A 55,425-nucleotide genomic window follows, 5' to 3' on the forward strand; every position below is an offset into this window, starting at 1 on the left:
ATGAGTGAAAAGCAATACAACGTGCTGGTGCTGTGTACCGGCAATTCCGCACGGAGCATCCTGGGCGAAGTGCTGTTCAACAATCTGGACAAAGGCAGGTTCAAGGCATACAGCGCGGGCAGCAAGCCGGCTGGCCGCGTGAATCCGGGCGCACTGGAGTTGCTGCAACAACAAGGCTACAGCACCGAAGGACTGCGCAGCAAAAGCTGGGACGAGTTCGCTTTGCCCGGTGCTCCCGAGTTCGATTTCATCTTCACCGTGTGCGACAACGCTGCAGGAGAAGCCTGCCCGGTGTGGCTGGGGCATCCTGCCACGGCACACTGGGGTATTCCGGATCCGGCGCATATCGAAGGCGACGATGCGCGGCGCGCCGCTTTCAAAAGGGCATCCGAACAGTTGGCACGCCGCATCCAGCTGTTCATGAGCCTGCCGATCGAGAAACTTGACAAGCTCACCCTGAAAGAGAAGCTCGCCGAGATCGGGCGCATCAAGGACTGACAGCATGAGCATCTTCGAACGCTACCTCACCCTCTGGGTCTTCCTGTGCATCATCATTGGCGTGGTACTCGGACAAACCATCCCCGCGCCGTTCCACTGGCTGGGCGGGCTGGAGATCGCCAAGGTCAACCTTCCGGTCGGCCTGCTGATCTGGGTGATGATCATTCCCATGCTCTTGCGCATCGACTTCGGCGCACTGCATGAGGTGCGCAAGCACTGGCGCGGTATCGGCGTGACGCTGTTCATCAACTGGGCGGTCAAGCCGTTCTCGATGGCGTTGCTCGGCTGGCTGTTCATCCGCCATCTGTTTGCCGCATATCTGCCGGCAGAGCAGCTCGACAGCTACATCGCAGGTCTCGTGCTGCTCGCTGCCGCACCCTGCACCGCGATGGTGTTCGTGTGGAGCCGTCTGGTGAACGGCGAGCCACTGTTCACCTTGAGCCAGGTCGCGCTCAACGACACCATCATGGTGTTCGCCTTCGCGCCACTGGTGGCGCTGCTGCTCGGCATCTCCTCCATTGTCGTGCCGTGGAATACGCTGCTGGTGTCGGTGGTGCTGTATATCGTGCTGCCCGTATTGCTGTCGCAAGTGTGGCGCAGGCTGCTGCTGGCGCGCGGCGAAGACGCGTTGCAGCGCACACTACATGCACTCGGTCCCATCTCCATCGCAGCGCTGCTGCTCACGCTGGTGTTGCTGTTCGCGTTCCAGGGCAAGGCCATCGTCGAACAACCGTTGATCATCCTGATGCTCGCCGTGCCCATCACTATCCAGGTGTATTTCACCTCGGGCCTGGCGTACTGGTTGAACCGTAGATTCGGCGAAGCGCATTGCGTGGCCGGGCCGTCGGCATTGATCGGGGCATCCAACTTCTTCGAACTTGCCGTCGCTGCTGCCATCAGCCTGTTCGGCTTTGAATCCGGCGCTGCATTGGCCACCGTGGTGGGCGTGCTGATCGAAGTGCCGGTGATGTTGAGTGTGGTGCATATCGTGAAGCGCAGCCAGGGCTGGTATCAGACTGGCGGTGCTGCAAACTGAATATGAATAAGCCGTCAATGCTGTCGTTCCCTTGTATCCTGAATGCATGGAATGCGCATGAAGGCGAGTTGCGCAATTACATCCGGCATCGTGCCGGAGACGCGCACTTGGCCGACGATCTGCTGCAAGAGGTTTTCGTCAAGGCGATGCAACAGGGCAGGCAGTTCTGCACGCTGGACAATGAGCGGGCGTGGCTGTTCCAGGTGGCGCGCAATGCATTGATCGACCAGCATCGTCGCGGGCGCAATGTGATCGAGCTGGAAGACGACATTCCGAACCCGGAGCCTGCGCCTGAGCCGTTACGCGTGCTCAGCACCTGCGTCGCGCGCGTGCTGTCCGAGCTGTCGCCGGAAGACCGCGACATCATCGAGCAATGCGATCTGGAAGGCGTGAAGCAGAAAACTTATGCGACTGCCCAGGGTCTTTCCCTTGCTGCCGCCAAATCTCGGTTGTTGCGCGCACGGTCGCGCATGCGCGACCGCATGAGTACAGCCTGCCAGGTGCAATTCGACGAAAGCGGCCGGGTGGAAAGTCATATTCCACGCAATTAAGGAAGCGCTTATTTGATCCGCCGTTCGCGGCAATCCCTTCGACAGGCTCAGGGCCAACGGATAAATCAGTGTTTATTGGCTGCATCCTTTTACCGCTTCGTTCGTCTCCTCAGTACCACAGACCGTTTTGGAGTTTATCGAATGTTCGACTTTGCCCTGAAATTGCCGCGTCGCAGTCCCCGCGCCTTTTTATCGATCGCCGTCGTAGCGTGGTTCCTGCTATACAAAACGCTGGAGCCGTTATCGCATTGGCTGGTGGATGGTTTGCCCGTTGCGCGCGGCAGCCACCTGTACGACGCGCTGCAATTCTTCCTGTACGACACGCCCAAGGTGCTGCTGCTGCTGGCAGGGGTGGTGATGGTGATGGGCATGATCAATTCCTATTTCACGCCGGAGCGCACCCGTGCCCTGCTCTCGGAGCGGCATGAGGGGGGCGGCAATGTTCTGGCTGCCATGCTTGGCATCGTCACCCCGTTCTGTTCCTGTTCTGCCGTACCGCTGTTCATCGGCTTCGTGCAGGCTGGTGTGCCGCTGGGCGTGACCTTTTCCTTCCTGATTTCTGCGCCAATGGTCAACGAGATAGCGCTGGCGCTGCTGTTTGGACTGTTTGGCTGGAAGATTGCGGTCCTGTATATGGGGCTGGGTTTGTCGGTTGCCATCGTTGCCGGTTTCATCATCGGCAAATTGAAGCTGGAACACCATCTGGAGGACTGGGTGCGCAACATGGCACAAATACCGGCAACGGTCGGCGCCGATGAGCTGACCTTACCGGACCGGATCGAAGCCGGGTTCGCCAGCGTGCGCGAGATCGTCGGCAAGGTGTGGCTATATGTTCTGGCGGGAATCGCCATCGGTGCGGGCATTCACGGATACGTGCCGCAGGATTTCATGGCCAGTTTCATGGGCAAGGATGCCTGGTGGGCAGTTCCCGCCTCCGTGCTGATCGGTGTCCCGATGTACACCAATGCCGCAGGAATCATCCCCATTGTAGAGGCCTTGCTGGCCAAAGGCGCAGCACTCGGTACGGTACTCGCATTCATGATGAGTGTGATCGCACTGTCCCTGCCGGAGATGGTGATCCTGCGCAAGGTACTTAAACCGCGCCTGATTGCCACCTTCGTTGGCGTGGTGGCGACAGGCATCATGCTGGTCGGCTATGTGTTCAACGCGGTGGTTTGATGACCGGTTGCATGACACTGCCTCCCGCTGCGCCGATCATCTACCTCACGCTGGTGGGGACGGGGGAGCCGTTGCTGCGCATGGAGAAGCGTTTGTTCTGCGCGGCTGGTGGCCTGGGTATTCGGCTGGAGGTGGAAATTCGCAAAGATGTCGAGGCATTGGGCAATTCCTTGCAGCAATCGCTAGCTGTGCTGCATGACGGCAAGTTGATTTTTAACGGCCTGCATCGCATCGAGGAGGTCGAGAGCTGGCTGAAGAATTTAAAGTGAACATCCGTGTGCGCGGCCCGGAACCTGGCTGCGCGTGGCAAACAAGAGGAGTAGCGAAATGGAAGTGAATCGTATCGTCAGTATCTTTGCGGGTTTTATGATCATGTTGAGCCTGGGATTGGCGCACTGGATGGGGCAGGCTGATCTGTCGCATGTGAGCTGGTTGTGGCTGACGCTGTTCGTCGGGTTCAATCTGTTCCAGATGGGTTTCACCGGATTTTGTCCGCTGGTGAAGGTTCTCGGCGTATTCGGTTATGACAAGAGCAAATGCTGCACGCCGGCCAAAGATGGCAAATCCTGCTGCTGATAGTTAAGGAGAGATCATTGTGAAAAACATCAAAGTCCTCGGCACTGGCTGTGCCAACTGCAAAAACACGATGAAACTGATCGAGGAAGTCGCCAAAGCCAAGGGTGTGGAAATCCAGCTGGAGAAAGTCGAACAACTGCAAGACATCATGGCTTACGGCGTGATGTCCACGCCGGGTGTGGTGGTGGACGGCAAGGTTGTGCATGCCGGTGGTGTGCCGAGCCGCGACAAGATAACAGGCTGGCTCTGAATATCATGCATAGCGTCGATCCTGCGGTGTTCCATGAGCGGCTGAAGGGCACGTTCACGGGCATGCTGCAATGGCAACAACTCGATGCGTTGTGGGCGCGCGCCAAATCCGGCACCTGGTATTTCTATCAGCTCGGGGAAGAGTTGCCGGTCGAAGCGCTGAACGGCGATGAACTGGCTCGTCGCATCGATGCGCTGGATGCGTTGCTGCGCAGGGATCATGACTACAGCTATTGCGGGATCGTCTATGCCGACGATGCGGAGCATCCGACGCTGATCAAGGTCTATGATCCGAACAACATGGGATCGTCCTGCAGTGGCAAAGCGGCACCCTCGCCGCCGGGCTGGATACTCAGCACGATTCCGCCCGCCCTGATCGAGACCCATGCCTCAACGCCCAACAATCGCCGCCGCTGGTGGCAACTTTTTGCAAAGTGAATTGGTAATGAGCGAAGAGAATCGGAAAATGATCTTTCACGTCAGTACCTCGCGTATCGACGCACATGGCAGCCTTGCACGGTGCAAATCGGCGGAAGTCTTTCTGGACACAGACCTTGCGGGTCGCTCGGATGCATTTAATCCAGCCGAACTGCTGCTGGCAGCCTTGTCTGCCTGCATCATCAAGGGTGTCGAACGCGTCACGCCCATCCTGAAATTCGAATTGCGCGGCGTGGAAGTGCGGATAGAAGGCATACGGCAGGATGCGCCGCCGAAGATGGAATCCATCACCTACGAGATCATCGTGGATAGCGACGAGAGAGAACGGCGGCTGGAACTGTTGCACGATAACGTCAGGAAGTATGGAACCGTATTCAACACCATCGCGCCGGGTACGCAACTGAGCGGCACATTGCGCAGAAAAAATCTGGCATGACACCCGCACGAAATCCCTGTTGCCCCGCCCGTCGATTGTAGCTCTTCGTCAATGGCAACGCATAGTAAAGCGCTTTGATCGTTGCCGGGCTGGCAATCGAAGCCGACCTGACGCATTGGCAGAGCTGGTGTGCAAAATCTGCTGAAACGCCGCAATGTCATGGACAGGAAATGCGCGATTGGATTTAGAATCAGCCATGGACATCAGACTTTACGGAACCAGGTTTTGCCATCTGTGTGAGCAGGCGGAAGCCATACTTCAAGCGATGGGGCTTGCAGCCGACTACATCGATATCGCGGACGATGATGAGCTGGCGGAGAAGTACGGCGTGCGCATTCCGGTATTGCTGCGTATGGATACTGGGGGGGAACTGGGGTGGCCGTTCGATGCCGCGGCTGTTTCCCGATTTTTGGCGTTATAGCGAAACCAAGTTGTGGTTCCGACGTCACATTCGCTGCGCGAATATGAGTCTTCACCGCAACTTGGTTCAGTTGTTTTACAACAGAACCAAGTTGTGGCTTCGGCCGTCGCTACGCGACTTAACTTGCTGCGCAAGTTAGCCTTCGCCGCAATCTGGTTTTGCTGCTTTACAGCAAAACCAGATTGTCTCGGTGAATCAATTCGGGTTCGTCCACGTAACCGAGGGTGTTCTCGATCTCGCCGCTGGCCTTGCCCCTGATACGGCGCGCTTCGTCGGCGCTATAGTTGACGAGGCCGCGCGCGATGTCCTTGCCGGTTTCGTCCAGGATCGCGACCACGGCACCACGCTGGAATTCGCCGCTGACCTGAGTGACGCCGATGGGCAGCAAACTCTTGCCTTCGCTACGTAGAACACGCACGGCGCCAGCATCCAGCGTGACTTTGCCGCTGACTTGCAGATGGTCGGCCAGCCATTGCTTGCGCGCATCCAGCGACAACGAACTGGCAGTGAGCAACGTGCCTATCGATTCGCCTTGCAACAGGCGCGGCAACACGTCGCGTTCGTGGCCGGAGGCGATGACGGTATGTGCGCCACTGCGGGCCGCACGTTTGGCGGCGAGTATCTTGGTCAGCATGCCGCCGCGTCCGATGTGGCTGCCGGCTCCGCCTGCCATCTCTTCCAGTTTGGCGTCACCTGCCCGGGCTTCGCTGACGAGCGTGGCGCTGGCATCCTTGCGCGGGTCGGCGGTGAAGAGACCGGTCTGGTCGGTGAGGATGACGAGCGCATCGGCTTCGATCAGGTTGGCGACCAGCGCTCCCAATGTGTCGTTGTCGCCGAATTTGATCTCGTCGGTGACCACGGTGTCGTTCTCGTTGATGATGGGGATGACGCCCAGGATGAGCAGGGTGCGCAGGGTCGAGCGCGCATTGAGATAGCGCTCGCGGTCGGTGAGGTCGGCATGGGTCAGCAACACCTGGGCGGCATGCAATTTATGCTGGCGAAAACAGCTTTCGTAGGCCTGTACCAGTCCCATCTGTCCGACTGCCGCGGCTGCCTGCAGCTCATGCACGGCACTGGGACGTTTTTTCCAGCCCAGACGCTGCATACCCTCGGCGATGGCGCCGGAAGACACCAGTACCACTTCGCTGCCTTGAGCGCGCAATGTGGCGATCTGCCGAGCCCAATTGCCAAGGGCTTCCATGTCCAAACCCGATCCCTGATTGGTGACCAGGCTGCTGCCGACTTTGACGACGATGCGTCTGGAATGGGTCAGGACGTTGTTCATGCTAACGGGTCGTGAATATCGATCTCGGTCTCTTGCGCGCTTTCGGCGATGGCATCCTGTTCTTGCGCAGCTATCTGGTTGATGTGTTCCATGATAGCGTATGTCAGCTCCTTGCAGCCTTCGCCATTGATGGCGGAGATGGCGAAGTAGCGTGTGTTCTCCCCGAACGCCTTGAGGAATGCGGCGATTCTCTCGGCGCGATCTTCTTCCTGTAGCAGATCCAGCTTGTTCAGAACCAGCCAGCGCGGTTTGTTGTACAGATCCTCGTCGTACTTGCGCAGCTCGTTGAGGATGGCGTGCGCTTCCTGTACCGGATCGATGCCTTCATACAGCGGGGCAAGGTCGACCAGATGCAGCAGCAGGCGCGTGCGCGCCAGATGGCGCAGGAACTGGTGTCCAAGTCCGGCACCTTCCGCCGCGCCTTCGATCAGGCCGGGGATGTCGGCGATGACGAAACTCTTCTCATCCGAGACGCGCACCACCCCCAGATTGGGGTGCAGGGTGGTGAAAGGGTAATCCGCCACCTTGGGGCGCGCGGCAGACACAGCGCGGATGAAGGTGGACTTGCCAGCATTGGGCATGCCCAGCAGGCCGACATCGGCCAATACCTTCAATTCCAGTTGCAATTCGTGGCGTTCCCCTTCCTCGCCCGGCGTGCATTGGCGCGGAGTGCGGTTGGTGCTGGATTTGAAATGCAGGTTGCCCAGCCCGCCGGCGCCGCCCTTGGCAAGCAGGACCCTTTCGCCGTCGTGGGTGAGGTCGGCGATGACCTGGCCGCTGTTGATGTCGGTGATGACGGTGCCCACCGGCATGCGCAGGATGATATCGTCCGCGCCTTTGCCGTAACAGTCCGCACCACGTCCCGGCTCTCCGTTCCTGGCGCGATGCATGCGGGCGAAGCGGTAATCCACCAGTGTATTGATGTTGCGGTCGGCGACAGCGATCACACTGCCGCCGCGTCCCCCGTCGCCGCCGTCCGGTCCGCCCTTCTCGATGTATTTTTCGTGACGAAAGCTAGCCGCGCCGTTACCGCCGTTGCCTGCGATGACTTCTATTTTTGATTCGTCGATGAATTTCATGATGGTGGTGACCGGAAATAAAAAAGCCCTACCTTGCGATAGGGCTCATTTTAACTGCCTGAATGCTTAAGCAGCGACGATGCTGACTGTCTTACGCTTCATTGCGCCCTTGACCGCGAAGACCACCTTGCCGGTGATCTTGGCGAACAGGGTGTGGTCCTTGCCCATGCCGACGTTGTCGCCTGCGTGAACCTGCGTGCCGCGTTGACGCACGATGATGCTGCCCGCGCTGATGAGTTCGCCGCCGTAGCTCTTGACACCCAGTCGTTTCGAGTGTGAGTCGCGGCCGTTACTGGTACTGCCTCCGCCCTTTTTCGATGCCATGTTGCAGCTCCTTCAGAATTAAGCCGAAATTCCGTCGATGCGGATCTCGGTGTAGTTTTGACGATGACCTTGATGTTTCTGGTAGTGCTTGCGGCGACGCATCTTGAAGATGGTCACTTTGTCGTGGCGGCCGTTAGAGACGATGGTCGCCTTGACAGTAGCACCGCTCAGCAGAGGCTTGCCAACGGAGACCTTGTCGCCATTGCCAACCATCAGCACTTTGTCCAATACGATCGCGCCGCCGACGTCGCCGTCAATGGATTCGACCTTCAGGGTTTCACCTTCGACAACGCGATATTGCTTGCCACCGGTTTTGATTACTGCGTACATAACGACCTCGCTTGATGCGGTTTTTAGTTACGGCATAACCTAAAGGTTAGCCTCCACTGAAATTGTGGATTTTCAGAGCCGCGCATTATACATAAACATGACCAACCGTCAAAACCCTTTTTTCAGGGTTAACGTTTCATCGAATCAAAGAATTCGGCGTTGTTCTTGGTTGCCTTGACCTTGTCCAGAAGGAATTCCATCGCTTCCAGTTCGTCCATGGGGTAAAGCAGCTTGCGCAGTACCCAGATGCGCTGCAGCAGGTCCTGCTTGATGAGCAGTTCTTCCTTGCGGGTGCCGGAGCGGTTGACGTTGATGGCCGGATAGATGCGTTTTTCGGCCATGCGGCGATCCAGATGGATCTCCATGTTGCCGGTGCCCTTGAATTCTTCGTAGATCACGTCGTCCATGCGGCTGCCGGTATCAACCAGCGCGGTGGCGATGATGGTCAGCGAACCGCCTTCCTCGACATTGCGTGCCGCGCCGAAGAAGCGCTTGGGGCGCTGCAGGGCATTGGCATCCACACCGCCGGTCAGCACCTTGCCGGAAGAGGGAATGACGGTGTTGTAGGCGCGCGCCAGACGGGTGATGGAATCGAGCAGGATGACCACATCCTTTTTGTGCTCGACCAGGCGTTTGGCTTTTTCCAGCACCATCTCGGCGACTTGCACATGACGCGTGGCCGGTTCGTCGAAGGTGGAGGCGACCACTTCGCCGCGGACGGTGCGGCTCATCTCGGTCACCTCTTCGGGGCGCTCGTCGATCAGCAAAACGATCAGGATTGCGTCCGGGTTGTTCGACGCGATGGAGTGGGCGATATGCTGCAACATAACCGTTTTGCCGGACTTGGGCGAAGCGACCAGCAGGCCACGCTGGCCTTTGCCGATTGGAGCCACGATGTCGATGATGCGTCCGGTGATGTTCTCCTCGGCGCGAATGTCGCGCTCCAGCGTCATGTGCTGGGTCGGGAACAGCGGGGTCAGGTTCTCGAACAGGATCTTGTTCTTGGCGTTCTCGGGCGGCTCGCCGTTGACCTTGTCCACCTTGACCAGGGCCACATAGCGCTCACCTTCTTTCGGTGTCCGTATCTCGCCCTCGATCGAGTCGCCAGTATGCAGATTGAAGCGGCGTACCTGACTGGGGCTGACGTAGATGTCGTCCGGACCGGCCAAATAGGAAGTATCCGGTGATCGCAGGAAACCGAAACCATCCGGCAGCACTTCCAGAGTGCCTTCCCCGAAGATGCTTTCGCCTTTCTTCGCCTGGTTCTTCAACAGGGCGAAGATCAGGTCCTGCTTGCGCATGCGGTTGGCATTGTCTATTTGATTGGCAGTGGCCATTTCCACCAGTTCGGTGATGTGTTTGGTCTTGAGGTCTGATAAGTGCATAAGTAGATGGTGCGCAGCCGCGCTGGGTTGTGAAGAGTCGCTAGAGAAGTGGAGCAGTTTTCCTGGGGATTTGCGGGTTACCCCGCACCGAGCTGCCTTGTGTGTCTTTGTTTATTTTGTACGGCTGAGTTTCAGGACGAAACAGGGCAGGTGCGGGCAGGAGATTAAAGGGTTCAGATGTGACTGTCAATGAAAGCGGTAAGCTGGGATTTGGACAAGGCGCCGACTTTGGTAGCTTCGATGTTGCCGTTCTTGAACAGCATCAGGGTCGGAATGCCGCGCACACCGTATTTTTGCGGCGTTTGCTGGTTCTCGTCCACATTCAACTTGGCGACGTTCAGGCGTCCTGCATACTCCTTGGATACTTCATCCAGAATCGGGGCAATCATGCGGCAGGGGCCGCACCATTCCGCCCAGTAATCGACCAGCACGGGTAGCGGCGATTGCAGCACCTCGGCGGTGAAAGTGCCATCGGTGACATAACGGATATGTTCGCTCATGTTTGTTTCTCGCTTTGGGTTAAATTTTTATTGGGATGCAGTCTATGCCGCTTGGATGTGCAACTGGATTGGGGAGGCATCCTATCTAAAAAAATCCGGGTTGGGAAGAGTTTCGGATGGCGTTTTATAACTCATTGATGAAACTGGTTTTAGTTTTCTGAAATCGGCGTCATCACGAATGACAGCGCAATTCACGGGAAGCGGGCCGAACGAAATTGATCAATATTTAAAGCTCCTGCCTGTACCAGCCCACCACAAAATTGGCCGCCACGCGTACTTTCGGCAAGTCGTTGCATGCGTCATGGCTTGAAAACCACCATTGCGTTCAGCCCGTTCCCGTCGTGTTTGGGCGAGAGCTGCAATGTCGCAGAATGGATTTCGGCGATGCGTTTGACGATCGACAGTCCCAATCCGCTCCCGCTTGCACTTGTGCCCAACGGTCGATAAAACCTTTCCGCCACCTTGTCCAGTTCCGCTTCCGGTATGCCGGGGCCATTGTCGCTAACCGACAGGCTGACCCGCCCGTGTTCTTCTGCGATGCCGATTTCAACCGATGTCCCGGGCCGGGTATGGCGCACCGCGTTGTCTATCAGGTTGCGGAGCAATATTCGCAACAATACGGGATTGCCTCTCACCACCGTTTCTTCGCCGCCCATTGTCAGTTCGAGGCGGACGTTTTGGCTTAATGCCATGGGGGCGATGGAGGAAATCACCTCCGAGGCGATCTCCTTGAGCCGGCACGGCTCGGTCACTTCATCACCCAGTGTGTCGATGCGCGCGAGAGTCAGCAGCTGTTCGATCAGGTGTGCTGCGCGGTCGCAACCGAGTATCGCGTTATCCAGAGCATGGGCGCGTTCGGTTTCGGCAGAAGCGGTGCGGGCTACCTGAGCCTGGGCTTTGATGGCGGCGACCGGGGTGCGCAGTTCGTGTGCTGCATCAGCGGTGAAGCGGCGCTCCTTCTGCAGGGAGGTTTCGATGCGGGCAAACAATTTATTGAGACGTTCGATCAACGGGACAACCTCGCGCGGCGCCGTTCCCGCAGCAAACGCGGCCAGGTTGTCTGGCGCGCGTTGTACCAGCTCGTCGGTCAGCAGGACCAGCGGGCGCAAACCGCGCGCGACGGCGATCCAGAGCAGGAGAGCCAGGAAAGGGAGCGAGATCAACAGCGGTTTCAGCAGGTTTCCAGCAATTTCCCGCGCCAGTTCATCTCGATCCTGGGTGCTTTCGGCGACATGGATCAGATTCTTGCCGGACTCATCCCATGTGCTGAAGACGCGCCAGTGGCGCCCGTCAATGATCTTATCGCTGAAACCCTGGACCCGATCGGCCAACGGTTGTTCCGGGGCGTTGGCTGAGTGCAGGCGCAGCACGCGTCCTCTTTCCCATATCTGAAAGGCGACCCGGCGGGAATATTTGTGCGGGAAGGCGATGTGTTCGGTTTCGATCTCGCCAAGTTCATGTGAGGACTGGACGATCAGCAGCGAGGCCGATTGCGCCAGATGCTCATCGAACATCTCGTCAAATTCATCACGGGCGTCGTAATAGGTGAATGCCGCCGCCGCACACCAGACGATGACGACAGTTGTGATGGACAGGGCCAGTAGTCTGCGCTTTAACGAACCGTGGCCGCGGGTTTCAGACATTTTTGTCATTGGGTATCAGATAGCCTACGCCACGGATGGTCTCGATCAATTCAGGGAACAGTTTGCGGCGCAGATGGTGGATATACACTTCGACCGCGTTGCTTTCGACTTCTTCGCCCCAGGCATAGAGCTGCTCTTCGATCTGGGTGCGAGACAACACTCGCCCGGCGTTAAGCATCAGGGCATGCAGCACGGCGAATTCCTTGGCGGGAAGCTCGATCGCGCTGTTGCGGTACAGCACACGGTGCGCTGCCGGTTCCATCTCCACGCCGGCAACCTGCAATGCAGGCGCAGGCTTGCCGCTGGCGCGGCGGATCAGTGCGCGCAAGCGTGCTGCCAGTTCTCCCATGTCGAACGGTTTGACCAGATAGTCGTCTGCGCCGGCATCCAGCCCCTTGATGCGGTCCTCCACCGTATCCATCGCGGTCAGGATCAGTACCGGTATCGGCGTGTTGCGGCTGCGCAGACGCTGCAGCACTTCCAGGCCGGACATGCGGGGCAGCCCCAGGTCCAGGACTGCAGCGGCATATGCTTCGGTGCTGAGCGCTTGGTCGGCCGACACGCCATCCTTCATCCAGTCCACGGCATAGCCGGACTGTTTCAGTCCGGCCTGGATCGCATCGCCCAGCAGGGCATCGTCTTCTATCACCAATATACGCATTTGTCCGCTCGTTGATGGGCTGTCAATTGCCGGTTGGCCGGAACATGATGCCACGCATGGCGCTCCGGCGCACCTGTGCGCGACAGGTGGCTCAGCAAGTTTTCATCACTTCGGGATCCGGATATTGTGCTCGCTGTAGTTGCCGCTCTCCGCCTGAGTGTGGCAGGCCGAACAGTTGGCAGCACTTCTAACTTTCGGGTTCTTCCATACGCGTGCCGGTACCTCGTCATGCTCACGCACGAACCAGCGGGTCTCGGTGATGCGCAGGACGGGTTTACCGGTGGTCGCGTAGCGGCTGCTGCCCGCATTCCTTTCCAGGAATGCCCCGATTTCGCGGGCAGTTGCCGCATCCAGACTGGCATCGCTGCCGAAGTGCTTGTCCAGTCCCGTCATCACTGCCCGCCAGGATTCGGCCGGGAGCAATCGGGGCGGGTAGGCGACGTGACAGGCACCGCACTCGTTCTGCCACTGGACATTCCTGACGACGGGTGCCTGTTCATCGTCATCGTCGTCGTCATCTTCGGCATGGGCGACGGACATCATGATGCCCATCAGAAGTGTGGCTACGGCGAATATCCGGAACAGATTTCGATAATCAGATGACACGGCAATCTCCTTAAATTTTTACAGTGAGCAAATAAGCGAGTGCATCGCCTTTTTCCTGGGGCGTACAGGCGCGAACCAATACATCATGACAATTGCGCTTGAACCATTTTTCCACTTTTGCAGGATCGGTGAAACGTTCTGCATTTGCTGCTGGCGCCAGCGCCTGGATGATCTTGCCGGTCTTGGTATGCTTGCCGGAGGCGGCCGGGTTTTCAGTGTGACAGGAAGCGCAGCTCAATTCGTTGCCGTGAGTCTGCTTGAAGAATCGCTCGCCACGTTCTGCCGAGAATCCTCGAAACGAGGGGCTCGAAGTCTGCGCTTCGGCTTTGATGGTGGCGAGCACCTGGTCTGGCGTCTGCGCCGCAGCAGAGATCGACATCAATCCTGTGACGGCCACAAACACCATCAGGAATACATGAATTATGCGGATCATTCTTGATCTCCTTGGTTGCATTGCGATGGGCGCAGGATAAGGAGGCAAGCTTAAGAGTGGCTTAAACGGCGAATTCAGGGATGAGACCGAAATTCACATGCGCCACAGATACAGCGTCGAGTGATGCAGGTCATCAACGGTGAGGGTTTCCTGTGGCGGATGATCGGGTACGGCGAAGGTATTGCTGATGAACAGGCTTCCGGGACGCATCTCCAGTCTGGCTTTGTGCCACAGAGCCTCCATGGGAGCAGGAGAAAGATAAGCGAAGACAATGTCATATTGTCCCAGGTCGCTGTTCCATAAGCTGCCCCAATGCACGACGCAATTGCGCAAGCCGCTGGACTTGAGGCGCAACCAGCTCCACAGGAAGGGTAACGGTGCGGCTTCGATGCCAAGGTATCGGCCCTGCGGGTGAGTTTTGGCGAGATGAGTCAGCACACCGCCAATGCCGGAGCCGAGATCGATGAAGGTAAAAGGCTGTCCGGCAGGCAGCTTCGTTTCCAATGCCTGCCATACCTTGCCGCTGGACAGGTAGAGTGGCACTTGCGTCCGGAATGTACTCCAGTAGACCGCCAGCATGACGAGGAATGCGGCGAGAAAGAACCCGGACGGGATATCGAGAGACAGCATCAGGACCAGGGCAGGGGCGAAGACAAACTGGATGAACAGCCACCATGGCGCCATGCCTGCGATCCGGCTGAATATCGCAGCAAGCATGCCGCAGAGCAGTGCCGAAGCGAGCGGTGTCGGATGCAAACCGGACAAGGATATGGACAAGAAGACGAACAGAGTGGCCGTCAGTTGCAGCAGCAGTGCAACAATGGACGGGGGCAGCCTGACGAACCGCGAGTTCACACCCGCACCAGGCCGTACTCCACTTCATCCCGTTTGGCTTTGCCTGCCAGACGTTCGACCAGTGTCAGCGCAAAATCCATTGCCGTGCCGGGGCCGCGAGAGGTGATCGTTTTTCCGTCCTCGACCACGGCTTGCGGCTCGCGCAACACTTGCGGGAAGGCATCCAGCGCACCGGGGAAGCTGGTCGCACGCTTGCCGTCGAGCAAGCCTGCCGTGGCCAGCACGGATGGTGCAGCACAGATGGCGCAGACATAACGGTCTTCCGCAGCCATGCGCTGTATCAGCTTGATGATGCGGGCATCGGCTTTCAGGTTGTTGGTGCCGGGCTGTCCGCCGGGCAGCACCACCATGTCGAAGTCGCGCTTGAGCGCTTCTTCCAGGCCGGTGTCAGTGATGAGCATGGTGCCGCGGCTGCCGCGTATCGGATGGCCATCCAGACTGGCGCTCACGGCCTCGATGCCGGCACGGCGGAGTATATTGAGCACGGTCACGGCTTCCAGCTCTTCGCTGCCGTTAGCCAAAGGAACGAGTACGGATTTCATCTCAGAATCTCCCTGCTATACGTACACCGATTAGACCCCGGGAAAAGTCGGGAAGCAAGGCCAATTTGCCGTTGCGCAGGCTGGCGTTGTAGGAAACCACGCTTTTGCCGACCAGCGTGCCGATCATCGCGCCGGCGACAACGTCGGACGCAAAGTGCGCCTGGTGATAGGTGCGGGCGAGACCGACCAATCCGGCGATGCTGTACGAGGCGCAGGTGACCCAGGTCTCGTCGTAATGGTTGGCGATCACCGAGGCGAGCGCGAATGCTTCGGTCGTATGTCCGGAAGGAAACGATGAATTGGCGTCGCTGAACGGCTTGAAGTTATAGATGTCTTCGTCTGCACGCGGGCGGCTGCGCCCGGCGAGCAGCTTGATGGTCGGCGTGACGATGCCGCTGGCGATCAGGCTGGCGGCGATGCCGTCCTGGGCGACCTGCACGGCGGTATTGTTGCCGGTGAATGCGCCAACGACATAGAAGCCACCGACTACGCCGGCGGCATATTGCGAGCCGAAACGTTCCACCTGGGTGATGAAGCTGTTGTTGCCGCTATGGCGGCGCATCTCGTCGCGCAGGGGACGGTCAACGACCAGCGCAGTGCCGACTACCGCAAGTGAAGCCCAACCGGCTGTGTGCCATTCGGTTTCTTCCCAGCGTGCAGGAGAAGTGGCGACGTGTTTTACATCGTCGAGCAATATCTCAGGGTAGGAAAGTTCGGTCGCACCGGCCCTGTGCATCAAGCACAAGGCCAGCATTGCAACCGCAAGTGGCCGAGCGATATGCTTCAATCGCGGAAGTTCTGGTACTGCAGCGGAAAGTCGGTGATCGTCTTTTTTACGAAGGCGATGGCCGCCTGCAGGTCGTCGCGGCTCTTGCCGGTGACGCGTACGGTATCGCCCTGGATGCTGGCTTGCACCTTCATCTTGCTGTCCTTGAGGTGCTTCACGATCTTCTTTGCCAACTCGGTCTCTACGCCCACTTTGACAGTGCAGGAGCGCTTCACCTTGTTGCCGCTGACCTTCTCGATCTTGTCGCTGATCTCCAGGCATTTGATATCCACGCCGCGCTTGGTCAGCCTGCCATTGAGGATATCCTGCACCTGATTCATCTGGAACTCGTTGTCGGCATGAACGGTGAGCACCAACTCGGCCTGCTCGACGCGGGCATCCGATCCCTTGAAATCGAAACGCGTGCTGACTTCCTTGTTGGTCTGCTCGACCGCGTTCTTGACTTCGGTCTTGTCTACTTCTGAAACGATATCGAAAGATGGCATTGAGTATCTCCTCGAACTATTAACCACAACATACCGCAAGGCGGTGTGTTGCGGCGAAGACTTACCTTCAGGTTAGTCGGAGCCAAAGCTGCAGATGTAGTTCACTTCATCCTTGGCATGGATCTCGAAGCTGCCGTTCTCGGCCACTTTGAAGCTGCTGCCGGCAGCATAGGTTTTGAAATCGGGTTCTCCGGCGATCCTGACCTGGCATTCGCCAGCGGTGATCTCCATCAGCTCCGGTGCACCGACGTTGAAGGTGAGCGCGGCTCCCGGCATGATCACGCCAACTGTCTTGCGCGAACCATCGGGGAAGAATACCGAGTGGGACACACATTTTCCATCAAAGAACACATTGGCTTTCTTGCCGACGCTGATGTTGTCGATTTTGTCTGACATACTGTTATTTCCTTTGGGACGATTGGATTATTTTGCTGGTTCGCTGGCTTTTACGCCTTTTTGATAATTGGCATAAATATAGACAGGGATGTTCAGGTCGCCAAGATGTTTCTCGATCAGCGGTCTTACGTCATCCCAGTCCAGTCCTCCCACACCGCATGCCAGACGGGGCAGGGCAAGGCTGCCGACCTTCTCTTTCTGTACGAAGCTGCGCAGCGCATGCAGACTGTGGTTGATGTGTTGCAGTGTGGCATGGCCGGGCTTGCTGCCATGATCGTAAGCGCCGTCCTGCGTGAACAGGTTGACGAGATGGCGGCCGTCAGCGCTCATCCATGTCCACAACTCGCCGGACTTGGGATGCCGGGTCTGGCAATAATGGCGGAAGTCCTTGTACATGGCAGGCATGCGTTCGCGCAGTTGCAGTGCCAGACCCTGATGGAAGTCATCGTTCGGCGCGACACCTTGCACGATGGCCTTCGCGCCGCTTAACAGGATGTCACCGCTCAGGTCGTGCAGCATGATGTCTCCCGTAGCCTTTGCCTTATTTGCGATTCTTCAGGTTCGCCGCGATGCGCATGCGCAAGGCGTTCAGCTTGATGAAGCCGCCCGCATCCTTCTGGTCGTAGGCGCCCTTGTCGTCCTCGAAGGTGGCGATGGTCGGGTCGAACAGCGAATCGGTCTTGGAGTCGCGGCCGACGACGATGACGTTGCCCTTGTACAGCTTGACCCGTACCCAGCCGTTCACGCAGCTTTGCGTGTGGTCGATCAGCACCTGCAACGCCTTGCGCTCAGGACTCCACCAGTAGCCGTTGTAGATCATGCTGGCGTAACGCGGCATCAGGTCGTCCTTCAAATGCGCCACCTCGCGATCCAGCGTGATGGATTCGATGGCGCGGTGCGCCTTCAGCATGATGGTGCCACCGGGGGTCTCGTAGCAGCCGCGCGACTTCATGCCGACATAGCGGTTCTCCACCAGGTCGAGGCGACCGATGCCGTGCTTGCCGCCAAGCTCGTTCAGCTTGGTCAGCACCTGTGCCGGCGACATCTTGTTGCCGTTCAGCGACACGATGTCGCCGTTGACGAACTCGAGATCCAGATATTCTGCCTGGTCTGGAGCTTTCTCCGGAGAGACCGTCCAGCGCCACATGTTCTCTTCTGCTTCGGCAGCAGGGTCTTCCAGGTGGCGGCCTTCGTAGCTGATGTGCAGCAGGTTGGCATCCATGGAGTAGGGCGAGCCGCCTTGCTTGTGCTTCATCTCGATGGGGATGCCATGCTTCTCGGCGTAAGCCAGCAGTTTCTCGCGCGACAGCAGATCCCATTCGCGCCACGGCGCGATGATCTTGATGCCGGGCTTCAGCGCATAGGCGCCCAGCTCGAAACGCACCTGGTCGTTGCCCTTGCCGGTCGCACCGTGCGAGATGGCTTGCGCACCCGTCTTGTTGACGATGTCGATCAAACGCTTGGCGATCAGCGGGCGGGCGATGGAGGTGCCAAGCAGGTATTCGCCTTCGTAGATGGTGTTGGCACGGAACATCGGGAACACGAAATCGCGCACGAACTCCTCGCGCAGGTCGTCGATGAAGATGTTCTCCGGCTTGATGCCGAACTTCAGCGCCTTCTGGCGCGCTGGTTCGAGTTCTTCGCCTTGCCCCAGGTCGGCGGTGAAAGTCACCACTTCGCACTGGTAGGTGTCTTGCAGCCACTTCAGGATGACCGAAGTATCGAGTCCGCCGGAGTAGGCGAGGACGGCTTTTTTGATTTCGCTCATTGCTTTTTACTTCCGATTTAGTTGTTGATCTTGCCCGGCAGTAGATATTCCATCAGGGCTTTCTGTACGTGCAAACGATTTTGGCTTCGGCCACCGCTACGCGGTTTAACTTGCTACGCAAGTTAGCCTACGCCGAAACAGGCTGCACATTCTTTCCGCTTCGATTAGTTGCCCACTTTACCCAAGAGTAGATATTCCATGAGAGCTTTCTGCACATGCAGCCTGTTTTCAGCCTCGTCCCACACCACGGACTGGGAGCCGTCGATGACCTCCGCCGCGACCTCTTCGCCGCGATGGGCGGGCAGGCAGTGCATGAACAGTGCGTCCCTGGCGGCTACGCGCATCATGTCGCCATCCACCTGCCAGTCGGCGAAGTCCTTCATTCGTTCTTCGTTCTCCGCCTCGAAACCCATCGAGGTCCATACGTCGGTAGTCACCAGGTCCGCGTTCCGTGCCGCTTCCATCGGGTCGGTGAACTCCTCGTAATGATCTTCGCCGAACAATCCGGCGCGCTCCGGCTCTACCTCGTAGCCGGGCGGGGTGGAAACGTGGACGTTGAAGTCCAGGATCTCCGCTGCCTGCAGCCAGGTGTTGCACATGTTGTTGGAATCGCCGATCCAGGCCACGGTCTTGCCTTTGATCGAGCCTCGATGCTCGACATAAGTGTAGATATCTGCCAGCACCTGACAGGGATGATATTCGTTGGTGAGGCCGTTGATGACTGGGACGCGCGAGTTGCGCGCGAAGCGCTCGATGATGTCCTGTTCGAAAGTGCGGATCATCACGATGTCGCTCATGCGCGAAATGACCTGCCCGGCGTCTTCCACCGGCTCGCCGCGACCGAGCTGTGAATCGCGCGTGTTCAGGTAGATGGCCGAACCGCCGAGCTGGTGCATGCCGGCCTCGAACGACAGGCGAGTGCGTGTGCTGGCTTTTTCGAAGATCATTACCAGCGTGCGGTCTTCCAGCGGCCAGTATTTCTCATAGCGCTTGAAACGTTCCTTGATGATGCGGGTGCGCTCGAACAGGTATTCAAGCTCGTTGCGATCCAGATCCTTGAATTGCAGAAAATGCTTGATGGGTTTGCTGCTCATGTTCACTCCTGCGCCAGAAATTCCGTGATCAGCGGACACAGGATATCCAGCAACTGCAGCGCATCGCTTTCCGAAAAAACGAGCGACGGCAGCAAACGGACCACATTGTCAGCGGTGACATTGATGAGCAGGCCTTGTTCGCGTGCTTTGCCGACCAGGTCGCCGCACGGTTTATCGAGTTCGATGCCCAGCATCAAGCCTTGTCCGCGCACGGTCACGACGCCTTTCGTGCCGCCCAGTCTTGCCAGAAACTGCTGCTTGAGCCATGCGCCCAGTTTGGCGGCATGATCGAGCAACTTGTCCTGTTCCATGATGTTCAGCGTTGTCAGCGCGGCGGTCGAGGCCAGCGGGTTGCCGCCGAAAGTCGAGCCGTGGTTGCCCGGCTTGAACGTACCCGTCGCCTTGCCTGCAGCCAGGCAGGCGCCCACAGGCACGCCTGAGCCCAGCCCTTTGGCCAAGGTCATCACATCCGGCATGATGTCCGTATGCTGGAACGCGAACCATTTGCCGGTCCTGCCCAAGCCGCATTGCACCTCGTCCAGCATCAGCAGCCATTCCTGTTCGTCGCAGATATTGCGCAAGCCATGCAGATAGCTGATGTCTGGTGTGCGGATGCCGCCTTCGCCCTGGATAGGTTCGACCAGTACGGCGACGACATTCGGTGTGTGCCGGGCAACTTGGCGGATGGCCTCCAGATCGTCGTAAGGGACGCGCACGAAACCTTTGACCAGCGGTTCGAATCCGGCTTGTACCTTGCGGTTGCCTGTGGCGGAGAGGGTGGCCAGCGTGCGGCCATGGAAGGCTTTTTCCATGACGATGATCGAAGGATCGGCCACGCCCTTGTTATGTCCGTATAACCGTGCCAGCTTGATCGCTGCTTCGTTCGCTTCGCAGCCAGAGTTGCACAGGAACACCTCCTGCATGCCGGAAAGTTGGCACAGCTTGTCGGCGATCAGCTCCTGTTCCTGTACCTGGTAGAGATTGGAGGTGTGGATCAGCTTGCCGATCTGCTTGGTGAGCGCGGCGGTGAAGCGCGGATGCGCGTGCCCCAAGGTATTGACCGCGATGCCGGAAAGAGCGTCGAGATATCGTTTGCCGTTGATGTCCCATAGCCAGACACCTTCGCCGTGGGTAAAGGTGACATTCTGTCTTGCATAGGTATTCATCAAATGTGACATGGCAAGCTTCCCGGTCTTGTTGTTTCTCTGATGCTGGAACTATAAACAAAAAAGGCCGACAGTTCGTCGGCCTTTTGTCGCAGACTCATCGTCTGCAATAAATCAGGCCATCGCCTTGATCGCAGCGGACAATCGGCTCTTATGGCGAGCTGCCTTGTTCTTGTGCACGATCTTCTTGTCGGCGATGGAATCTACCACGCTGGTGGATTCCTGGAACACGGCCTGTGCGGCTGCCTTGTCGCCGGCTTCGATCGCCTTGGCGACCTTCTTGATCGCGGTACGCAGTTCGGAACGCAGGCTGGCGTTGTGCTGGCCTTGCTTGACTGCCTGTTTTGCACGTTTTCTAGCTTGTGCGCTATTTGCCATGAGTACTACTCCTTGAGAATTCGGCTTTTCAGAAAGGGGCGCATTCTAGAGGCTCATTCAAGGTTTGGCAAACTCTTTTTTCTGGGGAGGCCAGTGCCGTGTTCATATGATTTGAAAAGTGGCTTTGGATATCGATTCCATCCCCGCTTGATGATAAACGGTCTGGTTCCTGGCGCGGTGGGCATGGTTTCGCCGTTGGCGAAAGGGCGGTGGTATGATGGCTTCACAAGTTGCCATCAAGCATTTCCAATTAAGAACAGGGTGGAATGAGCAATGCTGCCAGGTGTCGCCGAATTCGTGGTTCAAGGGATCACCGTGGACGGTGAGGTGTTGCAACCGCCGGAATGGGCAGAGCAGTTGTGCAGTAGTCTGGGTAAGGCTGACCCTGATGGTCGGGTTTATGCCTCCCATGCGCGACCCATGGTGGTCAACGGCGTGCAGTCGGTTGTGGTGCGGCTATCCCTGAAACTGGTCGACGAGAATGCCTTCGAGACGATCAAGCAATTCGTCACCGAGCATCGCCTGCAAGTGCGCGCCGGTCGCGGCAGCCGCGATGCCGAGGGGGCGGAATCCCATCTGGTGGTGGAGCAGGAGCGGCGTTCGCCGAAGAACAACGACTGGTAGCCCGTTGATTGGGTTGTTATCTTGGGTGGCGGCTCGATGTTACAATGACTTCAATTCGATTTCCGGGAATCAAAATTGTTAGACAGAAAAGATCGTTCGCCTGACCTCGCCGAGTTTGTCATTCAGGGTATCAACAAAGACGGAACGCCGTTCCGCCCTTCCAACTGGGGAGAGCGGTTGAGCGACATGCTGTCCACGACGGGTCATGATGGCCGGATCGTTTATTCATCCTATCTGCGCCCGATGGTGATACAAGGCATACCTTCCGTTGTTGTGCGCTTCTCTCTGGAAACGGCCGATCCGCATGCCTTCGAACTGGTCAGGCAATTCGTGGCGAGCAATCACCTGACCGTCCGCGCAGGGCGCAGCCGGGTGGATGCCGGTGCGACGGGGCTGTTTCCGACGATCAGCATGGAGCGCCGTTCTCCCAAGAACAATGGCTGGTGATGTCGGCCTTGGTCGGGTTCATTAGATCGCCAAGACTCGATGAATCTGCTTAAAGCCCTAGCTGCCGTCAGCAGCCTGACCCTGGTATCCCGCATCCTGGCCTTCGTGCGCGATGTATTGATCGCCCGCATCTTCGGCGCAGGCATGGCGACCGATGCCTTCTTCGTTGCTTTCAAGCTGCCCAATCTGTTGCGCAGAATGTTCGCTGAAGGCGCGTTCTCGCAAGCCTTTGTGCCGATCTTCGGCGAATACAAGAATCGCAAGAGCCCGGAGGAGACCAAGCTGCTGGTGGATCATGTGGCCACCCTGCTGGCGATCATCCTGTTCATCGTCACTCTCGTCGGCATCGTCGCCGCGCCGATCCTGGTCTATATCAACGCTCCGGGTTTTGCCAAAGAGCCGGGCAAGTTCGAGCTTACCGTGCAGTTGCTGCGGATCACGTCGCCTTATATCTTCTTCATTTCGCTGGTCGCCGTAGCGGCCGCCATCCTCAATACCTACAACAAGTTCTGGGTGCCGGCGTTCGCGCCCATCCTGCTCAATTTGTGTTTCATCGGGGGGGCGTTGTGGCTGGCACCGTATTTCGACCCGCCCATCCTGGCGCTGGCGTGGGCGGTGTTCATCGCAGGATTTGTGCAACTTGCATTCCAGATACCGTTCCTGAAACAAATCGGCATGCTGCCGCGCATCCGCTTCAGCCTGAAGGATGCAGGCATGCGCCGCGTCATCCGGCAGATGGGGCCGGCCATGTTCGGCGTGTCCATCGCGCAGATCAGTCTCATCATCAACACCATCTTCGCCTCGTTCCTGGTGGCAGGCAGCGTGTCCTGGCTGTATTACGCCGACCGCCTGATGGAATTCCCGTCCGGCCTGCTGGGGGCGGCGCTCGGCACCATCCTGCTGCCTTCGCTTTCCAGGCATCATGCCGACAACAGCACAGCGGAATATTCCAGGTTGCTGGATTGGGGATTGCGCCTCGTCTTCATGCTCACGCTGCCGGCTGCGCTGGCGCTGGGCATGATCGCAGTGCCTTTGCTGGCGACGTTCTTCCAGCATGGCGCATTCGTCGCCAACGATGTGCTGATGACGCGCAACGCACTGGTCGGCTACAGCGTCGGGTTGATCGGTCTCATCGCTGTAAAAGTGCTTGCTCCAGGTTTCTATGCGCGGCAGGACATAAGAACCCCGGTCAAGATCGGTATCGCCACGCTGGTCGCCACGCAGTTGATGAATCTGCTGTTCGTGTTCGGCCTGCAATTGCACCACGCGGGGCTGGCACTAGCCATTGGTCTCGGTGCCTGTTTCAATTCTTCAGTGCTGTTCTATTTTCTGCGCAAACGCGGCATCTACCAGCCCGAGCCGGGATGGGGTGGATTCTTCCTCAAGCTTTGCGTCGCCCTGCTGGCGCTGGCCTTGACGCTCTGGCTCGGCATGGGGGGCGAACAGCACTGGCTGACCACGCATGGATGGACGCGTATCATCCACCTTTCCTGGCTGGTGCTGCTGGGCGTGGTGGTGTACTTTGCAGTGCTTTTCGCGCTGGGTTTCCGTCTCAGGGATTTCTCGAAGCGCGGGGCAAGCTGATCAGGTTTGCCTTTGATCCAGGGCGGATTACAGCGTGACCTGAACCGTTGTTGTCGCATACCGAATAAGAATAAGCACGCCAAACGTGCAAATGCTCTGCCAGTATCTGTTGCGTCAAGGCCATGGGGGAATGAGCGTGGTTACACAAAGAACCGAAGGGTATCCTGTCCTGATCATCGGAGCCGGGCGAGGTGGATCTGCACTGCTGGAGATGTTCCTGGAAGACAGTCTGGTGAGGGTCGTCGGTATTGCGGATTCGAATCCCGATGCGCACGGGATCCAGCTGGCAAAAGACCGCGGCATTCCCACCTATGGCGATGCAGTCAAGGCCCTGCAGGCCTGCAAGGACTATCCCGACTGCATCGTGTACAACTTGTCGCATGACGATGCGATCGCTGAAGAGGCTTACAAGGTCTTCGGCGACAGGCGCGTGGCCAGCGGTCCCGAGGTCAAGCTGTTCTGGCAGATGGTCACCAACCTGAAACAGATCAAGGTCGACCTGGAGAAGAGCCAGGATCAGCTGCAATCCGTCATCAGCAACGTGATGGACGGCATCATCACGATCAACGAGTCGGGGCTGATCCAGGGGTTCAACCCCGCCGCCGAGGATATCTTCGGCTATTCGCAGCAGGAAGCATTGGGCAAGAACGTCAATATGCTGATGCCGGAGCCTCACCATAGCCTGCATGACACCTATATCGACCGGTATTTGCATACCGGTCAGGCCAGCATACTCGGCATACGCGGCCGGGAGACGAGTGCCATCAAAAAGAACGGCGAAGAATTCCCGATGGAAATATCTATTTCCGAGATGGTATTGGGCGGACATCGCTATTTCATCGGCATCGTGCGTGATATCACGGAGCGCAAAAAAGCCGAGCAGAAGATCGCGCATTTGGCCCACTATGATTATCTGACCGACCTGCCCAACCGCGCACTGATGCTGGATGTGCTGGATCATTCCGTTGCGTTGGCCAAACGCAACAAGCACAAGGTGGCTGTCCTGTTCATCGATCTCGATGGGTTCAAGAACATCAACGACACTCTCGGTCACGACGCAGGCGATCTGCTGTTGAAAGGGGTGTCAGGACGGCTCCGGCAGACTATCCGCGGTTCGGACACCGTGGCGAGGGTAGGGGGGGACGAGTTCATCGTCGTTCTGGACAATGTCGGATCGGACAGGAACGCTGCCCTTGTGGCCGACAAGATAATCATGTCGCTGACCGAAGCATTCGACCTGAAAGGAACAAGCAGTTTTATTGGGGCCAGTATCGGCATCTCGTTGTATCCGGATGACGAGAAGGATTCCATCAAGCTGATCAAACTGGCTGATGAGGCGATGTACCTGGCCAAGCAAAGCGGGAAGAACACGTATCGGTTTTCCCGGGAAGTGGCTGCGGTCCGGCAAGGTGATTGAGTCTGCCGATCGAAAAGGTTCCGATCACATTCCTTTATCGCTCTGCAGTTCCTGGTGGGCAGCTACCGGACGGATGTGCGGGTAGTGCAGATTTGCACGGAGCAAACTCGCTTGACCACGGTGTACCGTCGGTGCCGTGTTCATATGGTCTGATTCGCGGTGTCTTCCTATGTCGTCAGATGCAGCGCTTTCGATACCACATCGCGCGTGAGATGCGGCGCGAACAGTTCGATGAAATGATAGCCGAATCCTCGCAGATACTGGTTCTTGCGGATGGCGATGCGGGTGGTGCTGGGCTGGATCAGGTGCCCTGCGTCGATCATGCGCAGATGGCGGTCGCGGTCCGGGATGAAGGCCATCTGTGCCACGATGCCGACGCCAAGTCCAAGTTCCACATAGGTCTTGATCACGTCGGCATCGATCGCGGTGAGTGCGATGTTGGGCTCGATCCCCGCATCGTGGAACGCCTGGTTGATCTTGTTGCGTCCGGTGAAGGCGAAGTCGTAAGTGATGATGGGATATTCCGCCAGCTTCTTCAGCGTCAGGCGTTTTTCCTGCAACAGCGGGTGCCTGGGCGGCACCACCACGCAGTGATGCCACTCGTAGCAGGGCAGGGTGACCAGTTCGTCGTATAACGCCAGGCTTTCGGTGGCGATGCCGATGTCCACTTCGCCGCCCAGCACCATCTCGGCGATCTGCGTCGGGTTGCCCTGGTGCAGGCCGAGCTTCACGCCCGGGTAGCTTTGCGTGAACTGCTTTACCACGGGCGGCAACGCGTAACGCGCCTGGGTGTGGGTGGTGGCGATGGTGAGCGAGCCGCTGTCCTGGGTGCGGAATTCCTGTCCCACCTGTTTCAGATTCTCCGTCTCGTGCAGCATGCGCTGCGCGATCTCCAGCACCGCCTTGCCCGGCTCTGTGATGGCGACGATGCGCTTGCCGTTGCGCACGAAGATGTCGATGCCCAGTTCCTCTTCCAGCAACTTGATCTGTTTGCTCACGCCGGGCTGTGAGGTGTACAGCGCATTGGCGGCATCGGAGATATTCAGGTTGCAGCGCACGATCTCGTTCAAATAGCGCAGTTGTTGCAGGTTCATGATGCGGCCTTTATATGTCTTATGGTTATAAGATATTAACATAAAAGTATTTAGCAATATAAAGGCGCCAGCCTAGAATGCGCCTCATTCGAGCGTGGCGGGGCAATCATGGATGGTCTATATACAGTTTCGGGCTTTCTGGTCGGTTTGATCGTCGGGGTGACCGGCGTCGGCGGCGGGTCGTTGATGACCCCGCTGCTGGTGCTGTTCTTTGGCATTTCACCAACTACGGCAGTCGGTACCGATCTGCTGTATGCCTCGCTGACCAAGGCATTGGGCGGCTGGGTGCATGGCCGCAACGGCACGGTGGACTGGAAAGTGGTAGGACTGCTGAGCCTGGGCAGCCTGCCCGCAGCACTGATCACCATCGTCTTGCTGAAATACCTCGCGCTGGATGCAAAGACCCTGAAAGGGCTGGTGACCGGCGTGCTGAGCGTCGCCTTGGTGTTGACCGCCACCGCATTGCTGCTCAAAGAACGGATCAGGAAGCTCGCGCAGCGCGAGGATGGCACGGTGTACGAGTTGCATCACCGTCATCTGACCGGGGCGACCGTCGCTACCGGCTTCATCGTCGGTGCGCTGGTGACCATCTCCTCCATCGGTGCCGGTGTGCTGGGCACGGTGGCCTTGCTGTTCCTGTATCCGCGCATGTCTGCATCCAGGGTGGTGGGCACCGATATCGCCCATGCCGTACCGCTCACTGCTGTGGCGGGCATAGGGCATGTGGCGCTGGGTACGGTGGACTTCGTGCTGCTGGGCAGCTTGTTGCTGGGATCCTTGCCCGGCATCTACATCGGCAGCCATCTCTCCGCGAAAGTCCCGGAAAAGATTTTACGTCCTGTTCTGGCGTCGATGCTGTTGCTCATCGGCACCCGTCTGGTTTTGTATTGAAAGGAAATCGAAATGAGCCTGAACACCCGTAACTTGTCCGACCTGGAAGAGATCGAACGCTTCGAGCAGGCGATCGCCACCTTCAATGCCGGCGGCATCGACCCCGACCGCTTCACTGCCATCCGCCTGCAACAGGGCGTGTATGGTCAGCGCCAGCAAGGTGTGAACATGTTGCGCATCAAGATCCCCGGCGGCCGCCTGACCGCAGTTCAACTGGACGCGATCGCCGATGTGGCGGGAGAGTTTTCACAACACCAGATCGCCCACCTGACCACGCGGCAGAGCATCCAGATCCACTACATCCCGCTGGTACAGATGCCAGACGCGATGCGCCGCCTGGCCAAGGTTGGCCTGACCACCCGTGAAGCTTGCGGCAACACCATCCGCAACATGACGGCCTGCCCACTGGCGGGCGTTTGCCCGAAAGAGCATGTCGACGTGTCCAGACATGTGGACGGGGCGACCGTGCATTTCCTGCGCAATCCGCTCAACCAGCAGTTGCCGCGCAAGTTCAAAATCTCGTTCTCAGGTTGCGAGGCTGATTGCGCCCAGTCGCTGCTGCACGATTGCGGCGTGATCGCGGTGACCAAGGACGGCCAGCATGGCTTCAGGATCAGGGCCGGCGGCGGGCTGGGACACAAGCCGCGCGAGTCCATCGTGGTCGAGGAGTTCATTCCCGAACGCGAATTGCTGTACGCGATGGAAGCGCTGGTGACTTTGCACAACAAATACTCCGACCGCACCAAGCGGGCGAAATCGCGCATCAAGTTCCTGGTCGAACGTTTCGGTGCGGAAGGTTTCATCGAAAAGTACCGCGAAGAGTTCGAACGTACCCGGCAAGCCCTGGCCGACCAGCCCTGGCCGCAAGGTGAGTGGCGTACGCCGAGCGGAACCGAAGCTCCGGGACAAGGTGCACCGCGCAAGATCTTTGCGCAACGCCAGAGTGGATTGTTCGTGTTCCCCATCGCCTTGCCTATCGGCGACGTTCGGGCGGAGCAGCTGCGCGGGATAGCCCAGGTGCTGCAGGAACAAGGACTGGACGAGATCCATGCGACGCAGGACCAGAATTTTGCGGTGTTGAACGTTCCGCAGGCGAAAGTCGCAGCATTGCGCAGCGGCATCGCGGGGCTCGGGCTGACGGAGCCGAAGATCGGCGACAACGTGGTGGCCTGCCCTGGTACTTCGACCTGCCGCCTGGGTATCACATCCAGCACGGTGCTGGGACCGTTGCTGTCAGGCGGCAAGGCCGACCTGCACATCCGCGTCTCCGGTTGCCACAACGGTTGCGCGCAACCGGAGACCGGCGATATCGGCATCTACGGCGAGGGCAAGCGCCTGCACGGCAAGTTGGTGCCGCATTACCAGATGTATTTTGCCGGCAAGGGTACATCGGGCGGTGCACTGGCCTTGAAAGGCCCGTCGTTGCCGGTGGCGCGCGTCAAGCAGGCCATCGAGCGAGTGCAGGTGGCGCATCTGGCCAGCGGCGAAAGCAGCTTCTTCGTCTGGGCGCGCAAGCAGGAAGCGGATTATTTCAGGACGCTGCTGGCCGACCTGGCCGAAGTGAAAGCGGAAGAGCTGGAAAGCGTGATGCGCGATTACGGCGACAAGGCCGACTTCCGTGTGCTGCAACTGGGTGGCGGCGAGTGTGCAGGCGCATCGCAGGTGTTGATCGGCGCGAATTTCTTCGAGGCGGCGCACGAGCGCGAATACCGCAACGCCCTGGTGTTCCAGCGCAAATACAGCGAAGCGGCGCAATGCAACGAGTCCATCCTGCGCCTGCTCGGTTCCGGCGTGGCGCAGTTGCTGGGCGGTGCGCGCCAGGACGACCTGGCGAAACTGGCCGAGCAACTCAACCTGCTGGCACCGGAAGAGATCGCTGCGGAATTCGCCCACGCTGCGCTTGAGCTGGCCGGCAGCGAGGAGATCGACAACGATGCACTCGCCGCCGCCAGTGCAAAAGTGGATGCGTGGACGGTCAAGGTGGCGGCATTTGCCGCCGAGAAGGACGGACAACTGGACTTGAAGGAGGCTTTGCCAAAATGAGCGAAGAACTGACAGGGAAGATCGAAGCGACCATCGCTGTGTTGCACCAGGCTGCGAACGAGTTCGCCCCGGTGGTGTTCGCCAGCAGTCTGGGGGCGGAGGACATGGTGCTGACCGACCTCATCGCAAAGCACCGGCCCGACATCCAGATGTTCAGCCTGGATACCGGACGCTTGCCGAAAGAGACCTACGACCTGATGCAGGAAGTAAGGCTGCGTTACAGCGTGCCGCTCACGATCTACTTTCCGGACGGCAAGCTGGTCGAGGATTACGTGGCACAGCACGGCATCAACGGTTTCTACGACAGCGTGGAGAACCGCAAGGGCTGCTGCTTCGTGCGCAAGGTGGAACCGCTGCGCCGGGCGCTGGCCGGAAAAGGCGCCTGGATCACCGGCATGCGCCGCGACCAGGCGGTGACGCGCGGCACGCTGGCAGTCTCCGCATTCGATGTGGACAACGGCCTGCAGAAGTTCAACCCGCTGCTGGAGTGGTCGCACAATGACGTCTGGACATACATCCGCCAGCACGATGTGCCCTACAACAAGCTGCATGACCAGTTCTACCCCAGCCTGGGCTGTGCACCCTGCACGCGCTCGGTCACACCGGGCGAGGATATCCGCGCCGGGCGCTGGTGGTGGGAGGATCCGGCAAGCAAGGAATGCGGATTGCACGTGAGCCTGCGCGGCAAGGTAGCGCATGGGACCGGCGTCAGCAGCACTTCGCTGCAGGCGAGCCGTGAACGCATCATCGAGATCGCAGCGCAGGCCGAAGTCAAACAGGAGGTCTCTGCCTGACCGCAGAGCAAACAACATGAAACTGGTCGAAAACAACATGAGCAAACATGCCTTCACCCACCTGGACGCGCTGGAGAGCGAATCCATCCACATCATGCGCGAGGTCGCGGCGGAATGCAGGAACCCGGCACTGTTGTTCTCGGGCGGGAAGGATTCCATCGTCATGCTGCGTTTGGCAGAGAAGGCGTTCCGTCCGGCGAAGTTCCCGTTCCCGCTGGTGCACATCGACACCGAGCACAACTTCCCGGAAGTGATCGCCTGCCGCGACAAGCTGGCGAAAGACCTGGGCGAGCGGCTCATCGTGCGTTCGCTGGAGGATTCCATCAAGCGCGGCAGCATCGTCATCAAGGACGAGAGCAAGCCGCGCAATCCCTACCAGTCGGTGACGCTGCTGGAGACCATCGCCGAGTTCGGCTTCGATGCCTGCATGGGCGGTGCGCGACGCGACGAGGAGAAGGCGCGCGCCAAGGAACGCATCTTTTCCTTCCGCGACGAGTTCGGTCAATGGGATCCGAAGAACCAGCGCCCGGAGCTGTGGGATACCTACAACACCCGCGTGCATGCCGGCGAGAACATCCGCGTCTTCCCGATCAGCAACTGGACCGAGATGGACATCTGGGAATACATCGGCCGCGAAAAGCTGCATCTCCCCGACATCTATTTTGCGCATGAACGCGAAGTGATCCGCCGCGGCGGCTCCGTGATCCCGGTGTCGCACCTGGTACAGCCGAAGGCGGGCGAGAAGGTGGAGGTGTTGTCGGTGCGCTTCCGCACCGTGGGCGACATGACCTGTACCGCACCGGTGGAATCGACTGCATGTACGGTGGACGAGATCATCGAAGAGACCGCGGCCACGCGCATCACCGAGCGCGGGGCGACGCGCATGGACGACCAGACCTCGGATGCGTCGATGGAATTGCGCAAGAAGGAAGGGTATTTCTGACAGAGAGCTCCCTCATCCCAACCCTTCCCCAGAGGGAGAAGGACTAAGGACTTGACCTCCCTCTCCCCATGGGAGAGGGAATGAGGGTGAGGGAGCGCAGCATGATGCAAAACCAAATCAGGGCACAAACTATGAGCAACACGACACAACTGTTACGTTTCATCACCGCCGGCAGCGTGGACGACGGCAAGAGCACGCTGATCGGCCGGTTGCTGCACGATTCGAAATCCATCTTCGAGGACCAGTTCTCGGCCATCGCCAGGACCAGCGAAAAGCGCGGCATGAGCGCGGTCGACCTGTCGTTGCTCACCGACGGCCTGCAGGCCGAACGCGAGCAGGGCATCACCATCGACGTGGCCTACCGCTACTTTGCCACGCCGAAGCGCAAGTTCATCATCGGAGATACGCCGGGGCACGAGCAGTACACGCGCAACATGGTGACTGCGGCTTCCACCGCCAATCTTGCCATCATTCTTATCGATGCGCGCAAGGGTGTGCTGACGCAGACCAGGCGTCATTCCTACCTCGCCAGCCTGCTCGGCGTGCCGCACATCGTGCTGGCGGTAAACAAGATGGACATGGTGGATTACTCCAAGCAACGCTTCGAGGAGATTATCGGCGAGTACCGGAAGTTCGCCGCGCAGCTCGATCTGCACGACGTGCACTGCATCCCGCTGTCCGCCCTGAACGGCGACAACGTGGTCGACCGCAGCGAAGCCATGGACTGGTACATCGGCCCGACCCTGCTGGAGCTGCTGGAAACGGTGGAGATCGACCACGACGTGAACACCCGCGACTTTCGCTTTCCGGTGCAGTGGGTGTGCCGCCCGCAGTCCGAGGAGCACCATGATTTCAGGGGCTTCATGGGGCGCATCGAAGCTGGCGAGGTATCGGTCGGCGACGAGATCACCATCCTGCCATCGGGCCGCACTACCACGGTCAAGGAGATCGTCACTTATGACGGCAAGCTGCACACTGCCTTTGCGCCGCAATCGGTGACCCTCACGCTGGAGGACGAAATCGACATTTCGCGCGGCGACATGTTTGTCAGAACCAGCGCGCATTCTCCAACAGTGGCAAAGGAATTCGAAGCGACGCTGTGCTGGCTGTCGGAAGCGCCGCTGGACAAGAGCCGCAAATATCTCGTCAAGCACACTACGCGTACGGCGAAGTGCCTGTTCTCGCGCCTGGATTTCCGCGTCGACGTGAATACGCTGGAGCAGCATGCGGTTGAAAAGCTGAATATGAACGATATCGCACATGTGACGCTCAAGATCCAGCAACCGCTGGTGTTCGACAGTTATGGGGTAGACAGGGCAACGGGCAGCTTCATCGTCATCGACGAGGCGACCAACAATACGGTGGCGGCGGGCATGATCGCGTAGGAATCCTCGCTAACCTGCTGCGCGACTCGATGACGGCGTTGCACCAAAGGTACGCAATCCGCTATCCGGCAAGCCAGGTGCGGAGTTGTCTGCGCGGTGCCCTCGAGTCGCTCGCTACGGTTTTCGAGGCTTCCATTGGAGTCCGAGGCTTGGCCTGTGGTATCTTTCTCCCATCCGAGTTTGATGTCCCGTTGAAGCCATGAGCCTGCTTTCCCTGATCGCCGCGTTGTTGCTGGAACAACTGCACCCGCTGTCGTCCCGTAAGTACCTGTATACCTGGCTTGCGGGCTATGTCGAGTTCTTCCAGCGCAATTTCAACGCAGGTCAGCATAGTCATGGCCGTATCGCCTGGTTACTCGCCGTTATAGTGCCGGTGGTGCTGGTCACCTCGGTGCATTGCCTGCTGCTGAATGCCCATCCCATCTTTGCCTGGGCGTTCAGCGTGCTGGTGCTGTATCTCACCATGGGCTTTCGCCAGTTCAGTCATTACTACACCGATATCCACCAGGCCCTGCGCGAAAGGCAATTGGACAGGGCACGCGAGTTGCTCGGCGACTGGCTGGGGAAATCCTGCAACGACTTGAGCCACGAAGAAGTTGCACGCGTCACCATCGAGCAGGCACTGCTTTGCACCCATCGCAACGTTTTCGGCGTGGTGTTCTGGTTCGTCATATTCATGATGCTGGGACTGGGGCCGATTGGCGCCATCCTGTATCGACTGGCGCTGTTCCTCAACAATCGCTGGGGGAATCAGGACGAGGCCGATTTCGGCAGTTTCGGTGAGTTCGCGCGGCAGGCCTACCACCTGATGGAATGGCTGCCGCTACGGCTCACCGCTGGTACCTTTGCCATCGTCGGCAACTTCGAGGACACCGCCTACTGCTGGCGTACCCAGGCTGACAGCTGGCCAGACCCGGAAGCGGGCATCATCCTTTCCAGCGGTGCAGGGGCGCTTGGTGTGAAACTGGGCCAGACCATCCTGCAGGATCAGCAGCCAGTTTTCCGTCCGGAGCTCGGCATCGGCGACGAGGCCGACACGGACTTCATGCAAAGTGCCATCGGCCTGGTCTGGCGTGCCCTGGTGTTCTGGCTGTTCATGCTGTTGCTGCTGACGGTGGCCAATCTGCTGGGGTGACGGCACCGAAGGTCAGGAATCGCCGGCGATTCTTGGATTGCGCTTGTGAGTGGCCGTCAAGCTGGACAGCATTTCCGTATGCACGTCTTGTATCTGGTCCCATGAGAAACGCCATTCCCAGTTGCCCCATATCGTTCCCGGAAAATTCATCCGATGGCTGCTGTCCAGTCCGAGCACGTCCTGCAGCGGGAAGATCACGGTATTGGCGGCGGAATCAGCAAGTGCATCCATCATGTCCCGGTTGATCTCCCTGCCTTCGCTGTGCAGGTAAAATTTCGCGAAGCTCTTCTCGTGATCCTTGGCCGAGTTCCACCATCCCAGAGTGGTGTCATTGTCGTGCGTCCCGGTGTAGGCGACGGAATTGGCTGTGTAGTGGTGGGGCAGGAAATAATTGCTGTCGTTGTCGCCAAATGCAAACTGCAGGATACGCATGCCGGGAAGGTTGAACTTGTCCCGCAACTCGATGACTTCGGGCGTGATCAGCCCCAGGTCTTCGGCAATGATGGGCAGGTTCCCGAAAGCTTGCTGAAAAGCCTCAAACAGTTTTTCTCCGGGGCCCAGCACCCATTCCCCGTTGATGGCGTTGGCAGCACCGGCCGGAGTCGCCCAGTAATTCACGAAGCCGCGGAAATGGTCGATGCGGACCAGGTCGAACAGGCGGAAGGCATGTGACAAGCGCTCGATCCACCAGGTGTAGCCGGTTTGTTCATGGATATCCCAGCGGTACAGCGGATTGCCCCACAATTGTCCTGTCTCGCTGAAGTAATCCGGCGGCACTCCTGCCACCACGATCGGACGCCCGCTCGCATCAAGCTCGAACAGATCCTGATGCTCCCATACGTCGGCACTCTGATAGGACACGAATATGGGGACGTCCCCGATGATGCGGATGCCACGATCATTCGCATAATTCTTCAGTAGCAGCCACTGCCGGTAGAAGCACCACTGGCAGAATTTGCAGAAGTCGACTTCGTCTGCGTAGCGCTGCTTGGCATCCGCAAGTGCACCCGGTTCGCGCCTGACGAGCAGCTCTGGCCAATGATCCCATTCCTTGAATTGCTCGTGGTGTTCTATTGCTTTGAACAGCGCAAAATCGTCCAGCCAGTGTTTCTCCGATTCGCAGAAAGCCTGGTATTCGGAGCGACGGGTGTCATCGGTTCTGGAAAAGAAACGTTGTGCCGCGAGTTGCAATCGTTGCAGTCGATAAGGTTTGACCAGATCGAAATTTGCCCGGTCCGATTTGAATCCCGGATCCGGGATCAATTCCTGAGGATCGAGCCAGCCCTGCTTTGCCAGCTCCTCCAGATCGATCAGCAGGGGATTCCCTGCGAATGCCGAACAGCTTGTATAGGGGGAATTGGAAGAGCCGACTTCTCCAAGAGGGAGCATCTGCCAGTAAGTCTGACCTGCGCTGACCAGCCAATCGACGAATCGATATGCATTTGCACCAATATCGCCTGAGCCGAACTGTCCAGGCAGCGATGTGGGATGAAGCAGGATTCCGCTTGCTCGTATAGCAATCATGTTCATCACTCGATCATTTTTATGAATCCATGTGTATCGTACAAGCTATTGCCCGAGGATAAACGTAAAGTTGTCAGTCGCGCCAGTGAAAAAAATCATCAAGGTGAAGTTTGATAAATACGCTTTGGTATAAGCGGTGTGCGTCCATGATAAAACACGACCCATAAAGAAACTGTTAAAGACCATCGTTATTTGCTGCCTGCCAGGTTGGCATTGACGTCATGAGTAGTTGATAGAATGGCTTTCAATTCATCACTTGAAGTCGACTTAAATGACCAACTCGGCAAATTGCCATGATCAGCAGCCCTTTATGGGGATGGCGGCACTTTCGCGCATGGCGATGTCCGGCGCGGACCTGTCCGCGCTGGTAAATGCAGCGGCACATGACCCGAACGATGCGAACATGCTCATGGGCTTGTCGATCATATTTCAGCTCACGGGAAATCGCGAGATGGGCATGCAACTTCAAGGCAAGGCCCTGGGCATGCGGCAGCTCTATCATCTTGCTCCAGCCAGTGGCCGCTCCGAGATCCGGCTGCTCGCCATCTTGCAACCCGGCGACATGCTGGATAACACGCCTCTGGATTTCCTGCTGGAAGGATCGAACGTGGGCCTCGATCTGCTCTACGTGTCGCAGGAGCTGCCATTCCCCACGGTATTGCCCGAACACGATGCCATCATGGTTGGCATCGCCCAGTCAGACCAGAGCCAGTCTTTGCTGGAAAAGGTGGGGGAGCTTGTAAAGTCTTCGCCTTGCCCGGTGCTGAACAGCCCGGAAAGGATCGCCAGACTTGCGCGCGACAGCGTAAGTGCCATGCTGGGATCCGTTCCCGGGATGGAGGTACCTCGTACGGTCCGGATCGGCAGGCAGGATCTGCAACAGATACGATGCGAAGAAAGTTCGCTCTCCGCATTGTCCGGGGAGGTGGCCTATCCGGTCATCGTGCGTCCAATCAATTCGCATGGCGGACTCGGCCTGGCCAGGATCGCCGGCGATGATGATCTCGGTGACTATCTGGATGCAAACCCCGATCAGGAATTCCATGTGGCCCCCTTCGTCGATTACCGCAGTGCGGATGGCCTGTATCGCAAGTGCCGTATCGCCCTGATCGGCGGGCAGCCATTCGCCTGCCATCTGGCCATATCGGAAGACTGGATGATCCATTACCGCAATGCCGGCATGTCGGAAAGCGAAACAAAACGTGCCGAGGAAGAGCGCTTCATGCAGGATTTCGATGATGACTTTGGGGCCAGATACCGGCAGGCCTTCAAGGCCATGGATGAAATATTGGGACTGGATTACCTTGTCGTCGATTGCGCAGAGACGCAGGATGGCCGCTTGCTGGTCTTTGAGGCGGACAACCTCGGCTTTGTTCATGCGCTGGACCCGGTAGATGTCTTTCCATACAAACAAACGCAGATGCGCAAGGTGTTTGGCGCGTTCCAGAGCATGCTGAAAAACAAGGTGTCGGGGCTCAAGAGCGGCAATGATGCATCGCCGCCGGATGAAACATCTAGTGCGCTGTGATCTGCTGGAAAAGTTTCAGGCGCCGTTCGTCTATCTTTCCTTCCGCCGTAGCCTTGCGTATCGCGCAGTCGGGTTCGTGCGAATGGCTGCAATTGGCGAAACGGCACGATCCCAGGTAGGGCAGGAATTCGGGGAAGCTTCTTTCCATCGCGGCAAAATCCAGGTGGTGCAGGCCAAACAGCTGCACGCCGGGGCAGTCGATCAGGTGGCTGTCGGCATTCAGGTGGTAGAGCCGCGCGTGTGTCGTGGTGTGCTTGCCTGAGTCGAGTACGGTGGAGATCTCGCGCGTGGCGGCGTGTGCGGCGGGGATGAGGGCGTTGACGAGTGTGGATTTGCCCATGCCGGATTGGCCCACCAGCACGCTGGTGTGCCCTTGCAGGAATGGCAGCAGCGAGGTCACGTCCTTCTTCGCGGATAGTTCCAGCACCTTGTAGCCGATCTTGCCATAGGGAGAGAGCTGCGCGCGTGCCGCGGCGATCTGGGGCAGGTCGCATTTGTTCAGCACGATCAGCGTTTCCAGCTTCTGCTCGTGCGCGGCGAGCAGGCAGCGCGCCAGCAATTCGTCGTTGAACGAGGGTTCGGTGGCGACGACGACGATGATCTGGGTGACGTTGGCGGCGATCAGCTTCTGTTTATAGGCGTCGGAGCGGTAGAGCAGGGTGCTGCGCGGCGCGATGCCGTTGATCACGCCCTGGTCGGTGCCGGTGCGTTCCACTTCGACCACATCGCCACAGGCGACTTCGCTCTTCTTGCCGCGCGGCACACATTCGAGGATCTCGCCACCGGGCAATTCTGCCAGATAGTGCCGGCCATAGGCGGCGATGACTTGGCCGCGCAGTTTTTCGCTCAAAGCTTGAACAGCGCGTCCACTTTTGCAGCGCAGATGAAGTCGTTCTCGGACAAGCCGCCGATGGCGTGGGTGGAATATTCGACGCGGCACTGGCTGTAGCCGACGCTCATGTCCGGATGATGGTCTTCGCGGTGCGTCATCCAGGCCACGGCGTTGACGAAGGCCATCACCTGGTAATAGTTCTTGAACGAGAAGGTCTTGCCGATGCGGTTGTCGCTCAGTGTCCAGCCATCGAGCTGTTGCAGCAGTTCGCGCGATTCCTTCTCGCTCAGCGGTGGTACTCCGCCCTCGCAGGGCTTGCATTGTTTGTCGGTCAGGTTGCAGACATTGTCAGCCATGTTAGCCTCCTTACTTGAAGTGGTAGTACTTCTGATTCAGATAGGCAGCCAGATCCAGTTTTTCCTGTGCGGGAAGGTTCTTGCCGATGGCGCCTGAACATTGCTCCATACGAGCTATGAGCATTTCGGCACTGTTCACGATGCGGTCCGGCCGGGTGAAGATGGCGTTTCCGTCACCGCCTACCTTGCCCTTGTGGCAACTGTTGCAGTCGTATTTTGTGAATAGGTTCTTGCCGTTTGTTGCGTCGCCCTTGGCGAACGGGTCGGCATGGGCGGTGCTGGCGGCGAGGATGAGCAGGAAAAGATATTTATTCATTTAAAGCCTCCTATTTTCTGCAGATGTGCGATACGTATCGGTGCTGGCGGGTGCGATTCGTAAAAAGTGGCGTACAGCGGATCGGGGGTCAGCGTCTTGGCATTGTCCTGATACAGTTTGACCAGCGCATTGACCAGTTCGTGCGCGTCGGTGTGGCTTGCTGCGTAAGCGTCGGCTTCGAATTCATGCTTGCGCGAATAGGCCGAGGCGATCGGGTGCAGCAAAAAGGTGAATACCGGCATCACCATGAAGAACAGCAGTAATGCCAGCGCAGTCGATTGACCGGTGATGCCGAGTCCCTGGTAGAACCATTGGGCATGCAGCAACTGCGCGAGCAACCAGAGGAAACCCAGGCTGAGGGCAAAGGTGAAGGCGATGCGCTTGATCACGTGGCGATGCTTGAAATGCCCCAGTTCGTGCGCCAGCACGGCGTCGACCTCGTTCGCGGTGAGTCTTTCCAGCAGCGTGTCGAAGAACACGATGCGCTTGGTCTTGCCGAAGCCGGTGAAGTAGGCATTGCCGTGGGTGCTGCGTTTGCTTCCGTCCATCACGAACAGACCGCTGGCACTGAAACCGCATCTGTGGAGCAGCTCTTCGATGCGCGCTTTCTGTGCCTCGTCCTGCAGCGGTTCGAAGTCGTTGAACAGCGGCGCGATGTAAGTGGGATAGATGAACAGCAGCAACAGGTTGAACAGCACCCACACTCCCCACACATACAGCCACCACAGGTCGCCCATGCGTTCCATCAGCCACAGCACGCCGAACAGTAACGGCAGGCCAAGCGCTGCGCCGAGCAACAGGCCCTTGAGCGCGTCGAGCAGGTAGAGCTTGAGCGTCATCTTGTTGAAACCGAAACGCACTTCGATGTTGAAAGTGCGGTAGAGGTCGAAGGGCGACTCGAGGATCGATTGCAGCATCAGCACAGAAACGATCAAGACGGTGCCCTGCATCAGGGTGCCGCTGAAAGCGCCTGTGACCCATGTGCTGAGCCACTGGATGCCGCCGCCGAGGGTGAAGCCAAGCAGCAATGCCGCTTCGAACAGGACTGTGAGCATGTCGAGGCGGATCAGGGCGCGGGTATAGTCGGCAGCCTTCTGGTGTGCGGCAAGGTCGACCTTTTCGTGGAAGGCGGCAGGCACCTCGGCACGATGCGCGGCGACATGGCCAAGCTGGCGGTAGGCCAGCCAGAATTTGATCACGACATTGGTGGCCAGGGCGGAAACAAACAGGGCGGTGAATTGGGTTGCGGTCATGGTCGTTGGATTGAGTGGCGTGGCTGTGCGACAATGGGCCACACTTCTAACTGAGAACTACGGCGGATTATGGCACAAAACCAAAACAACCTTGTCTGGATAGACATGGAGATGACAGGGCTTTTACCGGACACGGATCGCATCATCGAGGTGGCACTGGTGGTGACCGACAGCGAGCTGAATACCGTGGCCGAAGCGCCCGTGCTGGTGGTGCATCAGTCCGACAGCGTGCTCGACGGCATGGATAACTGGAACAAATCCACCCACGGCAAATCGGGCCTGATCGACAAGGTCAAGGCCTCGACGCTGGATGATGCGATGGTGGAGGCGCAGATGCTGGCGTTCCTGCAGGAGCATGTGCCGACGCGCACTTCGCCGATGTGCGGGAATTCCATCTGCCAGGATCGCCGTTTCCTCGCGCGCTGGATGCCCAAGCTGGAGGATTACTTCCATTACCGCAATCTGGACGTGAGCACGCTCAAGGAACTGGCAAAACGCTGGAAGCCGGAAGTGGCGAACGGGATCAAGAAGCACGGCAAGCATGAAGCGCTGGCGGACATCTATGAGTCCATCGCCGAGATGAAGCATTACCGAGAGCACTTCATCAAGCTATAACAAAGTCCGGCAGGCATCGCCTGAACCGGATACGGGGGAGGGATGAATATACTCATCAAAGGGTGGCGCGCACTGGGCGTGCAGGGCAAGCTGCACATCCTGATCCAGGGTGTGCTGCTGATCCTGTTCTTCGTACTATTGGAGAATGCGACCGATCGCTTCGAGAGGCAGATCGAACACTCCGCTGAGGCGCGTGCCGAGGATACGGCAGACGGCCTCATCAACGGCATGAACATGCTGATGCTGACCGGGCAGATATCCAACCCGGAAAATCGCAAACTGCTGTTAAACAAGATGTCGCAGTCGCACGGTGTGGCCGAGCTGCGCATCATCCTCGGCCGGGCCGTGGTCGAGCAGTTCGGCCCGGGCCTGCCAACGGAGGCGCCGATTGACGACATGGATCGCGAGGTGCTGGATACCGGCAAGACCCTGTTTCGCAATATGACGGGCAAGGATGGCCGCCCGGCGCTGCGGGTGATGGTGCCGTTCATCGCCCGGAAGAATTTCCGCGGGACGAATTGCCTCATGTGCCACCATACGCCGGATGGCGGCGTCAACGGCGCGGCCAGCGTGACCATCGACCTTTCCGAAGAGGAGGCCCAGCTTGCCGAGATCAAGACCTGGCTGTGGATCGGGCTGGTCGTGCTGCAACTGGTACTGCTGGTCATCATCTCCCTGTTTGTGCGCATGGTCATCGTGCGCAACATCACTCGTCCCATCAAGAACCTGCAGAATGCGATGGCGCATATCCAGACCGACATGGATCTGTCCAGGCGAGCGGATGTGGATGTGGACAATCCTGATATTGGCGAGATGGCGCAGAATTTCAATCGTCTCGTTGAAAAGCTGGAACATGCCAACGAACGTCTGCAATTGTTCGTGAAGATGTTCAACAGCAGTGGAGAGGCGATCCTTATCACGGATGCGCAGCGCAAGATCATCGCGGTGAACCCGGCCTTCTACAGGATCACCGGATACGACGAGAAGGACGTGATAGGCGAGAACCCGAAGATATTGAGTTCAGGGCGGCAGAGTGCGAAGTTCTATGAAGCCATGTGGCACTCGATCAACGAGACCGGTTTATGGCAGGGGGAGATCTGGAACCGGCGCAAGAACGGCGAGTTCTATCCGGAGTGGCTTTCCATCGGTACGGTGAAGAATGCCCAGGGCGAGACCATCAATTACATCGCGTTGTTCTCTGACATCACCAAGCGCAAGGAGGCCGAGGCGCGCATCGAACATCTGGCACACTACGATTCGCTGACGCAATTGCCTAACCGGGCGCTGTTCGCGGAGCGATTGAAGCATGCACTGCTGGTTGCCCAGCGTAACAGGACGATGACGGCATTGCTTTTCCTCGATCTGGACAAGTTCAAGTTCGTGAACGATACGATGGGGCATCTGGCCGGGGATCTGCTGTTGCAGTCTGTCGCACTGCGCCTGAAGGCCTGCGTACGGGAGTCGGACACGATCTGCCGCCAGGGGGGCGATGAGTTCATGATCCTGCTTCCGGAGATAGGCGGTGCGGAAGATGCCGAGAAGGTCGCGCGCAAGATCGTCGATGCGATGACGGAACCACATCGCATCGAAGGCAGGGAGCTGACCATCACTTTCAGCATCGGTATCAGCATCAGCCCGGGCGATGCGGCGGACGATGAGGCCATGGTCAGGCACGCCGACGATGCCATGTATGCCGCCAAGGAAGGCGGCAGGAACAATTACAGGTTTTTTGCCTAGGATATTCGTCCGGAAAATGCAGAAGCCCAGAGCGTGGTTTGTACTGTTATGCAATACTGCACTTTGATGGAATCAGAAATTTGATCGGCCAGCGAACATGACGAATCACCCGGAAGAATCACAATTTGCGCTGCATAATCGCAAGGAAATCGTATTCATACTGGAAGATCTGGCGAAACATCGGGTCGCGATCAATCTCGACACTTCCGAGGGGGTGGGGCTGGTGACTTCCGTACTGGGTGTCAGCTCGGAAGGGAACTATGTCTATATGGACGTCAGTCCGGACGACAGGATCAACGAGAAGATCACCCATAGCAAGCATGTGTCGTTCGTGACTCAGGCCGGGGTGAAAGTTCGCTGGCATGCGACACATCTGCATCTTGTCGAGCTGCAGGACGGCAATGCCTTTTCCATGCTTGTTCCTTCGGTGATCGAGCGCATCCAGCGCAGGGAATATTTCAGGTTAAGCACCCCTCAAGGCAGCAAGGCGCTCATTTGCAGGATACCCAGCGGCACTGCTGTCATCGAAGCCATCATCGCGGATATGAGCCTGGGTGGGATCGGGATAGTCATCAGGGGGGCGCTACATGAGGTGTTCACGCATGGGGCATTGCTGGAAGGCTGCACTATGGAGCTGCCTGTCATTGGCGTCGTTCCAATGAACTTGCGCGTACGCGGGATATGGACGTCGATGAAGACCAAGAGCGGAGAACAGCTGCATCGTCTTGGCCTGGAGTTCGAAGGCTTGAGCCGGGGGGCCTCCAATGTCATCCAGCGCTATATGATCCAGCTTGAAGCCGAAAGGATCAGTTTGTCCTGACCGGGGCTATCGTCTGCCCTGCAAATCGAGCGCGCGCTCCCGGCTTTGCTCCAGTTCTGCTGCATCCGGTAAGTTCAGCCAGCCTTGCAGATTGTCCATCACCAGGTCGGTCAGTGCGTGGATCCAGTCGTTGCGGTCATTGAGGCAGTTGATGTAGTTGAATTCCCCGCCGCCGGCGTGCTGGAAATCTTCCTTGCCCTCCTGCGCGATCTCTTCCAGCGTCTCCAGGCAGTCAGCCACGAACCCAGGGCAGACCACGTCGACACGTTTTGTCTTCAGCGTTCCCCACTCCTTCAGCGTGGCAGTGGTGTAGGGCTTGAGCCATTCCGCCTTGCCGAAACGGGACTGGAAGCTGATGGCGTACTGGTCCGGTTTCAGTCCCAGCTCCTGCGCGAGCAGGCGGCTGGTCTTGTGGCATTCGCAGTGGTAGGGATCGCCTTTGTGCAGGGTGTATTGCGGCAGGCCATGGAAACTCATCAACAGCTTTTCCGGGCGGCCATGCTTCATCCAGAATTCGTTGATGTTGTTCGCCAGCGCCTTGATATAGCCGGGATGGTCGTGGAAGTTCTTGATGGTGCGCAGGGCAGGTGCGTTGCGCATATGTCGCAGTTCGTCGAACACGATATCGTTCGCCGTGGCCGTGGTGCTGGCGGCATATTGCGGATACAGCGGCACGACCAGGATGCGCTGGCAATTCTGTTCCTTGAGTCTGTGCAGTGCGTCGGGTATCGACGGTTTGCCGTAACGCATGGCGTACTCGACCACGAACGGCGCCTTGGTGCGCTGGCTGAGGTAGCCTTGCAGCAGGGCGGTCTGTTTCTCCGTATGGACGCGTAGCGGCGAACCTTCCTTCGTCCACACCGTGGCGTACTTGGCTGCCGACCTCTTGGGGCGGATGTTCAGGATGATGCCGTTGAGGATGAGCCACCAGACCGGTTTGGGGATCTCCACCACGCGCGGATCGCTGAGGAATTCCTTCAGGTAGGCGCGCACCGCCGAGGGGGTGGGCGCGTCCGGGGTGCCGAGGTTGACCAGCAGGATGCCGGTCTTTTGGGGAGTGCCGTGTTCGTGGATGGTCTCGGTTTGATAGCGCATCGTGGGTTCAGTGTTGTGAAAGGGCGTTGCTGAGCAGTTTTGCAGTGATGTCCACGATGGGCACAACACGTTCGTAATTCATGCGCTTGGGCCCGACCACGGCAAGCGTGCCGATGATCTGGCCGTCGGCCTTGTATGGCGCGCTCACCACGCTGCATTCATCCAGACCGATCAGGCCGGATTCGTTGCCGACAAAGATATGCACACCGGGTGCATGGCGACCGGCATCGAGCAGTTGCAGCAACTCGGTCTTCTTTTCGAACACATTGAACAGGTTGCGCAACTGGTTCATGTTGGCCGCAAGGTCGTTGATGTGCAGCAGGTTGCGCTCGCCGCTGATCACGTAATCCTCGTTCTTGCGCGCGATGGCCTGATCGCTGGCAGCCATCGCCGCGCTCATCAGGGCGGTCATGTCGTGCTGCAACTGGCGCAGCTCGCTCTGCACCCGCTGGTGGATGTCGCCGAAAGCCAGGTCGGCGTAGTGCTGGCTGAGGAAGTTGCCGGCCTCGGTGAGCTGCGCCTGGCTGTAGTCCTTGTGCGTCACCAGCACACGGTTCTCCACTTCGCCGTCGGGCATCACGATGATCAGCAGCACCCGCTTGTCGGACAGGCGCAGGAACTCGATCTGGCGCACGGTGATGCTGGCGCGCTTGGGGGTGGCGACGACGCCGGCGAACTGGGTGAGCTCCGAAAGCAGATTGGAGGCCTGGGTCAGCAGGCGACTCGGGTTGTCGGGTTGCAACTGGCTTTCCAGCTGTTGCACGCGCGCTTCGGAAAGGGGTTGCACCACCATCAGCGTGTCGATGAACAGGCGGTAACCCAATGCGGTGGGTACGCGGCCGGCGGAGGTGTGCGGGCTGGCGACCAGCCCCATCGTCTCCAGGTCTGCCATCACGTTGCGGATGGTGGCAGGGCTGACTTCCAGGCCGGAGTACTGCTGCAAGGCACGCGAGCCTACCGGCTGGCCGTCGCTGATATAGCGTTCCACCAGGGTCTTGAGCAGTATCTGTGCGCGGTCGTTCAACATGGCGCCTATTCTATCATCGCTGCTTTGTCATTAAATCGCGCCTATGGTTTAATCCGCCATCATGAAATCCCACTTCCAAGCCGTCGCGCTGATCGGCAAATACAAATCGCTGGAGATCGCCGAGCCTTTGCTCAAGCTGGCCGATTTTCTGGTGAGCATGGGGCTGGATGTGGTGGTGGACAACCTGACGGCCGAGCACCTTGCGAGCAATCCCTATCCGGTGCTGGCGCTCGATGAGATGGCAGGCAAGGTCGATCTTGCGATCGTGCTGGGGGGCGACGGCACCTTGCTCAATGTGGCCCGGATGCTGGCTCCTTTCGATATCCCGCTGGTCGGCGTCAATCAGGGGCGCCTGGGGTTCCTCACCGACATCTCTATCGACAGCATGCAGCGAACCATCGCCGGCATGTTGCGCGGCAACTTCGTCACCGAGAAGCGCATGCTGCTGAATGCGTCGATATTGCGCGGCGAGAGGCACATCTTCGATTCGCTGGCGTTCAACGATGTGGTCATCCATCGCGGGAACAATAGCAGCATGCTCGAATTCGAGGTGCGCATCGATGGCGAGTATCTTTACAATCAGCGCGCCGACGGCCTGATCGTGTCGACGCCTACCGGCTCCACTGCTTATGCCCTGTCTGCAGGCGGTCCTATCCTGCATCCTGCGCTCGAAGTGATCGCGCTGGTGCCGGTCGCGCCGCATACCCTGAGCAATCGCCCGATCGTGCTGAAGAGCGAATCGAAACTGGATATCCTGATGCATCGGGCCGATGAGGCGCGCGTCCGGTTCGACGGGCACACCCATTTCGACCTGCATTGCAACGACAAGGTGACGATCACGCGGTATTTCAAGCCGGTGCGCCTGCTGCATCCGGAAGGCCACAGTTACTACCATACCCTGCGCGAAAAACTGCTCTGGAACCAGACGCCATAAATGCTCAAGAACCTCATCATTCGCGATTTCGTCATCGTCGACACCCTCGAACTCGATTTCTCTGCCGGGTTTACCGCGCTGACCGGTGAGACCGGGGCGGGCAAATCCATACTCATCGACGCTTTATCCCTGGCGCTGGGCGAACGCGGCGATGCGGGCATGGTGCGGAGCGGTTGCGAGAAAGCCGAGATCGGCGCGGAGTTCGATATTGCCGGTATGCCGCAACTCCAAAGCTGGCTGCGCGAACAGGAGCTGGAAGGCGACGAGGGGGTGTGCCTGTTGCGCCGCACACTGGATGCTGCAGGGCGTTCGCGCGGTTTCATCAACGGTCGCAGCGCGACGTTGCAACAAATGCGCGAAGCGGGCGAGCACCTGATCGACATTCACGGCCAGCACGCGCATCAATCGCTGTTGCGCGCCGATTCCCAGCGCGACCTGCTGGACAGCCATGCCGGTCTGGGCAAGCAGGCGGAGGAGGTCGCGACCGCTTTCAAGGACTGGCAGACCCTGCATCGCCGCCGCCTGCAGCTGGAGCAGAATGCCGAAGCGGTGGCTGCCGAGCGCGAGTTGCTGTCGTTCCAGCGCCGCGAACTGGAGACGCTGAATTTTTCAGTGACCGAATGGGAGGCGTTGCAGGCAGACCATGCGCGCCTGTCGCATGCAGCCAGCCTGCTGGAGACCGCGCAGTTTGGCGTGGAGGTGCTGTCGGATTCCGACACGGCATGCCTCGCCCAGCTCAATGCGCTGACCGTACGGTTGCGCTCGGGGCTGGAATTCGATGCTGGTCTGCAAGACACGCTGACCATGCTGGAGAGCGCGCAGAACGAATTGCAGGAGGCAGTGTATGCACTGCGCCATTACCAGCAGCGGCTGGAAACCGATCCGCAGCAGTTGCGCCAGCAGGAGCAGCGCATGGCGGACGTGGTCGAAGCGGCGCGCAAATACCGGGTGCCGCCGGAGCAGCTGCCGGAAGTGTTGGCGGGAACCGCCGCCCGGCTGGACGAATTGGGCGGCAGCGCCGATCTGGCCGAGCTGGCCAGGCAGGACGAGGCCGCGCGCCACGCCTATCTTGAGGCGGCAGGCAAATTGAGCGAGGCGCGCATCACGGCGGCGCAGAGCCTGTCCGCAGAGATCACCGCCGCGATGCAGGCGCTGGCGATGCAGGGCGGACAATTCTCCGTGGCCTTGTTGCCGTTGAACGAGGGCAATGTACACGGGCTGGAAATGGTGGAGTTCCAGGTGGCGGCCAACCAGGGCACGCCGCTGCGCAGCCTGGCCAAAGTCGCTTCCGGCGGCGAGCTGTCGCGCATCAGCCTGGCCATACAAGTGGCGGCCAGCCGCGCGGCAACTGTCCCCACGCTGATCTTCGACGAAGTGGACAGCGGCATCGGCGGACGGGTGGCGGAGATCGTCGGTGCGCTGCTCAAGCAACTGGGCCGCCGCCATCAGGTGATGTGCGTCACCCACCTGCCGCAGGTGGCCGCGCAGGCTGACGCGCAATGGCAGGTGAGCAAGGCGGCGCACGCGGGCAAGACCTTGAGCAATATCCGCGTGCTGGGCGGGCCCGAGCGCATCGAGGAGATCGCGCGCATGCTGGGCGGGGTGAAGATCACCGAAACGACGCGCAAGCATGCCGCCGAACTTCTGGGCATCCCTGCTTGAGGTATCATGCCGCCTGTTTTGTGAATCCCTGATTGAGACAAGAATCCAAATGCGCATCCATATCGTTATTGTTTCCGCACTGCTCGCATCATGCAGTTCCAGCTATCTGCCTTCATTCACGCCCTATAAGGTCGAGATACGCCAGGGCAACCTTATCACGCAAGAGATGCGAGCCAAACTCAAACTCGGCATGACCCAGTCGCAAGTCAGGATGGTGCTTGGTGCGCCGCTGATCAACGATGCATACCATGCCGATCGCTGGGATTACTTCTATAGTCTGAATCAACAAGGCCAGCTCATGGAGCAGCAGCGCCTTACCCTGTATTTCGACAAGGATACGCTGACGCGCATCGACGACGCCACCCCGCTGGAGACATCGGTGTCCGCCAAACAGGAGACGAACGATGGAAAGAATTAAAGTCGCCATCGCAGGCAGCGGCGGACGCATGGGCAAGGTCTTGCTGGAATGCGTGGCACAAGCCGACGATCTGACATTGCATGCCGCGCTGGAGCACGGCGGCAGCGCATTGCTGAAACAGGATGCCAGCGTGCTGGGCGGCTCGAAAGGCGTCACGATCATGGCGGATGCCGAGCAGGCACTGCAAGGAGCGGACGTGCTGATCGATTTCACGCGTCCGGAAGGCACGTTGCACCATCTGGAGATATGCCGCAAACACCGCGTCAATATGGTGATCGGCACCACCGGCTTCAACGCACAGCAAAAAGCGCAGTTGGGTGCGGCAGCGCAGGATATCGGCATCGTGTTCGCTCCCAATATGAGTGTCGGCGTGAACCTGGTGTTCAAGCTGCTGGAGACCGCATCGCGCGTGCTGGCCAACGGTTATGACATCGAGGTGATCGAGGCGCATCATCGCCACAAGGTGGATGCCCCTTCGGGCACAGCGCTGGGCATGGGCGAAGTGATCGCCAGAACCCTGGGGCGCGACCTTGGGCAATGCGCGGTCTATGGGCGCGAAGGCGTGACCGGCGAGCGCGACCCTTCCACGATAGGCTTTGCCACCGTGCGCGGCGGCGACATCGTCGGCGACCACACGGTGCTCTATGCGGGCATCGGCGAGCGCATCGAAATCACCCACAAGGCCAGTAGCCGCGCCACCTTTGCGCTGGGTGCCTTGCGTGCGGCTCGCTTCCTCAAGGCCAACAAGGCCGGGCTGTACGACATGCAGGACGTGCTCGATCTGAAATAAAGGAATCATCATGGAAAATAACAAACTGCCAGCCGCTGGCTGGGACTGGGTGGGTCGTTATGTGGCCGTCATCGTGCTGTCGCTCATCCTGGCGACAGCACTCGGCAATATGGAATTGTTCGTGAAGACCACGATAGGCGGCAAACTCAATGCATCTCACATTGTGGAGTTTCTCGGATATGGCATGGCATTGGTGGCATTCTGGGTGCTTGGCCAGCGTGCCACCATCGCCGTGCAGCAGCATGAAGGGAAATGGTCGTTCATGCAGCACCTGATCCTGCCGACGGTGAGCCTGGTCGCTGTTGCGCTGGCCTACTCGGTCATGCTCCTGCTGCTCAAGCCGGTGATGGACGCTGCGCTGCACAATATCTACAACTGGACATTCATCGTCGGCATCCTGGGCTGCGCAGGCTGGCTGGTCATGGCAGTGCTGAATCAATCTGCGTCGCTGACCGCACTGTTCACCGAACGCAAATCGACGGAACCGGATCGCACTTGCCCAGGTTGCGGGGCGAGCTGCAAGGAACCGGACAAGTTCTGCAAACGATGCGGCATGGCGCTGGGCGGATAGCTCACTGATTTTGCCCGCAAGGCCGGGGAGACTGTGGCTCATGTGGAATAGATCAAGAGCAGGTTGCAAGAGGATGTGATGAGTTCGAAATAGACCGCGAACGAATGCGGCATTTGATCGGGGAGTCGATATGCGCAACATCGTGTTATTCAGTGGTGACGACCACAAATTCGTCCTGTTGAACGAGAGCGAGCCGGGTGAGGAAAGCGGTGTCCGTTCCAACCAGTACCTGATCCAGCATGCCGATTCCGGCGTGATGCTCGATCCGGGCGGGTTCGGCGTGATGCCGCGCGTGCTGGCGGAGTTGTTGCGCTATCTTTCGCCGCAGCAATTGAAAGGCATCGTGCTCTCGCACCAGGATCCCGACATTGTCGGGGGGCTGGCGACTTGGCTGGAACTGACCGGGGCGCCGGTCTATGTCTCCGAGATATGGTTGCGCTTCCTCCCGCATTACGGCATCAAGGGCATGAGCCGCTTTGTGGGAGTGCCGGATATCGGCATGGATTGGGAAGTTGCTCCCGGATTCGAACTGAAGCTGGTCCCTGCGCATTTCTTGCACTCCGAAGGCCAGATCAACGTTTACGACCCAAGATCGAAAATACTGTTCAGCGGAGATATCGGTGCAGCCATGCTGCCAACGGACAAGGACTATGTCTATGTGGACGACTTTGCCGGGCATCTGCGCTATATCGAAGGGTTCCACCGCCGTTACATGTGTTCCAACCGTGCGGCTCGCATCTGGGTGGATCGAGTCTCCAGGCTGGATATCGACATGATCGCACCGCAGCATGGCCCCATCTATCGCGGCAAGGCAGTGAAGGAATTCCTGGCCTGGTTCAAGGAATTGCAATGCGGTGTCGACCTGATGGTCGAGGACGGGCGAGTCTGAGCATGACCTCCATTTTTTCTGTCGCCCCGCAGAGTCTGGAGGAGATGCGCCAGCAGGTGCTGGAGCGTTTTGCCTCGCTGATCGAAAACCAGACGCGTACCCAGTTGTTCGCCAACAACATCGGTGCACTGGTGCATGACGTCAATGCCGAGATCAATGCCGGGCACGAGCAGAGCATCCGGTTGCTGGACAATATCGATATCAGCCAGACGGATCGGGATGCGATCCAGTCTCGTTTACGCAGCGATATGGCGCTGGCAGGGCGGCTGGACAAGACGCTGGAATTGCTGTTGGGCGAACGGCAGCGACAATGGGATATGAATGACGAGCACCTCAAGCGCGTCATGCTAGATTTCAACAGGACGGTGGAGAATCTGGCGGGCACGCTGATCGAGAAGGATCTGCTCGAACGCCAGAGCCATGTGCTGGAGAACATCATCATCTCGCATGAGAAAGTGACGCAGTGGCGGCAGTTCGTGCAGGGCATATTGGCCAGCTTTCACTCCATCTTCCCCTTCAATTTTTTCTATATCGCTTTTGCTGAAGAGCACGGCTTGGCGCTTTACCTGTATTTCCTGGGGGACTATTCGGACGAGGTCAAGACGTCGGTGCGCGGTAAGCTGACCCGCGAGATGTTGGCCAAGCTGGGATTGCCCGAGGACACGCTGATCGATATCGAGGAGTTCGAGATCCCAGCGCATACCAAGGCCGATTCGATCAGCGACATCGATCTCATCACCGTGCGTGTGCCGCAACTCGACATGCTCAATCTGGCTGGCGTGCTCGGGGTGGCTTACGGTTCCATGCAGAAGTTGACGGCGCAGGAGGCCAGCGTCATCCGTTCCATACTCGCCGTGATGGTGATGGTGGTCGGTTCCAGCAAGGCGTTGAGTAAGACATTGGCTGAACTGGAATACTACTCGACGCATGATCCGTTGACTGGCCTGCATAACCGGCGGCATTTCAACGAGATGCTGGAATACGAGATCGATCGTTCGGAGCGACATAATCATGAGTTCTCGATCCTGATGCTGGATCTGGACGACTTCAAGGACATCAACGATACCTATGGGCATCCTTGCGGCGATGCCACTTTGTGCGCGGTGTCAGAGATTGTGCGCAGTACGATGCGCAAGGGCGACCTGACTACGCGCATCGGCGGCGACGAATTTGCCATCATCCTGACCGAGACCAGCCAGGAGGGCGCGCGCGAGGTGGCTGAAAAGCTGCGAGTGGCGCTGCGCGATCACAAGTTCGAAGCGCCCAATGGCAAGACTTTCCATACCACCACATCCATCGGACTGATCGCCTACCCCAAGGATGCGCAGAACATCTCCGACCTGATGGCCGGTGTGGATATCGGCTTGTATCGTGCCAAGTCCATTGGCAAGGATAGTGTGTGTTCCGTCGAAGAGGTGGAAGACAAGATACAGACGGGGCGCAATGTGCGCGATCATGCCGAGAAGATGCGCGAAGCCTTGCGCAATGACCATATCAAACCCTATTTTCAGCCTGTCATCGACTGCAAAAGCGGCGAGATATTCGCTTATGAGGCGCTTGCGCGCCTGGTGGAGCCCAACGGTGAAACCATTTCAGCTGGCGCATTCATCGAAATCATCGAGAAATATGGCATGGGCCGGGAGCTGGATCGGGTGATGATCCAGAAATCCCTGGAAACCCTGAAAGCACATATTGCCGCTCAAGGTGCGCCGCGCAAGCTGTTCATCAACCTTTCATCCCAGGAGATTCAGGGGCGCGGAGTACTGGGATTCGCAGAAAAATTGTGCCAGGAACTGGAGATCCCGCCGCAGAACATCGTGTTCGAGTTGCTTGAGCGCGATGCCATCGGCGACATGACTCGCATGCGCAAATTCCTGGCCGAGCTGAGAAAGAGCGGATTCTCCTTCGCGCTGGACGATTTTGGCAGCGGCTACAATTCATTCCATTACCTGCGCGAACTGCACTTCGAGTTCGTCAAGCTGGACGGGGATTTTGTGCGCAACATCCTTGTTTCCAAGATAGATCGTGCATTGGTAAGCAATTTGAGCCGCTTATGCCGTGACTTGGGTATGCTGATGGTGGCGGAATTCGTCGAGTCGCAGGAGATCATGGATGAATTGAATGCCATGGGCGTGGACTATGCCCAAGGTTTCCATCTTGGCGTACCTACGCCAAGAATCAACTAGGAATTGTCTGCAGGGGATGTTGCATGCATCACGGCGATCAAAACCCGGTCCTTGACTGTCCTAAGTAACGAGCATTTTGATCCCGATCAGGATCAATACCGCACCGCCAAAGATTTCCGCCTTGTTTTCCAGCCAGGTGCCGCTGTTTTTGCCAATTCGCACGCCTAGCCAGCTGAAAGCAAAAGTCGCCACGCCGATGATCAGGCAGGCAAGGTAAACATTGATATCCAGCAGAGTCAGGCTGAAACCGGCGGCCATGGCGTCGATGCTGGTGGCGACAGACAGCAGCAACATCATTTTGTTGGTGATTGCCGCAATGTCTTCTTCAATGCCTTCGTGCAGGCCTTCGTAAATCATCTTGGCGCCGATCAGGGCCAGCAATCCAAAGGCGATCCAGTGGGCATAGGCCTCGACCCAGCCCAATATGCCTTTTCCTCCCAGGTATCCGATGAAGGGCATCAAAGCCTGGAAAGAGCCAAAGAACAAGCCGGCTTTCAAATCCAGTCCGCGGCTATTGTCTTTTGCGCCAAGTCCGATGGAAACGGCAAAAGCATCCATGCTCAGTGCGACTGCCAAAACGATTACTTCGAGCATGTCAGGTGGTTTTCGATCCGGTTGATTGGAGTGCGCTCTTGCCCAGCAGCGGCGCGGAAGAGGCGAATTATACGGTATTGGCCTCGCCAGGCAGTTGCAAGCGCAGAGCTTCCGTTTGATGCGGGCCCGCTAATCCGCTATAATGCACGACGAATCAAAGGCGGGATGGACGCAACGTTCTTCCCGCTTCTTTATGTCCAGTTCAAGGGAGCCTCCGGTGTCGCAAACAAGTCCTGCCATTCTAGTTTTAGCCGATGGGACAGTGTTTCGCGGAACCGCCATCGGCGCCTCCGGCAGTAGCGTCGGCGAGGTGGTGTTCAACACTTCCATCACCGGTTACCAGGAAATTCTCACCGACCCATCGTATTGCAGGCAGATCGTCACGCTGACCTATCCGCATATCGGCAACGTCGGCTGCAACCCGGAAGACGTCGAGTCGCGCCAGGTGTTCGCCAGCGGCCTGATCATCCGTGACCTGTCCATGACGGTGAGCAATTTTCGCAGCACCCAGTCTTTGCCCGAATACCTCAAAGCCAACAACGTCGTCGCCATCGCCGGCATCGATACGCGCAAACTGACACGTATCCTGCGCAGCAAGGGTGCGCAGAACGGCTGCATCGCCACTGGCAACAACGTTGAGGCCGCATTGGCGGCCGCACGCGGTTTTGCCGGCTTGGCGGGCATGGATCTGGCGCAGGTCGTGACTTGCGATAAATCTTATCAATGGACACAGCGCGAGTGGAAACTGGGCGAAGGCTTCCGCGATGTGGCCGAATCGAAGTTCCATGTGGTGGCTTATGATTTCGGCGTGAAGCGCAACATACTGCGCATGCTGGCCGAGCGCGGCTGTCGCATCACTGTGGTTCCCGCGAAAACCGCCGCTGTCGATGTGCTGGCGCTGCAGCCGGACGGTGTGTTCCTGTCCAACGGCCCTGGCGATCCTGAACCCTGCGATTACGCGATCGCAGCGACGCAAAGATTCCTCGAAGCCGGCGTGCCGTTGTTTGGCATCTGCCTTGGACACCAGATACTGGGGCTGGCTTCAGGCGCAAAAACGGTGAAGATGAAGTTTGGCCACCGCGGTGCCAACCACCCGGTGCAGGACACACAGACCAAACGCGTGATGATCACCAGTCAGAACCACGGTTTCGCGGTCGATGCGGCGACGCTGCCTGCGAACACGCGCGTCACCCACATCTCGCTGTTCGACGGCACACTGCAAGGCTTCGAGCTGACCGATAAGCCCGCGTTCTGTTTCCAGGGGCATCCCGAGGCGAGTCCCGGCCCGCACGATGTTGCCCCGTTGTTCGATCGCTTCGTGGCGATGATGGAGAAGAATTAAATGCCGAAGCGTACAGACATCAAGAGCATCCTCATTATCGGCGCCGGCCCCATCGTCATCGGCCAGGCGTGCGAGTTCGATTATTCCGGTGCGCAGGCTTGCAAGGCGCTGCGCGAAGAAGGCTACCGCGTCATCCTGGTGAACTCGAATCCGGCCACCATCATGACCGACCCGAACATGGCGGATGCGACCTACATCGAGCCGATCACCTGGCAGATGGTGGAGAAGATCATTGCCAAGGAGAAGCCCGACGCGATCCTGCCGACCATGGGCGGGCAGACCGCGCTGAACTGCGCGCTCGACTTGGCCAAGCACGGCGTACTGGAAAAGTACAACGTCGAGATGATCGGCGCCTCGCGCGACGCCATCGACATGGCGGAAGACCGCGAGAAATTCAAGCAGGCTATGACGCGCATCGGGCTGGCTTCGGCACGCTCCGCCATCGCGCACAGCATGGAAGAAGCGCTGCAGGTGCAGCAGGTGATGGGTTTTCCCACCATCATCCGCCCGTCGTTCACCATGGGCGGCAGCGGCGGCGGCATCGCCTACAACCGCGAAGAATTCGTGGAGATCTGTGAGCGCGGCCTGGAAGCGTCGCCCACGCGCGAGCTGCTGATCGAGGAATCGCTGCTCGGCTGGAAAGAATACGAGATGGAAGTCGTGCGCGACCGCAACGACAATTGCATCATCATCTGTTCCATCGAGAACCTCGACCCGATGGGCGTGCATACCGGCGATTCCATCACCGTCGCGCCGGCGCAGACGCTGACCGACAAGGAATACCAGATCATGCGCGACGCCTCGCTGGCAGTGCTGCGCGAGATCGGCGTGGAGACCGGCGGTTCCAACGTGCAGTTCTCCATCAACCCGGACGACGGGCGCATGGTGGTGATCGAGATGAACCCGCGCGTGTCGCGTTCCTCGGCGCTGGCGTCCAAGGCCACGGGTTTTCCCATCGCCAAGGTCGCGGCCAAACTAGCCGTCGGCTATACGCTGGACGAACTCAAGAACGACATCACCGGCGGTGCCACCCCGGCCTCGTTCGAACCGACCATCGATTACGTGGTCACCAAGATACCGCGCTTCGCCTTCGAGAAATTCCCGCAAGCCAACGACCGCCTGACCACACAGATGAAATCGGTGGGCGAGGTGATGGCCATCGGCCGCACCTTCCAGGAGTCGTTCCAGAAAGCCTTGCGCGGCCTGGAAGTCGGCGTCAATGGCCTGGATACAAAATACACTGAGCGCGAAGCCATCGTTTCCGAAATGGGCAATCCCGGGCCGGATCGTATTTGGGCAGTGGGCGATGCCTTCCGCCTCGGTATGAGCGTGGAAGAGGTGTTCAGTGTCAGCAAGATCGACCCGTGGTTCCTGGTGCAGATCGCCGACCTGATCCGTCAGGAGCAGGCACTGGCCGGCCGCACCCTGGAAAGCCTGAGCGCGGATCATCTGCGTACCTTGAAGCGCAGCGGTTTTGC

The 55,425-nt window shown here is 58.5% G+C and carries 62 protein-coding genes (1 of these 62 cut by a window edge); 33 read left to right on the plus strand and 29 right to left on the minus strand.

Annotated features, from left to right (window positions below):
• From SLIT_RS04975 to SLIT_RS05020, 10 genes are all read left to right on the plus strand, one after another.
• Complete coding sequence (locus SLIT_RS04975; RefSeq protein ID WP_013029132.1) at positions 1–498, plus strand: arsenate reductase ArsC; 498 nt, start codon at positions 1–3, stop codon at positions 496–498.
• A gap of 4 nt (positions 499–502) precedes the next feature.
• Positions 503–1,534: an ACR3 family arsenite efflux transporter gene (gene arsB / locus SLIT_RS04980; RefSeq protein ID WP_013029133.1), complete on the plus strand. Its 1,032-nt coding sequence runs from the start codon at positions 503–505 to the stop codon at positions 1,532–1,534.
• A 2-nt stretch (positions 1,535–1,536) separates the two neighbouring features.
• On the plus strand, positions 1,537–2,085 hold the full coding sequence (locus SLIT_RS04985) for a sigma-70 family RNA polymerase sigma factor (protein WP_150102941.1): 549 nt from the start codon (positions 1,537–1,539) through the stop codon (positions 2,083–2,085).
• A gap of 141 nt (positions 2,086–2,226) precedes the next feature.
• A complete protein-coding gene (locus SLIT_RS04990; protein ID WP_013029135.1) occupies positions 2,227–3,264 on the plus strand; it encodes a permease in 1,038 nt (345 codons plus the stop codon).
• An 11-nt stretch (positions 3,265–3,275) separates the two neighbouring features.
• Positions 3,276–3,533, plus strand: a complete 258-nt coding sequence (locus tag SLIT_RS04995; RefSeq protein ID WP_223293826.1) for a thioredoxin family protein — start codon at positions 3,276–3,278, stop codon at positions 3,531–3,533.
• A gap of 58 nt (positions 3,534–3,591) precedes the next feature.
• Entirely contained in the window at positions 3,592–3,840 is a 249-nt protein-coding gene (locus tag SLIT_RS05000) for a YgaP family membrane protein (RefSeq protein ID WP_013029137.1), read from the plus strand.
• Between the two features lie 19 nt (positions 3,841–3,859).
• Positions 3,860–4,090 (plus strand): thioredoxin family protein, encoded by a 231-nt coding sequence (locus tag SLIT_RS05005; protein WP_013029138.1) that lies wholly within the window; start codon positions 3,860–3,862, stop codon positions 4,088–4,090.
• 5 nt (positions 4,091–4,095) lie between these two features.
• Complete coding sequence (locus SLIT_RS05010; protein WP_013029139.1) at positions 4,096–4,527, plus strand: hypothetical protein; 432 nt, start codon at positions 4,096–4,098, stop codon at positions 4,525–4,527.
• 28 nt (positions 4,528–4,555) lie between these two features.
• The gene (locus SLIT_RS05015) at positions 4,556–4,963 is read left to right on the plus strand and encodes an OsmC family protein (protein WP_013029140.1); all 408 of its coding nucleotides are present in this window, start codon (positions 4,556–4,558) and stop codon (positions 4,961–4,963) included.
• A gap of 196 nt (positions 4,964–5,159) precedes the next feature.
• A complete protein-coding gene (locus SLIT_RS05020) occupies positions 5,160–5,384 on the plus strand; it encodes a glutaredoxin family protein (protein ID WP_013029141.1) in 225 nt (74 codons plus the stop codon).
• Between the two features lie 166 nt (positions 5,385–5,550).
• Here SLIT_RS05020 and proB read toward each other — a convergent pair whose 3' ends face one another.
• From proB to rpsT, 20 genes are all read right to left on the minus strand, one after another.
• Complete coding sequence (gene proB / locus SLIT_RS05025) at positions 5,551–6,669, minus strand: glutamate 5-kinase (RefSeq protein ID WP_013029142.1); 1,119 nt, start codon at positions 6,667–6,669, stop codon at positions 5,551–5,553.
• Complete coding sequence (obgE, locus tag SLIT_RS05030; RefSeq protein WP_013029143.1) at positions 6,666–7,748, minus strand: GTPase ObgE; 1,083 nt, start codon at positions 7,746–7,748, stop codon at positions 6,666–6,668. Before obgE ends, proB begins: the two co-directional genes overlap by 4 nt.
• Before the next feature lie 66 nt (positions 7,749–7,814).
• Positions 7,815–8,072, minus strand: a complete 258-nt coding sequence (rpmA, locus tag SLIT_RS05035; protein ID WP_013029144.1) for a 50S ribosomal protein L27 — start codon at positions 8,070–8,072, stop codon at positions 7,815–7,817.
• Between the two features lie 18 nt (positions 8,073–8,090).
• Positions 8,091–8,402: a 50S ribosomal protein L21 gene (gene rplU / locus SLIT_RS05040; RefSeq protein ID WP_013029145.1), complete on the minus strand. Its 312-nt coding sequence runs from the start codon at positions 8,400–8,402 to the stop codon at positions 8,091–8,093.
• Positions 8,403–8,530: 128 nt separating this feature from the next.
• Entirely contained in the window at positions 8,531–9,787 is a 1,257-nt protein-coding gene (gene rho / locus SLIT_RS05045; RefSeq protein ID WP_013029146.1) for a transcription termination factor Rho, read from the minus strand.
• Between the two features lie 173 nt (positions 9,788–9,960).
• Positions 9,961–10,287: a thioredoxin TrxA gene (gene trxA / locus SLIT_RS05050; RefSeq protein WP_013029147.1), complete on the minus strand. Its 327-nt coding sequence runs from the start codon at positions 10,285–10,287 to the stop codon at positions 9,961–9,963.
• Between the two features lie 299 nt (positions 10,288–10,586).
• Positions 10,587–11,930 (minus strand): ATP-binding protein, encoded by a 1,344-nt coding sequence (locus SLIT_RS05055; RefSeq protein ID WP_013029148.1) that lies wholly within the window; start codon positions 11,928–11,930, stop codon positions 10,587–10,589.
• Entirely contained in the window at positions 11,923–12,591 is a 669-nt protein-coding gene (locus SLIT_RS05060) for a response regulator transcription factor (RefSeq protein WP_013029149.1), read from the minus strand. The genes SLIT_RS05055 and SLIT_RS05060 overlap by 8 nt, the downstream gene beginning before the upstream one ends.
• Before the next feature lie 105 nt (positions 12,592–12,696).
• Entirely contained in the window at positions 12,697–13,197 is a 501-nt protein-coding gene (locus tag SLIT_RS05065; RefSeq protein WP_013029150.1) for a diheme cytochrome c, read from the minus strand.
• Positions 13,198–13,207: 10 nt separating this feature from the next.
• Entirely contained in the window at positions 13,208–13,630 is a 423-nt protein-coding gene (locus SLIT_RS05070; protein ID WP_013029151.1) for a DUF1924 domain-containing protein, read from the minus strand.
• A gap of 93 nt (positions 13,631–13,723) precedes the next feature.
• A complete protein-coding gene (locus tag SLIT_RS05075) occupies positions 13,724–14,485 on the minus strand; it encodes a class I SAM-dependent methyltransferase (RefSeq protein WP_013029152.1) in 762 nt (253 codons plus the stop codon).
• Entirely contained in the window at positions 14,482–15,027 is a 546-nt protein-coding gene (locus SLIT_RS05080; protein ID WP_013029153.1) for a DJ-1 family glyoxalase III, read from the minus strand. The genes SLIT_RS05075 and SLIT_RS05080 overlap by 4 nt, the downstream gene beginning before the upstream one ends.
• A 1-nt stretch (position 15,028) precedes the next feature.
• Positions 15,029–15,781 (minus strand): phosphatase PAP2 family protein, encoded by a 753-nt coding sequence (locus SLIT_RS15100; RefSeq protein WP_013029154.1) that lies wholly within the window; start codon positions 15,779–15,781, stop codon positions 15,029–15,031.
• Between the two features lie 29 nt (positions 15,782–15,810).
• Positions 15,811–16,299, minus strand: coding sequence for a YajQ family cyclic di-GMP-binding protein (locus tag SLIT_RS05090; RefSeq protein ID WP_013029155.1), 489 nt, complete (start codon positions 16,297–16,299; stop codon positions 15,811–15,813).
• Positions 16,300–16,371: 72 nt separating this feature from the next.
• Positions 16,372–16,695: a pyrimidine/purine nucleoside phosphorylase gene (gene ppnP / locus SLIT_RS05095; protein ID WP_013029156.1), complete on the minus strand. Its 324-nt coding sequence runs from the start codon at positions 16,693–16,695 to the stop codon at positions 16,372–16,374.
• A gap of 27 nt (positions 16,696–16,722) precedes the next feature.
• Positions 16,723–17,214, minus strand: a complete 492-nt coding sequence (locus SLIT_RS05100; protein WP_013029157.1) for a macro domain-containing protein — start codon at positions 17,212–17,214, stop codon at positions 16,723–16,725.
• A 22-nt stretch (positions 17,215–17,236) separates the two neighbouring features.
• The gene (locus SLIT_RS05105; RefSeq protein WP_013029158.1) at positions 17,237–18,463 is read right to left on the minus strand and encodes an argininosuccinate synthase; all 1,227 of its coding nucleotides are present in this window, start codon (positions 18,461–18,463) and stop codon (positions 17,237–17,239) included.
• Between the two features lie 164 nt (positions 18,464–18,627).
• Positions 18,628–19,557, minus strand: coding sequence for an ornithine carbamoyltransferase (argF, locus tag SLIT_RS05110; protein ID WP_013029159.1), 930 nt, complete (start codon positions 19,555–19,557; stop codon positions 18,628–18,630).
• 2 nt (positions 19,558–19,559) lie between these two features.
• The gene (locus SLIT_RS05115; protein ID WP_013029160.1) at positions 19,560–20,735 is read right to left on the minus strand and encodes an aspartate aminotransferase family protein; all 1,176 of its coding nucleotides are present in this window, start codon (positions 20,733–20,735) and stop codon (positions 19,560–19,562) included.
• 102 nt (positions 20,736–20,837) lie between these two features.
• Positions 20,838–21,101 carry a 30S ribosomal protein S20 gene (rpsT, locus tag SLIT_RS05120; RefSeq protein ID WP_013029161.1) on the minus strand — a complete coding sequence of 88 codons (264 nt, stop codon included), beginning with the start codon at positions 21,099–21,101 and terminating at the stop codon, positions 20,838–20,840.
• Positions 21,102–21,374: 273 nt separating this feature from the next.
• On the opposite strand from rpsT, the gene SLIT_RS05125 reads away from it, so the two are divergent.
• The 4 genes from SLIT_RS05125 (at position 21,375) to SLIT_RS05140 (ending at position 25,173) form a co-directional block, all read left to right on the plus strand.
• Complete coding sequence (locus SLIT_RS05125; RefSeq protein WP_013029162.1) at positions 21,375–21,725, plus strand: DUF3579 domain-containing protein; 351 nt, start codon at positions 21,375–21,377, stop codon at positions 21,723–21,725.
• A gap of 75 nt (positions 21,726–21,800) precedes the next feature.
• On the plus strand, positions 21,801–22,172 hold the full coding sequence (locus SLIT_RS05130) for a DUF3579 domain-containing protein (RefSeq protein ID WP_013029163.1): 372 nt from the start codon (positions 21,801–21,803) through the stop codon (positions 22,170–22,172).
• A 39-nt stretch (positions 22,173–22,211) separates the two neighbouring features.
• Complete coding sequence (murJ, locus tag SLIT_RS05135; RefSeq protein WP_013029164.1) at positions 22,212–23,756, plus strand: murein biosynthesis integral membrane protein MurJ; 1,545 nt, start codon at positions 22,212–22,214, stop codon at positions 23,754–23,756.
• Positions 23,757–23,892: 136 nt separating this feature from the next.
• Complete coding sequence (locus tag SLIT_RS05140; protein ID WP_190272147.1) at positions 23,893–25,173, plus strand: diguanylate cyclase domain-containing protein; 1,281 nt, start codon at positions 23,893–23,895, stop codon at positions 25,171–25,173.
• Between the two features lie 167 nt (positions 25,174–25,340).
• Here SLIT_RS05140 and cysB read toward each other — a convergent pair whose 3' ends face one another.
• Positions 25,341–26,267: an HTH-type transcriptional regulator CysB gene (gene cysB / locus SLIT_RS05145; RefSeq protein ID WP_013029166.1), complete on the minus strand. Its 927-nt coding sequence runs from the start codon at positions 26,265–26,267 to the stop codon at positions 25,341–25,343.
• 108 nt (positions 26,268–26,375) lie between these two features.
• On the opposite strand from cysB, the gene SLIT_RS05150 reads away from it, so the two are divergent.
• The 6 genes from SLIT_RS05150 (at position 26,376) to SLIT_RS05175 (ending at position 33,458) form a co-directional block, all read left to right on the plus strand.
• Positions 26,376–27,158, plus strand: coding sequence for a sulfite exporter TauE/SafE family protein (locus SLIT_RS05150; protein WP_013029167.1), 783 nt, complete (start codon positions 26,376–26,378; stop codon positions 27,156–27,158).
• Positions 27,159–27,170: 12 nt separating this feature from the next.
• Positions 27,171–29,201: a nitrite/sulfite reductase gene (locus SLIT_RS05155; protein ID WP_013029168.1), complete on the plus strand. Its 2,031-nt coding sequence runs from the start codon at positions 27,171–27,173 to the stop codon at positions 29,199–29,201.
• Positions 29,198–29,995, plus strand: coding sequence for a phosphoadenylyl-sulfate reductase (locus SLIT_RS05160; protein ID WP_013029169.1), 798 nt, complete (start codon positions 29,198–29,200; stop codon positions 29,993–29,995). The genes SLIT_RS05155 and SLIT_RS05160 overlap by 4 nt, the downstream gene beginning before the upstream one ends.
• A 16-nt stretch (positions 29,996–30,011) precedes the next feature.
• Complete coding sequence (gene cysD, locus SLIT_RS05165; RefSeq protein ID WP_013029170.1) at positions 30,012–30,938, plus strand: sulfate adenylyltransferase subunit CysD; 927 nt, start codon at positions 30,012–30,014, stop codon at positions 30,936–30,938.
• Positions 30,939–31,039: 101 nt separating this feature from the next.
• The gene (gene cysN / locus SLIT_RS05170; protein ID WP_223293827.1) at positions 31,040–32,323 is read left to right on the plus strand and encodes a sulfate adenylyltransferase subunit CysN; all 1,284 of its coding nucleotides are present in this window, start codon (positions 31,040–31,042) and stop codon (positions 32,321–32,323) included.
• A gap of 199 nt (positions 32,324–32,522) precedes the next feature.
• Positions 32,523–33,458: a CobD/CbiB family protein gene (locus SLIT_RS05175; RefSeq protein ID WP_013029172.1), complete on the plus strand. Its 936-nt coding sequence runs from the start codon at positions 32,523–32,525 to the stop codon at positions 33,456–33,458.
• Between the two features lie 12 nt (positions 33,459–33,470).
• On the opposite strand, the gene malQ is transcribed toward SLIT_RS05175, so the two are convergent.
• Entirely contained in the window at positions 33,471–34,988 is a 1,518-nt protein-coding gene (gene malQ / locus SLIT_RS05180; RefSeq protein ID WP_223293828.1) for a 4-alpha-glucanotransferase, read from the minus strand.
• Positions 34,989–35,253: 265 nt separating this feature from the next.
• Here malQ and SLIT_RS05185 point away from each other — a divergent pair, with 265 nt between their 5' ends.
• Positions 35,254–36,510: an ATP-grasp domain-containing protein gene (locus tag SLIT_RS05185; RefSeq protein WP_013029174.1), complete on the plus strand. Its 1,257-nt coding sequence runs from the start codon at positions 35,254–35,256 to the stop codon at positions 36,508–36,510.
• On the opposite strand, the gene rsgA is transcribed toward SLIT_RS05185, so the two are convergent.
• Genes rsgA through SLIT_RS05205 form a run of 4 tightly spaced genes read right to left on the minus strand, consistent with a single transcriptional unit; the run spans position 36,497 to position 39,267 of the window.
• Complete coding sequence (gene rsgA, locus SLIT_RS05190) at positions 36,497–37,360, minus strand: ribosome small subunit-dependent GTPase A (protein WP_013029175.1); 864 nt, start codon at positions 37,358–37,360, stop codon at positions 36,497–36,499. The two genes, SLIT_RS05185 and rsgA, sit on opposite strands and share 14 nt — an antisense overlap.
• On the minus strand, positions 37,357–37,698 hold the full coding sequence (locus SLIT_RS05195) for a 4a-hydroxytetrahydrobiopterin dehydratase (protein WP_013029176.1): 342 nt from the start codon (positions 37,696–37,698) through the stop codon (positions 37,357–37,359). Before SLIT_RS05195 ends, rsgA begins: the two co-directional genes overlap by 4 nt.
• A gap of 10 nt (positions 37,699–37,708) precedes the next feature.
• Positions 37,709–38,014: a c-type cytochrome gene (locus SLIT_RS05200; protein WP_013029177.1), complete on the minus strand. Its 306-nt coding sequence runs from the start codon at positions 38,012–38,014 to the stop codon at positions 37,709–37,711.
• Positions 38,011–39,267 carry a M48 family metallopeptidase gene (locus SLIT_RS05205; RefSeq protein WP_013029178.1) on the minus strand — a complete coding sequence of 419 codons (1,257 nt, stop codon included), beginning with the start codon at positions 39,265–39,267 and terminating at the stop codon, positions 38,011–38,013. Before SLIT_RS05205 ends, SLIT_RS05200 begins: the two co-directional genes overlap by 4 nt.
• Positions 39,268–39,336: 69 nt before the next feature.
• Here SLIT_RS05205 and orn point away from each other — a divergent pair, with 69 nt between their 5' ends.
• The 3 genes from orn to SLIT_RS05220 all read left to right on the plus strand — a co-directional run bounded on the left by orn (position 39,337) and on the right by SLIT_RS05220 (position 42,439).
• Positions 39,337–39,882 carry an oligoribonuclease gene (gene orn / locus SLIT_RS05210; protein WP_013029179.1) on the plus strand — a complete coding sequence of 182 codons (546 nt, stop codon included), beginning with the start codon at positions 39,337–39,339 and terminating at the stop codon, positions 39,880–39,882.
• Positions 39,883–39,924: 42 nt separating this feature from the next.
• Entirely contained in the window at positions 39,925–41,619 is a 1,695-nt protein-coding gene (locus SLIT_RS05215; protein ID WP_013029180.1) for a diguanylate cyclase domain-containing protein, read from the plus strand.
• A gap of 97 nt (positions 41,620–41,716) precedes the next feature.
• Positions 41,717–42,439, plus strand: coding sequence for a flagellar brake protein (locus SLIT_RS05220; RefSeq protein ID WP_013029181.1), 723 nt, complete (start codon positions 41,717–41,719; stop codon positions 42,437–42,439).
• A 6-nt stretch (positions 42,440–42,445) separates the two neighbouring features.
• Here SLIT_RS05220 and hemH read toward each other — a convergent pair whose 3' ends face one another.
• Both hemH and hrcA read right to left on the minus strand, forming a co-directional pair.
• Positions 42,446–43,534 (minus strand): ferrochelatase, encoded by a 1,089-nt coding sequence (gene hemH / locus SLIT_RS05225; RefSeq protein ID WP_013029182.1) that lies wholly within the window; start codon positions 43,532–43,534, stop codon positions 42,446–42,448.
• A 7-nt stretch (positions 43,535–43,541) separates the two neighbouring features.
• Positions 43,542–44,561 carry a heat-inducible transcriptional repressor HrcA gene (gene hrcA, locus SLIT_RS05230; RefSeq protein ID WP_013029183.1) on the minus strand — a complete coding sequence of 340 codons (1,020 nt, stop codon included), beginning with the start codon at positions 44,559–44,561 and terminating at the stop codon, positions 43,542–43,544.
• Between the two features lie 61 nt (positions 44,562–44,622).
• Here hrcA and SLIT_RS05235 point away from each other — a divergent pair, with 61 nt between their 5' ends.
• From SLIT_RS05235 to SLIT_RS05265, 7 genes are all read left to right on the plus strand, one after another.
• Entirely contained in the window at positions 44,623–45,495 is an 873-nt protein-coding gene (locus SLIT_RS05235; protein ID WP_013029184.1) for an NAD kinase, read from the plus strand.
• On the plus strand, positions 45,496–47,157 hold the full coding sequence (gene recN / locus SLIT_RS05240; RefSeq protein ID WP_013029185.1) for a DNA repair protein RecN: 1,662 nt from the start codon (positions 45,496–45,498) through the stop codon (positions 47,155–47,157).
• 49 nt (positions 47,158–47,206) lie between these two features.
• The gene (locus SLIT_RS05245) at positions 47,207–47,575 is read left to right on the plus strand and encodes an outer membrane protein assembly factor BamE (RefSeq protein WP_013029186.1); all 369 of its coding nucleotides are present in this window, start codon (positions 47,207–47,209) and stop codon (positions 47,573–47,575) included.
• The gene (dapB, locus tag SLIT_RS05250) at positions 47,562–48,365 is read left to right on the plus strand and encodes a 4-hydroxy-tetrahydrodipicolinate reductase (protein WP_013029187.1); all 804 of its coding nucleotides are present in this window, start codon (positions 47,562–47,564) and stop codon (positions 48,363–48,365) included. The genes SLIT_RS05245 and dapB overlap by 14 nt, the downstream gene beginning before the upstream one ends.
• Positions 48,366–48,375: 10 nt before the next feature.
• Positions 48,376–48,936, plus strand: coding sequence for a zinc ribbon domain-containing protein (locus SLIT_RS05255; RefSeq protein ID WP_013029188.1), 561 nt, complete (start codon positions 48,376–48,378; stop codon positions 48,934–48,936).
• A gap of 130 nt (positions 48,937–49,066) precedes the next feature.
• On the plus strand, positions 49,067–49,825 hold the full coding sequence (locus tag SLIT_RS05260) for an oxygen-binding di-iron domain-containing protein (protein WP_013029189.1): 759 nt from the start codon (positions 49,067–49,069) through the stop codon (positions 49,823–49,825).
• A gap of 2 nt (positions 49,826–49,827) precedes the next feature.
• The gene (locus tag SLIT_RS05265; protein WP_013029190.1) at positions 49,828–52,011 is read left to right on the plus strand and encodes a putative bifunctional diguanylate cyclase/phosphodiesterase; all 2,184 of its coding nucleotides are present in this window, start codon (positions 49,828–49,830) and stop codon (positions 52,009–52,011) included.
• Between the two features lie 60 nt (positions 52,012–52,071).
• Here the strand turns inward: SLIT_RS05265 and SLIT_RS05270 are convergent, their stop codons facing one another.
• A complete protein-coding gene (locus tag SLIT_RS05270; protein WP_223293829.1) occupies positions 52,072–52,569 on the minus strand; it encodes a manganese efflux pump MntP in 498 nt (165 codons plus the stop codon).
• Positions 52,570–52,822: 253 nt separating this feature from the next.
• Between SLIT_RS05270 and carA the strand changes: the two genes are divergently transcribed.
• Both carA and carB read left to right on the plus strand, forming a co-directional pair.
• A complete protein-coding gene (carA, locus tag SLIT_RS05275) occupies positions 52,823–53,947 on the plus strand; it encodes a glutamine-hydrolyzing carbamoyl-phosphate synthase small subunit (RefSeq protein WP_013029192.1) in 1,125 nt (374 codons plus the stop codon).
• Positions 53,948–55,425, plus strand: partial view of a carbamoyl-phosphate synthase large subunit gene (carB, locus tag SLIT_RS05280; protein WP_013029193.1) — the 5' portion only. Its footprint extends 1,741 nt past the window's final position; 1,478 of the gene's 3,219 nt are visible here — the first part of the coding sequence; it begins with the start codon at positions 53,948–53,950; its stop codon lies beyond the right edge, outside the window. It begins immediately after the preceding gene.

Source organism: Sideroxydans lithotrophicus ES-1, from assembly GCF_000025705.1.
Classification (GTDB): domain Bacteria; phylum Pseudomonadota; class Gammaproteobacteria; order Burkholderiales; family Gallionellaceae; genus Sideroxyarcus; species Sideroxyarcus lithotrophicus.

Excerpts from the sequence above, each read along its gene's own strand:
- SLIT_RS04975 (WP_013029132.1), top strand. The coding sequence starts at position 1 with ATGAGTGAAAAGCAATACAACGTGCTGGTGCTGTGTACCGGCAATTCC.
- arsB (WP_013029133.1), top strand. The coding sequence starts at position 503 with ATGAGCATCTTCGAACGCTACCTCACCCTCTGGGTCTTCCTGTGCATC.
- SLIT_RS04985 (WP_150102941.1), top strand. The coding sequence starts at position 1,537 with ATGAATAAGCCGTCAATGCTGTCGTTCCCTTGTATCCTGAATGCATGG.
- SLIT_RS04990 (WP_013029135.1), top strand. The coding sequence starts at position 2,227 with ATGTTCGACTTTGCCCTGAAATTGCCGCGTCGCAGTCCCCGCGCCTTT.
- SLIT_RS04995 (WP_223293826.1), top strand. The coding sequence starts at position 3,276 with ATGACACTGCCTCCCGCTGCGCCGATCATCTACCTCACGCTGGTGGGG.
- SLIT_RS05000 (WP_013029137.1), top strand. The coding sequence starts at position 3,592 with ATGGAAGTGAATCGTATCGTCAGTATCTTTGCGGGTTTTATGATCATG.
- SLIT_RS05010 (WP_013029139.1), top strand. The coding sequence starts at position 4,096 with ATGCATAGCGTCGATCCTGCGGTGTTCCATGAGCGGCTGAAGGGCACG.
- SLIT_RS05015 (WP_013029140.1), top strand. The coding sequence starts at position 4,556 with ATGATCTTTCACGTCAGTACCTCGCGTATCGACGCACATGGCAGCCTT.
- SLIT_RS05020 (WP_013029141.1), top strand. The coding sequence starts at position 5,160 with ATGGACATCAGACTTTACGGAACCAGGTTTTGCCATCTGTGTGAGCAG.
- proB (WP_013029142.1), bottom strand. The coding sequence starts at position 6,669 with ATGAACAACGTCCTGACCCATTCCAGACGCATCGTCGTCAAAGTCGGC.
- obgE (WP_013029143.1), bottom strand. The coding sequence starts at position 7,748 with ATGAAATTCATCGACGAATCAAAAATAGAAGTCATCGCAGGCAACGGC.
- rpmA (WP_013029144.1), bottom strand. The coding sequence starts at position 8,072 with ATGGCATCGAAAAAGGGCGGAGGCAGTACCAGTAACGGCCGCGACTCA.
- rplU (WP_013029145.1), bottom strand. The coding sequence starts at position 8,402 with ATGTACGCAGTAATCAAAACCGGTGGCAAGCAATATCGCGTTGTCGAA.
- rho (WP_013029146.1), bottom strand. The coding sequence starts at position 9,787 with ATGCACTTATCAGACCTCAAGACCAAACACATCACCGAACTGGTGGAA.
- trxA (WP_013029147.1), bottom strand. The coding sequence starts at position 10,287 with ATGAGCGAACATATCCGTTATGTCACCGATGGCACTTTCACCGCCGAG.
- SLIT_RS05055 (WP_013029148.1), bottom strand. The coding sequence starts at position 11,930 with ATGTCTGAAACCCGCGGCCACGGTTCGTTAAAGCGCAGACTACTGGCC.
- SLIT_RS05060 (WP_013029149.1), bottom strand. The coding sequence starts at position 12,591 with ATGCGTATATTGGTGATAGAAGACGATGCCCTGCTGGGCGATGCGATC.
- SLIT_RS05070 (WP_013029151.1), bottom strand. The coding sequence starts at position 13,630 with ATGATCCGCATAATTCATGTATTCCTGATGGTGTTTGTGGCCGTCACA.
- SLIT_RS05080 (WP_013029153.1), bottom strand. The coding sequence starts at position 15,027 with ATGAAATCCGTACTCGTTCCTTTGGCTAACGGCAGCGAAGAGCTGGAA.
- SLIT_RS15100 (WP_013029154.1), bottom strand. The coding sequence starts at position 15,781 with ATGCTGGCCTTGTGCTTGATGCACAGGGCCGGTGCGACCGAACTTTCC.
- SLIT_RS05090 (WP_013029155.1), bottom strand. The coding sequence starts at position 16,299 with ATGCCATCTTTCGATATCGTTTCAGAAGTAGACAAGACCGAAGTCAAG.
- ppnP (WP_013029156.1), bottom strand. The coding sequence starts at position 16,695 with ATGTCAGACAAAATCGACAACATCAGCGTCGGCAAGAAAGCCAATGTG.
- SLIT_RS05100 (WP_013029157.1), bottom strand. The coding sequence starts at position 17,214 with ATGCTGCACGACCTGAGCGGTGACATCCTGTTAAGCGGCGCGAAGGCC.
- SLIT_RS05105 (WP_013029158.1), bottom strand. The coding sequence starts at position 18,463 with ATGAGCGAAATCAAAAAAGCCGTCCTCGCCTACTCCGGCGGACTCGAT.
- argF (WP_013029159.1), bottom strand. The coding sequence starts at position 19,557 with ATGAGCAGCAAACCCATCAAGCATTTTCTGCAATTCAAGGATCTGGAT.
- SLIT_RS05115 (WP_013029160.1), bottom strand. The coding sequence starts at position 20,735 with ATGTCACATTTGATGAATACCTATGCAAGACAGAATGTCACCTTTACC.
- rpsT (WP_013029161.1), bottom strand. The coding sequence starts at position 21,101 with ATGGCAAATAGCGCACAAGCTAGAAAACGTGCAAAACAGGCAGTCAAG.
- SLIT_RS05125 (WP_013029162.1), top strand. The coding sequence starts at position 21,375 with ATGCTGCCAGGTGTCGCCGAATTCGTGGTTCAAGGGATCACCGTGGAC.
- murJ (WP_013029164.1), top strand. The coding sequence starts at position 22,212 with ATGAATCTGCTTAAAGCCCTAGCTGCCGTCAGCAGCCTGACCCTGGTA.
- cysB (WP_013029166.1), bottom strand. The coding sequence starts at position 26,267 with ATGAACCTGCAACAACTGCGCTATTTGAACGAGATCGTGCGCTGCAAC.
- SLIT_RS05150 (WP_013029167.1), top strand. The coding sequence starts at position 26,376 with ATGGATGGTCTATATACAGTTTCGGGCTTTCTGGTCGGTTTGATCGTC.
- SLIT_RS05155 (WP_013029168.1), top strand. The coding sequence starts at position 27,171 with ATGAGCCTGAACACCCGTAACTTGTCCGACCTGGAAGAGATCGAACGC.
- SLIT_RS05160 (WP_013029169.1), top strand. The coding sequence starts at position 29,198 with ATGAGCGAAGAACTGACAGGGAAGATCGAAGCGACCATCGCTGTGTTG.
- cysD (WP_013029170.1), top strand. The coding sequence starts at position 30,012 with ATGAAACTGGTCGAAAACAACATGAGCAAACATGCCTTCACCCACCTG.
- cysN (WP_223293827.1), top strand. The coding sequence starts at position 31,040 with ATGATGCAAAACCAAATCAGGGCACAAACTATGAGCAACACGACACAA.
- SLIT_RS05175 (WP_013029172.1), top strand. The coding sequence starts at position 32,523 with ATGAGCCTGCTTTCCCTGATCGCCGCGTTGTTGCTGGAACAACTGCAC.
- malQ (WP_223293828.1), bottom strand. The coding sequence starts at position 34,988 with ATGAACATGATTGCTATACGAGCAAGCGGAATCCTGCTTCATCCCACA.
- SLIT_RS05185 (WP_013029174.1), top strand. The coding sequence starts at position 35,254 with ATGACCAACTCGGCAAATTGCCATGATCAGCAGCCCTTTATGGGGATG.
- SLIT_RS05195 (WP_013029176.1), bottom strand. The coding sequence starts at position 37,698 with ATGGCTGACAATGTCTGCAACCTGACCGACAAACAATGCAAGCCCTGC.
- SLIT_RS05200 (WP_013029177.1), bottom strand. The coding sequence starts at position 38,014 with ATGAATAAATATCTTTTCCTGCTCATCCTCGCCGCCAGCACCGCCCAT.
- SLIT_RS05205 (WP_013029178.1), bottom strand. The coding sequence starts at position 39,267 with ATGACCGCAACCCAATTCACCGCCCTGTTTGTTTCCGCCCTGGCCACC.
- orn (WP_013029179.1), top strand. The coding sequence starts at position 39,337 with ATGGCACAAAACCAAAACAACCTTGTCTGGATAGACATGGAGATGACA.
- SLIT_RS05215 (WP_013029180.1), top strand. The coding sequence starts at position 39,925 with ATGAATATACTCATCAAAGGGTGGCGCGCACTGGGCGTGCAGGGCAAG.
- SLIT_RS05220 (WP_013029181.1), top strand. The coding sequence starts at position 41,717 with ATGACGAATCACCCGGAAGAATCACAATTTGCGCTGCATAATCGCAAG.
- hemH (WP_013029182.1), bottom strand. The coding sequence starts at position 43,534 with ATGCGCTATCAAACCGAGACCATCCACGAACACGGCACTCCCCAAAAG.
- hrcA (WP_013029183.1), bottom strand. The coding sequence starts at position 44,561 with ATGTTGAACGACCGCGCACAGATACTGCTCAAGACCCTGGTGGAACGC.
- SLIT_RS05235 (WP_013029184.1), top strand. The coding sequence starts at position 44,623 with ATGAAATCCCACTTCCAAGCCGTCGCGCTGATCGGCAAATACAAATCG.
- recN (WP_013029185.1), top strand. The coding sequence starts at position 45,496 with ATGCTCAAGAACCTCATCATTCGCGATTTCGTCATCGTCGACACCCTC.
- SLIT_RS05245 (WP_013029186.1), top strand. The coding sequence starts at position 47,207 with ATGCGCATCCATATCGTTATTGTTTCCGCACTGCTCGCATCATGCAGT.
- dapB (WP_013029187.1), top strand. The coding sequence starts at position 47,562 with ATGGAAAGAATTAAAGTCGCCATCGCAGGCAGCGGCGGACGCATGGGC.
- SLIT_RS05255 (WP_013029188.1), top strand. The coding sequence starts at position 48,376 with ATGGAAAATAACAAACTGCCAGCCGCTGGCTGGGACTGGGTGGGTCGT.
- SLIT_RS05260 (WP_013029189.1), top strand. The coding sequence starts at position 49,067 with ATGCGCAACATCGTGTTATTCAGTGGTGACGACCACAAATTCGTCCTG.
- SLIT_RS05265 (WP_013029190.1), top strand. The coding sequence starts at position 49,828 with ATGACCTCCATTTTTTCTGTCGCCCCGCAGAGTCTGGAGGAGATGCGC.
- SLIT_RS05270 (WP_223293829.1), bottom strand. The coding sequence starts at position 52,569 with ATGGATGCTTTTGCCGTTTCCATCGGACTTGGCGCAAAAGACAATAGC.